This is a genomic window from Paenibacillus alkaliterrae (genome assembly GCF_021532375.1).
GTDB lineage: Bacteria > Bacillota > Bacilli > Paenibacillales > Paenibacillaceae > Pristimantibacillus > Pristimantibacillus alkaliterrae.
Window position 1 is genome coordinate 1 of sequence record NZ_JAKGAP010000057.1, and the last position, 46,488, is coordinate 46,488.

General features: G+C 51.2%; 43 protein-coding genes. All 43 read left to right on the forward strand.

All coding sequences use genetic code 11. The annotated features are described in order from the left end of the window. Window positions 1-164: 164 nt before the first annotated feature. Window positions 165-725 (forward strand): aminoacyl-tRNA hydrolase, encoded by a 561-nt coding sequence (gene pth, locus L1N85_RS20140; protein ID WP_235240842.1) that lies wholly within the window; start codon window positions 165-167, stop codon window positions 723-725. 63 nt (window positions 726-788) lie between these two features. Further along, complete coding sequence (locus L1N85_RS20145) at window positions 789-1,019, forward strand: anti-sigma-F factor Fin family protein (protein WP_235240843.1); 231 nt, start codon at window positions 789-791, stop codon at window positions 1,017-1,019. A 121-nt stretch (window positions 1,020-1,140) separates the two neighbouring features. After that, window positions 1,141-4,656, forward strand: coding sequence for a transcription-repair coupling factor (mfd, locus tag L1N85_RS20150; RefSeq protein ID WP_407946527.1), 3,516 nt, complete (start codon window positions 1,141-1,143; stop codon window positions 4,654-4,656). Between the two features lie 71 nt (window positions 4,657-4,727). Continuing rightward, a complete protein-coding gene (locus tag L1N85_RS20155) occupies window positions 4,728-5,774 on the forward strand; it encodes a peptidylprolyl isomerase (protein WP_235240845.1) in 1,047 nt (348 codons plus the stop codon). Between the two features lie 466 nt (window positions 5,775-6,240). Beyond that, window positions 6,241-7,512, forward strand: coding sequence for an urea ABC transporter substrate-binding protein (urtA, locus tag L1N85_RS20160; protein WP_235240846.1), 1,272 nt, complete (start codon window positions 6,241-6,243; stop codon window positions 7,510-7,512). 106 nt (window positions 7,513-7,618) lie between these two features. Next, entirely contained in the window at window positions 7,619-8,524 is a 906-nt protein-coding gene (gene urtB / locus L1N85_RS20165) for an urea ABC transporter permease subunit UrtB (RefSeq protein WP_235240847.1), read from the forward strand. Window positions 8,525-8,567: 43 nt separating this feature from the next. Further along, window positions 8,568-9,650: an urea ABC transporter permease subunit UrtC gene (urtC, locus tag L1N85_RS20170; RefSeq protein WP_235240848.1), complete on the forward strand. Its 1,083-nt coding sequence runs from the start codon at window positions 8,568-8,570 to the stop codon at window positions 9,648-9,650. Beyond that, window positions 9,622-10,398 carry an urea ABC transporter ATP-binding protein UrtD gene (gene urtD / locus L1N85_RS20175; protein ID WP_235240849.1) on the forward strand — a complete coding sequence of 259 codons (777 nt, stop codon included), beginning with the start codon at window positions 9,622-9,624 and terminating at the stop codon, window positions 10,396-10,398. The genes urtC and urtD overlap by 29 nt, the downstream gene beginning before the upstream one ends. Further along, complete coding sequence (gene urtE / locus L1N85_RS20180) at window positions 10,376-11,071, forward strand: urea ABC transporter ATP-binding subunit UrtE (protein ID WP_235240850.1); 696 nt, start codon at window positions 10,376-10,378, stop codon at window positions 11,069-11,071. The genes urtD and urtE overlap by 23 nt, the downstream gene beginning before the upstream one ends. Window positions 11,072-11,997: 926 nt before the next feature. After that, a complete protein-coding gene (locus tag L1N85_RS20185) occupies window positions 11,998-12,870 on the forward strand; it encodes an SPFH domain-containing protein (protein WP_235240851.1) in 873 nt (290 codons plus the stop codon). A gap of 12 nt (window positions 12,871-12,882) precedes the next feature. Continuing rightward, window positions 12,883-13,059, forward strand: coding sequence for a hypothetical protein (locus tag L1N85_RS20190; RefSeq protein WP_235240852.1), 177 nt, complete (start codon window positions 12,883-12,885; stop codon window positions 13,057-13,059). A gap of 474 nt (window positions 13,060-13,533) precedes the next feature. Then, on the forward strand, window positions 13,534-14,076 hold the full coding sequence (gene spoVT / locus L1N85_RS20195) for a stage V sporulation protein T (protein ID WP_235240853.1): 543 nt from the start codon (window positions 13,534-13,536) through the stop codon (window positions 14,074-14,076). Between the two features lie 182 nt (window positions 14,077-14,258). Then, on the forward strand, window positions 14,259-16,172 hold the full coding sequence (locus L1N85_RS20200) for a polysaccharide biosynthesis protein (protein WP_235240854.1): 1,914 nt from the start codon (window positions 14,259-14,261) through the stop codon (window positions 16,170-16,172). Window positions 16,173-16,391: 219 nt separating this feature from the next. Continuing rightward, window positions 16,392-17,885 carry a bifunctional methyltransferase/pyrophosphohydrolase YabN gene (yabN, locus tag L1N85_RS20205; protein ID WP_235240855.1) on the forward strand — a complete coding sequence of 498 codons (1,494 nt, stop codon included), beginning with the start codon at window positions 16,392-16,394 and terminating at the stop codon, window positions 17,883-17,885. Between the two features lie 181 nt (window positions 17,886-18,066). Further along, on the forward strand, window positions 18,067-18,339 hold the full coding sequence (locus L1N85_RS20210) for an HU family DNA-binding protein (RefSeq protein ID WP_053373361.1): 273 nt from the start codon (window positions 18,067-18,069) through the stop codon (window positions 18,337-18,339). 3 nt (window positions 18,340-18,342) lie between these two features. Continuing rightward, window positions 18,343-18,633 carry an RNA-binding S4 domain-containing protein gene (locus L1N85_RS20215; RefSeq protein ID WP_235240856.1) on the forward strand — a complete coding sequence of 97 codons (291 nt, stop codon included), beginning with the start codon at window positions 18,343-18,345 and terminating at the stop codon, window positions 18,631-18,633. A 150-nt stretch (window positions 18,634-18,783) separates the two neighbouring features. Beyond that, the gene (gene yabP / locus L1N85_RS20220) at window positions 18,784-19,071 is read left to right on the forward strand and encodes a sporulation protein YabP (protein ID WP_235240857.1); all 288 of its coding nucleotides are present in this window, start codon (window positions 18,784-18,786) and stop codon (window positions 19,069-19,071) included. Next, window positions 19,068-19,676, forward strand: a complete 609-nt coding sequence (gene yabQ, locus L1N85_RS20225; RefSeq protein ID WP_235240858.1) for a spore cortex biosynthesis protein YabQ — start codon at window positions 19,068-19,070, stop codon at window positions 19,674-19,676. The genes yabP and yabQ overlap by 4 nt, the downstream gene beginning before the upstream one ends. 8 nt (window positions 19,677-19,684) lie before the next feature. Then, window positions 19,685-19,993 (forward strand): FtsB family cell division protein, encoded by a 309-nt coding sequence (locus L1N85_RS20230; RefSeq protein WP_235240859.1) that lies wholly within the window; start codon window positions 19,685-19,687, stop codon window positions 19,991-19,993. 148 nt (window positions 19,994-20,141) lie between these two features. Then, window positions 20,142-20,654, forward strand: coding sequence for a S1 domain-containing RNA-binding protein (locus L1N85_RS20235; RefSeq protein WP_235240860.1), 513 nt, complete (start codon window positions 20,142-20,144; stop codon window positions 20,652-20,654). Window positions 20,655-21,145: 491 nt separating this feature from the next. Continuing rightward, entirely contained in the window at window positions 21,146-23,638 is a 2,493-nt protein-coding gene (gene spoIIE, locus L1N85_RS20240; RefSeq protein WP_407946525.1) for a stage II sporulation protein E, read from the forward strand. A gap of 489 nt (window positions 23,639-24,127) precedes the next feature. Beyond that, entirely contained in the window at window positions 24,128-24,853 is a 726-nt protein-coding gene (locus L1N85_RS20245; RefSeq protein ID WP_235240861.1) for a vWA domain-containing protein, read from the forward strand. After that, window positions 24,837-25,760, forward strand: coding sequence for a protein kinase domain-containing protein (locus L1N85_RS20250; protein ID WP_235240862.1), 924 nt, complete (start codon window positions 24,837-24,839; stop codon window positions 25,758-25,760). The genes L1N85_RS20245 and L1N85_RS20250 overlap by 17 nt, the downstream gene beginning before the upstream one ends. 38 nt (window positions 25,761-25,798) lie before the next feature. Then, window positions 25,799-27,211 carry a tRNA lysidine(34) synthetase TilS gene (tilS, locus tag L1N85_RS20255; protein WP_235240863.1) on the forward strand — a complete coding sequence of 471 codons (1,413 nt, stop codon included), beginning with the start codon at window positions 25,799-25,801 and terminating at the stop codon, window positions 27,209-27,211. Between the two features lie 51 nt (window positions 27,212-27,262). Further along, a complete protein-coding gene (gene hpt, locus L1N85_RS20260) occupies window positions 27,263-27,802 on the forward strand; it encodes a hypoxanthine phosphoribosyltransferase (RefSeq protein ID WP_235240864.1) in 540 nt (179 codons plus the stop codon). Window positions 27,803-27,899: 97 nt separating this feature from the next. Beyond that, a complete protein-coding gene (gene ftsH, locus L1N85_RS20265; RefSeq protein WP_235240865.1) occupies window positions 27,900-29,909 on the forward strand; it encodes an ATP-dependent zinc metalloprotease FtsH in 2,010 nt (669 codons plus the stop codon). A gap of 303 nt (window positions 29,910-30,212) precedes the next feature. Beyond that, a complete protein-coding gene (gene nadA, locus L1N85_RS20270; RefSeq protein WP_235240866.1) occupies window positions 30,213-31,151 on the forward strand; it encodes a quinolinate synthase NadA in 939 nt (312 codons plus the stop codon). Between the two features lie 80 nt (window positions 31,152-31,231). Next, window positions 31,232-32,845, forward strand: a complete 1,614-nt coding sequence (nadB, locus tag L1N85_RS20275) for an L-aspartate oxidase (RefSeq protein WP_235240867.1) — start codon at window positions 31,232-31,234, stop codon at window positions 32,843-32,845. Next, window positions 32,838-33,722, forward strand: a complete 885-nt coding sequence (gene nadC / locus L1N85_RS20280; RefSeq protein ID WP_235240868.1) for a carboxylating nicotinate-nucleotide diphosphorylase — start codon at window positions 32,838-32,840, stop codon at window positions 33,720-33,722. Before nadB ends, nadC begins: the two co-directional genes overlap by 8 nt. Further along, complete coding sequence (locus tag L1N85_RS20285) at window positions 33,719-34,492, forward strand: type III pantothenate kinase (RefSeq protein WP_235240869.1); 774 nt, start codon at window positions 33,719-33,721, stop codon at window positions 34,490-34,492. The genes nadC and L1N85_RS20285 overlap by 4 nt, the downstream gene beginning before the upstream one ends. Further along, window positions 34,492-35,397 (forward strand): Hsp33 family molecular chaperone HslO, encoded by a 906-nt coding sequence (gene hslO, locus L1N85_RS20290; protein ID WP_235240882.1) that lies wholly within the window; start codon window positions 34,492-34,494, stop codon window positions 35,395-35,397. Before L1N85_RS20285 ends, hslO begins: the two co-directional genes overlap by 1 nt. Before the next feature lie 17 nt (window positions 35,398-35,414). Beyond that, entirely contained in the window at window positions 35,415-36,341 is a 927-nt protein-coding gene (locus L1N85_RS20295; RefSeq protein ID WP_235240870.1) for a peptidylprolyl isomerase, read from the forward strand. Between the two features lie 127 nt (window positions 36,342-36,468). Further along, window positions 36,469-37,407 carry a cysteine synthase A gene (gene cysK / locus L1N85_RS20300; RefSeq protein WP_235240871.1) on the forward strand — a complete coding sequence of 313 codons (939 nt, stop codon included), beginning with the start codon at window positions 36,469-36,471 and terminating at the stop codon, window positions 37,405-37,407. 113 nt (window positions 37,408-37,520) lie between these two features. Next, window positions 37,521-39,125, forward strand: coding sequence for an anthranilate synthase component I family protein (locus L1N85_RS20305; RefSeq protein WP_235240883.1), 1,605 nt, complete (start codon window positions 37,521-37,523; stop codon window positions 39,123-39,125). Continuing rightward, a complete protein-coding gene (gene pabA, locus L1N85_RS20310; protein ID WP_235240872.1) occupies window positions 39,122-39,703 on the forward strand; it encodes an aminodeoxychorismate/anthranilate synthase component II in 582 nt (193 codons plus the stop codon). Before L1N85_RS20305 ends, pabA begins: the two co-directional genes overlap by 4 nt. Continuing rightward, entirely contained in the window at window positions 39,700-40,593 is an 894-nt protein-coding gene (pabC, locus tag L1N85_RS20315; protein WP_235240873.1) for an aminodeoxychorismate lyase, read from the forward strand. Before pabA ends, pabC begins: the two co-directional genes overlap by 4 nt. A gap of 38 nt (window positions 40,594-40,631) precedes the next feature. After that, window positions 40,632-41,483 (forward strand): dihydropteroate synthase, encoded by an 852-nt coding sequence (folP, locus tag L1N85_RS20320; RefSeq protein ID WP_235240874.1) that lies wholly within the window; start codon window positions 40,632-40,634, stop codon window positions 41,481-41,483. Between the two features lie 68 nt (window positions 41,484-41,551). After that, window positions 41,552-41,923, forward strand: coding sequence for a dihydroneopterin aldolase (folB, locus tag L1N85_RS20325; protein ID WP_235240875.1), 372 nt, complete (start codon window positions 41,552-41,554; stop codon window positions 41,921-41,923). Beyond that, window positions 41,916-42,470 (forward strand): 2-amino-4-hydroxy-6-hydroxymethyldihydropteridine diphosphokinase, encoded by a 555-nt coding sequence (gene folK / locus L1N85_RS20330; protein ID WP_235240876.1) that lies wholly within the window; start codon window positions 41,916-41,918, stop codon window positions 42,468-42,470. The genes folB and folK overlap by 8 nt, the downstream gene beginning before the upstream one ends. Then, on the forward strand, window positions 42,422-42,634 hold the full coding sequence (locus L1N85_RS20335) for a helix-turn-helix domain-containing protein (protein ID WP_235240877.1): 213 nt from the start codon (window positions 42,422-42,424) through the stop codon (window positions 42,632-42,634). The genes folK and L1N85_RS20335 overlap by 49 nt, the downstream gene beginning before the upstream one ends. Before the next feature lie 33 nt (window positions 42,635-42,667). Continuing rightward, the gene (dusB, locus tag L1N85_RS20340) at window positions 42,668-43,711 is read left to right on the forward strand and encodes a tRNA dihydrouridine synthase DusB (protein ID WP_235240878.1); all 1,044 of its coding nucleotides are present in this window, start codon (window positions 42,668-42,670) and stop codon (window positions 43,709-43,711) included. Between the two features lie 302 nt (window positions 43,712-44,013). Next, window positions 44,014-44,490, forward strand: a complete 477-nt coding sequence (gene greA, locus L1N85_RS20345; RefSeq protein WP_235240879.1) for a transcription elongation factor GreA — start codon at window positions 44,014-44,016, stop codon at window positions 44,488-44,490. 98 nt (window positions 44,491-44,588) lie between these two features. Next, complete coding sequence (gene lysS / locus L1N85_RS20350) at window positions 44,589-46,106, forward strand: lysine--tRNA ligase (RefSeq protein WP_235240880.1); 1,518 nt, start codon at window positions 44,589-44,591, stop codon at window positions 46,104-46,106. Window positions 46,107-46,488: the final 382 nt, after the last annotated feature.

Consider the following 46,488-nt stretch of genomic DNA (forward strand, 5'->3'; position numbering starts at 1 on the left):
GCGTAAACTAGGGAACCGCCGTATACCGAACGGTACGTACGGTGGTGTGGGAGGTCGGCTACTCAAATAATGAGTAGCCTCCTACCCGATTGCAAAGCGGCGCTAGCCGTTTACGCGCGGGGACAGATTATGATACATTTGTCCGTAAAGGAGTGAAGGGTGCGATGAGGTGGATTGCAGGTCTGGGAAACCCGGGGACCGCTTATCAAGGGACAAGGCATAACGTCGGCTTTATGGTTATCGACGAATTGGCCAAGCGCTGGGGCATTAGCGTAACGCAAAGCAAATGCAAGGCTCTAATCGGAGAGGGCAATGTACAAGGCGCGAAGGTTGTCCTCATTAAGCCGATGACATATATGAATCTGTCGGGAGAGTCGATACGCTCCTTTCTCGATTATTTTAAGGCGGGCATCGAGGATGGCGTTATCGTCTATGATGATCTGGATACGGAAATTGGAAAGCTTAGACTTCGTTATCAAGGCAGCGCAGGCGGGCATAACGGCATGAAGTCGCTTATTCAGCATCTGGGTACGCAAACATTCGATCGTGTGCGAATGGGCATTTCGCGCCCGCAGCCGGGCGTGAACATTGCCGATTATGTGCTCTCCGCGTTTCCAAAGAGTGAGCAGGAGTTATTGGCCTCCATGATTGCAGGAGCTTGCGATGCCATTGAATATAGGCTCAAGGCGCCTTTCGAGGAGACGATGGCAAAGTATAATCGCTGATCTGTTAGATTGAGGTTTTTCGGGCATACTGAAGGGTATAACGACTCTTCAGGAGGCATACATATGGCTGTAAACTATATTTGCAGACACTGCCGAACGTCAATGGGGTCGCTCAGCGGGTCGGATATAACGGAGCAGCAGCTCGGTTTCCATTTCTTGACCCCCGAAGAGCGCAGCGATATAATAGCGTATGACCCAAATGGCGACGTGACGGTGAAAGTGGTTTGCGATTATTGCCGCGAGGCGATTGATGCAAATCCAGAGCTTCACTTGGTAGCTAATCCGCTTCAATGACGGCAGTTTAATAATTTGAGCCTTAGCGGACGGCTGAGGCTTCTTTTCAATGTATGGGGAGCGATCGTATCCGTCTCCCATTGTGTATAGAAACGGGGTGTCGCAAACGTTGAAAGCGTTAATGAAAGTTTTTGCCGCGGATGCGGACGTTCAGTCCGTTATATCGGGTATTCGAAAAGGCATGCGCGAGCAGATGATATCAGGGCTTGCCGGTTCTTCCAGACAAGTGCTGATTGCAGCGCTGCAGGAGGATGTTGGCCAGCCGATGCTGGTCGTCACGCACAATATGTTCGCCGCCCAGAAGATAGCAGAGGATCTGCAGGAATGTCTTTCTCCGGAAGCCGTCTTATTATATCCCGCGAATGAGTTGGTTGCTGCCGAAGCCGCGATCTCGAGTCCCGAGACGCTCGCGCAGCGTATGGACGTGCTGATCAAGCTGTCCAAGGGCTATCGCGGGATTGTTGTCGTGCCATTCTCGGGAGTAAGGCGTTATTTGCCGATCAGCAGTGTCTTGGCGGATGCGCAAATAGCGATTAAAGTTGGCGATTTTTTGCCGATTGATACGTTTCTGCGTCAAATGACTTGGCTGGGCTATACAAGGGCGGATCGGGTAGAACTGCGCGGCGATATGAGCGTCCGCGGCGGCATTGTCGATTTTTATCCATTAACCGCAGCTCAAGCCTATCGGATCGAATGGTTCGGCGATGAAATTGACTCCATTCGCGCATTCGATCCGGCTGATCAGCGTTCGGTAGGCCGCTTTGAATCGATCGTTGTTCCGCCTTCCCAAGAAATGCTGGCCGATGGGCATCGCATGGAGGCTGCAGCAAACCATGCCAAGCAGCTTCTGGAGAAGCAGCTTGATAAGATGACCGACCGAACGGCGAAGGACCGCCTGCGTTCCGAGATGGGCGGGGAGCTTGAGAAGCTTCGCGAGCATGTCTATTTTCCGGAAATATATAAGTATATATCTTTATTATATCCTGAGCGGCAAACCATTCTCGACTATATGCCGAGCGACACGCTGCTTATACTAGATGAGCCTACGCGTTTAATAGAAACAGCTAAGCAGCTGGAGCGGGACGAAGCGGAATGGGCTATGCATTTGCTGCAAAACGGCAAGTCGCTGCCAGGACTCGCGCTGGCGCGGGATACAGAGGAGATTCTTCATCATCGCCCTTTTCCGACCTTGTTTTTATCGTTGTTCCTAAGGCAAATTCCGCATTCCCAGCCGCAAAATATTTTGAACATGACAAGCCGCTCTATGCAAAACTTCCACGGTCAGATGAATGTTCTGAAGGCAGAGATGGAGCGTTGGCGCAAGACGGGCGCTACGGTCATGATGCTGGCAGGCAATGCCGAACGTATCGAGAGAATGCGCCGCGTGCTGGATGATTACGGTATAGAGACGCCGACTCTGCTCGAAGGGAATTTGCAGTCAGGCTTCGAGCTCCCTTCCTCGCATTTGGTGGTCATTACGGAAGGCGAGATGTTCTCGCAGAAACAGCGCAAGGCGCGGAAGCTTGATAAAAAGGTGGATAATGCCGAGCGCATTAAGAGCTACACAGAGCTCAAGGTCGGGGATTACGTCGTTCATCATAACCACGGTATCGGGAAATACGTAGGCATAGGCACGCTTGAAATTGCCGGTATCCATAAGGATTATCTGCATATTCTGTATGCGGGCGGCGATAAGCTGTCCGTCCCGATCGAGCAGGTCGATATGATTCAGAAGTACGTGGGCTCCGAAGAGCGGGAGCCGAAGGTTAATAAGCTGGGCGGCAGCGAATGGACGAAAGCGAAGAGCAAGGTGAAGGCATCCGTACAGGATATTGCCGACGATTTGATCAAGCTGTATGCCGAGCGGCAAACGGCGGCTGGCTATGCTTTTGGACAAGATACGTCGTATCAGAACGAGTTTGAGGCCATGTTTCCATATGACGAGACGCGCGATCAACTGCGGGCGATCGAAGAAATTAAGAAGGACATGGAGAAGAGCCAGCCAATGGATCGTCTGCTTTGCGGTGACGTTGGCTACGGCAAAACCGAAGTAGCCGTCCGCGCTGCTTTCAAGTCGGCGATGGACAGCAAGCAGGTAGCTGTTCTTGTGCCGACTACGATACTTGCTCAGCAGCACTACGAGACCTTTCGCGAGCGATTCGCCGGTTACCCGATTAACGTACAGGTGCTAAGCCGTTTCCGCTCTCGCAAGGAGCAGAACGAAACGATGAAAGGGCTGAAGAACGGTACGGTTGATGTCGTTATTGGAACGCATCGTCTGTTGTCGCAGGATATCATCTTTAAATCGCTGGGACTGCTTATCGTGGATGAAGAGCAGCGGTTCGGCGTGTCGCATAAAGAGAAGCTGAAGAAGCTGAAGACGAATGTTGACGTGCTTACTCTGACCGCAACGCCTATACCGCGTACGCTCCATATGTCAATGCTTGGCGTGCGCGACCTATCCGTCATTGAAACGCCGCCGGAGAACCGATTCCCCGTTCAAACCTATGTGGTTGAATACAGTCCGTCTCTCGTGCGCGAGTCGATCGAACGGGAGCTTGCCCGGGGCGGTCAGGTTTATTATCTGTATAATCGCGTACAGGGAATCTATCAAATGGCTGAGCAGATTAATGCGCTGGTACCGGATGCTAGAGTTGCGGTAGGCCATGGACAAATGACGGAGCAGGAGCTGGAGAAAACCATTCTCGATTTTCTGGACGGTGAGTCCGATGTACTGGTCAGCACGAGCATTATCGAAACGGGTGTCGACATTCCGAATGTCAATACATTAATTGTGCATGATGCGGATAAAATGGGACTTTCACAGCTCTATCAGCTGCGTGGACGGGTTGGGCGTTCTAACCGGATAGCTTATGCCTACTTTACCTATCAGCGGGATAAGGTGCTGACGGAGGTAGCGGAGAAACGCCTGCAATCGATCAAAGAATTCACGGAGCTTGGCTCAGGTTTCAAAATAGCGATGCGCGATCTATCGATTCGCGGAGCGGGTAACTTGCTCGGTGCGGAACAGCACGGCTTTATTGCTTCGGTCGGCTTCGACATGTATTCGCAAATGCTGGCCGACGAGATCGCGAAGCGCAAGGCGGAGATGAGCGGAGAAGTAATCAAGGAAGATAAACCGGTCAGCACGGTTATCGATGTTAGTATTGATGCCTACTTACCGTCGGATTATATTTATGACAGCATTCAAAAAATTGAAATTTATAAAAAAGTGGCGGCTATACGCAGCTTTGATGAATCGGACGATGTCATTGATGAGCTCGTCGACCGTTTCGGCGATTTGCCGCAGGCGGTCAGCAATTTGCTGGCTGTAGCTAGACTGAAGGTATTCGGCACAATGTACGGTATCGAACAGATTAGCGGGAAGGGCGATGACCTGCTGCTTCGATTCGCGGCTTCCGAGAAGCTCCGAATCGACCGCAAGAAGGTGGATCAGCTTTGCTTAAAGCATGAGAACCGCTTTAAGCAGGCCGGCGACCAGGATCCGAATCCGGGCGTGCTGCTGCGAGGCAAGGGGCTTTCTATGGAGCAGAAGATTCATATGCTTGAGCAATTTTTGCAGGCCTACAAGAATGTGCTGTTGTATAAGGATGAGTTGCAAAATGCGACACCATAGCCAATATTCGCTTTATGCGTCCCTTTTCTGATACAATACAATCAAGTTTATAAATTGAAAGGGGATTCAACATGTTACACAGTTCACGCAAATCGGCATGGCGCAACGGCGCGCTGCTTATCGTTGCAGTGCTGCTTGTCATGACGATGGCGGCATGCGGAGCGAAAGAAACGGAAGTTGCAACTTATAAAGGCGGTAATGTGACGGATACGGAATTTGATAAATATTTGGCGGTATTCACGGTTATGCAGCCAGGCTATGAGCAAATTATTGAAATCCCGCAATTCAAAGAGCAACTTCTTCAACAGTATATTTCTTATAAAATTTTAGGCAGCCAAGCTTCAGAGGAATCGACGAAGAAGGCTGAAGAAGATGTTAAAGAACAAATGAAGCAATATAAAGACGCTTTGAGCAAAAATACAGAATTAAAAGCGGCTGTAGATGCGAAAAAATTGAAAGACAAAGATATGGAGCACTATATGATGCTGACCTCGACGGTTGTAGCTCATATGAACTCCAAAGTAACGGAAGAGGAAATGAAAACGGAATATGAGACGAACGGCGCAGATTATGCGACGGTTACGGTTCGTCACATATTGGTAGCAACAACGACTACAGATGAAACAACACAAGAGCAGAAGGAGCTTCGTACGGTTGAAGAGGCACTCGCTCGCGCGAAGGAAGTGAAAGAGAAGCTGGCAGCCGGCGGCGACTGGGCTGCGCTTGCGAAGGAGTATTCCGATGATCCAGGTTCCAAGGAAACGGGAGGTCTGTATGCGGATCAGAAGGCAGGCAGCTGGGTAGAAGCATTCAAGCAGGCTGCTTATACGCAAGAAGTTGGCGTTCTTGGCGAGCCGGTAGAAACGGAATATGGCTATCACGTCATTCTTGTCGAGAAGCGGGATATCCCGGCTTACGATAAATTAAGTGACGCGGATAAAGAAGCAGTGAAAAGTGCGGTTTCTTACACACATATGAACAAGTTCATGACGGACGAGCTGCCGAAGCAAGAAATCGAGATTAAGCTGCCCGAGCCGGAAACGACGGATGCCCCGGCCGGCGAAGAAACGCCTGCTACTGATACGCCTGCTGAAACAGAAGCGCCTGCAGCGGAATAAGCTGAAGGACATGAGGAAAGGGACTGTCACAAAAGCGGCTAAATGCTGATTTTGTGACAGTCCTTCCGTTTTATTTTCGGACAATCTATTAAATAGAGCGTTAAATTCAGTGTAGAAAGTCGGCACCGAGAGCCATTTCGATCACCTTCTCTTATGGTCGTTTCCATAGGAGGGGGTGTTTTGCGTTTTTACGAACGATGGTCAATTACTTAACATAAAAAAACGAAGGAAGCCATATAAGACAATGGAACGTAATATTTATGTTAAAAAAACTAACACAAACAATTTGTTTTCCCCTATAATGGACCGAATTCTAATAGATATTTTATGATCTATCTTTTTCATGTAAACTATATTGACATTAAGGTGACTCTCAATCTATAATAAAGGCGCGAACGATGGAAGGTTATTCCAAATAAACGTTCGGAAAATAGAGACAAAATCAGAGAGATCGGGGAGTGGAGAGATGGAAAGGAGATTATTTTATCAATATTGCTTGTTATTGATTGCAGTAAGCTTGGTACTGGCAGGGTGCGGCGGCAATAATAAGGCGGCATCGACGAACGAAGCGACAAACGCACCGACTGAAGCGGCAAATTCGGGGACATCTGCAGAGGGGGAAATTAAAGTAGGCATTCTTCACTCGCAAAGCGGTACGATGGCGATCAGCGAAGTATCGGTTATTGATGCGGAATTGATGGCGATTGAAGAAATTAATGCCGCAGGCGGCGTGCTGGGCAAAAAGATCGTGCCGGTGCTTGAGGACGGCGCATCCGATTGGCCGACCTTCGCGGAAAAAGCCCGGAAGCTCATTTCCGAGGATAAAGTCGCAACCGTATTTGGCGGATGGACGTCTGCGAGCCGCAAAGCGATGAAGCCGGTATTCGAAGAGCTGAACGGCTTGCTTTGGTACCCGGTTCAATACGAAGGTCTTGAGGCCTCGCCGAACATTTTCTATACAGGAGCGACGACAAACCAACAAATCGTTCCATCGGTTTCCTGGCTGCTTGAGAATCGCGGCAAAAAGTTCTACTTGCTCGGATCGGATTACGTATTCCCGCGTACGGCGAACCTGATTATTAAAGAGCAGCTGAAAGCGGAAGGCGGCGATCTTGTTGGCGAGGAGTACACCCCGCTCGGCCACACGGACTACAGCACTATCATTAGCAAAATCAAAGAAGCAAAGCCGGATGTCGTATACAACACGCTTAACGGCGACAGCAACGTAGCTTTCTTCAAACAGCTGAAAGATGCAGGCATTACTGCCCAAGATATGACCACACTTTCGGTATCTGTCGCTGAGGAAGAAATCCGCGGTATAGGTGTAGATGTGTTAGAAGGCCATTTGGCAGCTTGGAACTACTATCAAACGACGGATACACCTGCGAACAAAACGTTCGTTGAAAACTACAAAAAGAAATACGGCGATGACCGTGTAACGGCCGATCCGATCGAGGCTGGCTATACGGCAGTCTATCTGTGGGCGGCGGCTGTAGAAAAAGCTGGCTCCACTGACGTAGCGAAGGTGAAGGAAGCGGCAAAAGAACTAGAGTGGGATGCTCCGGGAGGCAAAGTGAAAATCGACGGCGAAACACAGCATATTTACAAAACAGTACGTATCGGCGAGGTGCAAGCGGACGGTCAATTCAAAGAGCTTTGGAATTCGGGAGAGGCGGTTATGCCGGATCCTTATCTGAAGGGCTATGATTGGGCCGCCAGCATTCAACCGACCGAATAATACGAGTGTGAGCTAAACACTAATTCGCAGCCATGCATGGAGGGAGTATTCGGCAGCGCCGAATGCTCCCTCCATGTTCATGATGGCTAGCGGAAGGAGCGGTAATATGGATGTCTATCTACTGCAGCTGTTTAATGGTCTCAGCATCAGTTCGATTCTGCTGCTTGTTGCTTTAGGGCTGGCCATTACGTTCGGCCTGATGAAGATCATTAACATGGCGCATGGCGAGTTAATTATGATAGGAGCATACTCCACGTATTTGACTCAAAATTTATTTAAGGATTATTTGCCGGAATCGCTGTTTAATTGGTACTTCGTATTAGCGATTCCTGTGAGCTTTGGAATTGCCTTTATTTTTGGCCTTATTCTAGAAATGTCACTTATTCGTTTTCTGTACGGAAGACCGCTCGACAGCTTGCTCGCAACCTGGGGCGTTGGCCTTGTCCTTCAGCAGCTCGCCAGGACCATCTTCGGTGCGCCGAATGTTGCGGTCAAGAGCCCAGCCTGGCTTGACGGCGGGTTGCGAATTATGAATGGTACGCTGCTGCCTTACAAACGGCTATTCATTATCGCGCTTGTTATCGCCTGTTTGGTTGCGATGTATTTCTATATTTATCGCAGCCATGAGGGAAGAAGAATGCGGGCGGTCATGCAAAATCGCGATATGGCGGCTTGCCTCGGCGTATCGACGCGCCGGGTGGATGCGATGACCTTCGCGATCGGGTCGGGCATTGCCGGAATCGCAGGCTGTGCGCTAACGTTAATGGGACCGATCGGTCCTTCTCTTGGTACCTATTATATTGTTGATGCCTTCATGGTCGTTGTATTAGGCGGCGTAGGTAAGCTTGTTGGAACGGTGCTTGGAGCAACGGGGATCGGTATGTTCAATACGTTATTCGAATATTGGACTAACGCATCGCTCGGAAAGGTGCTTGTGTTCGTTTGTATCGTTGCATTCCTGCAGTGGAAACCAATGGGGCTCGTTGCGATGCGTTCACGTTCGTTAGATTAAGAGGATGCTTTCTCTTCAAAACATAAAGGAAGGTGGAGTGCGCATGCAACTCAAACCGTTTACGACCCAGCGCATTTGGATACTGATCGGTTATGCGGCAGCAGCGGCGGCATTGTTCTCAGCGCCGTTGTTCGTGAGCGACTTTCGGCTTAACTTGTTAGCGAAATTTCTAGCCTTTGCGATCGTCGCATTGGGGCTTGATCTTATATGGGGTTATACCGGCATTTTGAGCTTGGGCCATGGTATTTTTTTCGGTCTAGGCGCTTATGCGATGGCAATGTACTTGAAGCTTGAGGCAAGCGGAGGGAGGCCGCCGGATTTCATGGGCTGGAGCGGGCTGAAGGAGCTTCCGCTCTTCTGGAAGCCGTTCGAATATTTCGGCTTCGCGGTGGCTATGGGTATTATCATACCAGCACTGCTGGCGCTTGTTCTAGGTTACTTTACGTTCCGCAATCGAATTCGCGGCGTTTATTTTACGATTTTGACGCAAGCGATCGTTATTATTACGACTACTCTATTGATCGGTCAGCAAGCTTATACGGGCGGTACGAATGGCGTAACGGGGTACTCGACGCTGCTTGGCTTCCCGCTGGCATCTCCGGATACGAAGCGCGTGCTGTACTGGGTAACGGTTGCCGCGCTCATCGGAATATTTGTTTTTTGCCGCTTTGTCATCGGAAGCCGATTCGGCAAGGTGCTGCGGGCGATTCGGGACGGTGAGAACCGCATAAGGTTTATTGGATATAATCCGGCTGTTTATCAAATGGTCATCTTTACGATATCGGCCGGTATTGCCGGTATTGCAGGCATGCTGTTCGTGCTTCATGTGGGTATTATTTCGCCGTCTATGCTTGGGATCGTGCCGTCTATTGAAATGGTCCTTTGGGTTGCTATTGGCGGACGCGGAACGCTTATAGGAGCGGCGCTTGGCGCCATTCTTATGAACTGGGCGAAAAGCGAGTTCAGCACCGCTTATCCGGAAGGCTGGCTATTCTTTATGGGGCTGCTGTTCGTTGTGGTCGTTGTCTTCATGCCAAAGGGCGTTGCCGGTTTAGTGAGTCAATTGAAAGTCCGCAAAAAGAGGAGGGAGCCAAAGAATGAAGGAGTCCGCAATCCTGCAGTGTGACGATGTGACGGTAGAGTTCGACGGGTTTAAGGCGGTTCAGGGAATGAGCTTGAAGCTGCTAAAGGGCGAGCTTCGTTTTCTGATCGGGCCTAATGGAGCGGGGAAAACAACGATGCTGGACGTCATTTGCGGCAAAGTAAGGCCGACTGCCGGACGTGTCACATTCGGCGGTAAGGTTGACATTACACGCAAGAAGGAGCATCAAATTGCCGAGCTTGGCATTGGACGTAAATTTCAAGCGCCATCAATTTTTCCGTCGATGTCGGTTATGGAGAACCTGGAAATTGCGATGCGCCAGAAGCGTACGGTGTTCGCTACACTATTCGCTAAGATGCTCGATGAGGACAGGGATCGGATCGGGCATCAACTGACGATGATAGGCTTGCAGGAAAAGTCCGGCTGGCGCGCGGGCGGGCTGTCCCATGGTGAGAAGCAGTGGCTGGAAATCGGGATGATGCTGCTTCAGGAGCCGGAGATTTTGTTGCTGGATGAGCCTGTGGCGGGGATGACGGACAAAGAGACCGATAAGACCGGCGAGCTTCTGCATGAGATTGCCCGTAAGCGTTCGGTTGTCGTTGTAGAGCATGACATGGAATTTGTTCGTAATTTTGCAAGCAAGGTGACCGTCATGCATGAAGGCAAGCTGCTGAAGGAAGGCTCAATGGATGAAGTGCAGAGCGATGACCGGGTAGCGGAAGTATATTTGGGGAAAAGGCGGGATGCCGATGTTAGCCGTTCAACAGCTTGAGGCGGGGTATGGGGAAAGCATTATTTTGCGGAATGTTTCTCTAAAGGTTAAACCGGGGCAAGTCGTGTGCTTGCTTGGCCGCAATGGCGTCGGCAAAACGACGTTGATGAAAAGCATTATGGGCTTGCTGAAGGCTCGGGGCGGTTCTGTATCGTATAATGGTACCGATCTATCGAAAAAGGCGCCGGGATTGAGGGCGAAGAGCGGTATCGGTTACGTGCCGCAGGGAAGAGAAATTTTCGCTCAGCTGTCTGTATACGAGAATTTGCTGCTTGGGCTGGAGGCGGCCAAAGTGAAGGTCAATGCGGTGCCGGAGGAGGCTATTGCGAAGTTTCCGGTGCTGCCGTCTATGTATAACCGCAGGGGCGGCGATTTGAGCGGGGGACAGCAGCAGCAGCTTGCGTTTGCTCGGGCGCTGGCCTCGAAGCCTGAGATGCTGCTGCTGGATGAGCCTTGCGAGGGGATTCAACCTTCCATTGTAGACGATATTCGCGATGCCATTCGTTCGATTAAGGCGGACGGCAAGACGGCGATTCTGCTGGTAGAGCAAAGCCTTGAATTTGTGAAGAGCGTTGGCGACTACTTTTACGTGCTGGAGAAGGGTGCGATAGCTTGGGAGGGCGGACTTGAAGCACTGGATGACGAGGTTATTCACAAGTATTTGACGGTTTAGGGTAGGAAGGGGCTGATTTTTGTGATCAGCCCCTTTCAGTTGTGGAGTTAGAAATGATAAGCATATGTATTTTTCTTGAGCGGCGCTGTTCAAGAAGGTGGGAACCTGGAAGGTTGACTCGCTCTCATGTAAGAATTCCGTTAACTTGTCCTCTAACGTTAAGTTTGCCACGTTTTTGATATGTTGATCGTAAATACGCACAACATACTTGTGATCGTTAATCGTGAGTATTTTGGTAAGATTCGTCAGACCGTAAGGCACGGAGTCTAATTCGTAACTCGGATCAGAAAAGTAATGTTTGATTAGTTCGTTGATTATTTCCCGGATAATATTCCCCTCCCTTAGATCGATATCCTATCATAATGATGATAACTCATGTTTATCGTGAGTATAAAGAATAAATCTGGTGGAGGAATTGAAAGCTTTTGTGAATCGATTGGTTGCAGAAGTGAATGCGAGGGGCATGAAGGGATTTTGATTTTTGTTTGTGTTCAGTGAAAATAAAGTTGTAGACAAGAAAAATAAAGATTTATACTGCCGGTAGTTATTGAGCTAACGAGGAAGAATAGCACAACAACAAGCAACAGGCTGCCGCGGCGGCCTGTTGCTTGTTGTTGTGGACAAGGTTCGTTGCATAAGTAAATGAGGCTGTGCGTGAAACGGATACTGTACAAATCCAGTATAGCGCGCTGAATGGCACATGATAGGTCAAAGTTAGTGTACAAATCCAGTATAGCGCGCTGAATGACGCATTATAGAGCAAAGTTGTAGTACAAATCCAGTTTAGAACACTATACGACTTACGAAATTAGGTCGATCATATGTAAAAGAAGAGTGGTTGCTTTTATATTGCTTATATTTGTAAAAAGTGATATCATTTTTATATCATATTAATATTATGAAACAAGATTAAGGGGTGGCGCTTGATGAACGAGAAGAAGGCCTGGTATGTAAGCGGATATGCGGCATTGTTAGTATCGCTTATTGCAGCTGCGAGCGGAGTGTTGTTGATCGTAAGCGAGGCGTCGAAGGATAGCTCTTCGGGGCTTATTATCGGAATCGGAATCTTTTTGGCCGTTGTGGCTGCCGTTTGTCTGTCCTCTCTAACGATCGTGCAGCCGAATGAAGCAAAGGTCATAACCTTCTTCGGAACCTATATGGGCACGATGCTGGAGAGCGGATTGTGGATGGTATTCCCCTTTACCGTAAAAGTGAATGTGTCGCTCAAGGTGCGCAACTTTAACAGCCAGACGCTTAAAGTAAATGATGCCGAGGGCAATCCTGTCGAAATTGGAGCTGTTGTCGTATTTAAGGTAATGGATACGGCGAAGGCTTCCTTTGATGTCGATCATTATGAGCGGTTCGTCGAAATTCAAAGCGAGACGGCGGTTCGGCATATTGCGGCGCAATATCCGTATGATACGTTCTCGTCGACTGACACGTTGTCGCTCAGGGGGAATGCGGATGAGGTTGCTTCCGAGCTGCTGCGAGAGCTGCAGAGCAGGCTCGGCGTTGCTGGCGTGCAGGTAATAGAAACGAGGCTTACCCATTTGGCTTATGCTCCGGAAATCGCGAGCGCGATGCTTCAGCGACAGCAAGCGATTGCGATCGTATCGGCACGGACGAAGATCGTTGAAGGCGCGGTAGGAATGGTCGATATGGCGCTGCGGCAGCTGGAGGCAAACGGGATTAGCCTGGACGATGAACGGCGCGCCGCGATGGTGAACAACTTAATGGTGGCGATCGTGTCCGATCGCGCCGCAACCCCGGTCATTAATGCGGGTTCGCTTTACAGCTAAAGGCTGAACATTATGGGAAAAGAAAAAAAAGCATTTCCGCTTCGTTTGGATCCCGATATCCATCGCGCGCTTGAGCAATGGGCCGCAGATGAATTCCGCAGCGTCAATGGGCACATTGAGTTTTTGCTTCGGGAAGCTCTTAGCAAAGCCGGCAGACTGAAGCAGCCTCATAAAGACGAGCAGCAATAAGAGGGCAAAAGCTTTCTTTAGGCGGGTGTCGAGTATCAATCTACGCCCGTCTTTTGCTTATATTAACGTAATAAAACCTTACATAATAATTGACATTCCTATTCCCTATCGCTAAAGCGCGAACTGGCGCAGCTTCTGAAGCATGAATAGCATGCGGCTGTGCCATTTTGATGCAAGCAAAAGGAGATTTCGGGGCATGCTGGAGAGGTAAATGCTTGATCCATGTATAACGGAGCAGCCGGGAAGAATTATAAAAAAAGGGATTGGCGGGCGATTGACGGGACGGCAGCCGTAACCTTTTCATAAGAAACGTGGGGTGGTTGGATGGATCTGTAGTCCGTGTATAAGATACTGGGAGTGGATGAATACTATGGTCAGATTCAAAATCTTTTGAAGGATCTTTCCTCTTCGCTATAAACAAGCTGCAAGAATCCAGTCGATTCAAAATCCTCTAGGAAAGCGGGGCAACAAGAAATGAAAGCAACTGGAATTGTACGTCGCATCGATGATCTCGGGCGTGTGGTGATTCCGAAGGAGATCCGCCGTACACTGCGTATTCGCGAGGGTGACCCTCTAGAAATATTTGTAGATCGCGATGGCGAAGTTATTTTGAAGAAATATTCTCCTATCGGTGAGCTTGGCGATTTTGCAAAGGAGTATGCGGAGTCGTTGTACGAGGGCACGAACCATATCACATTGATTACAGACAGAGACACGATTATTGCCGTTGCCGGAGCCTCTAAGAAGGAGATGCTCGACAAGTCGGTGGGCACTGTTCTGGAAGGCTGTATGGAAAACCGCAAAACGGTGTCTGAACTAAACGGCGGATCGTATGAGCTTATTAAGGATACGCAGGAAACGTACAGCTCGTTCGTAATCGCTCCCATCATTTCCGGCGGAGATCCAATCGGTACAGTCGTATTAGTGAGCAAAGACGAATCGGTGAAAATGGGAAATATGGAAACGAAAATGGCGGAGACGGCAGCGGGCTTTCTTGCCAAGCAAATGGAGCAATAGAAAGAAAATGGCGTGTCATGCATAGGCTAAGCTTGTGCCGAGTGGAGATGAAGAGGTGCTAGTGGACATAAGAGCTTCCTTGATCAAGATAACTTGATTGGGGAAGCTTTTTTTCAGGGCGGTCGATTGTGAGGTATAATAAATGCCAATAGGAATCGATGGATGGTCAGGGGCGAGGCGGGATGAGGCAAAAGCCGGAACGGGAGCGGCAAGCGGCCGCGCTGCTCGAGCAGGCAAACGGGGAACGAAAAGCCGAGGCTGTTCAGAGGGCGGGCAGCGTGCAATTTATGCGGGGAGATGCGGACGGAACAAAGGAAGGTGATTATAAGCGGGATGATTGGCAGCGGCCTGGGCGTCTGTGGTTAAATGGCGTTGTCATCATGGCGGGTGCGGCTCTGTTATCTAAGGTTATTGGGGTTTTTCAAAAAATCCCGCTGCAAAATTTGGCCGGTGACCGCGTATTTGGCATATATAACGCCGTCTACCCGTTTTATCAGCTGGCCGCCGTATTGGCGACTGCGGGACTGCCGACAGCGGTATCGCTGTTGATAGCCGAAAGGCTGCGGAAGGGCGATAACCCGGAAGGCGTACGGCGCACCCTGTATGCGGCATTGCTGCTGCTTGGCGTGACTGGCATACTGGCGTTTGGCTGGATGTGGGCCAGCGCGGAGCAGGTGTCGCGTTGGATCGGCGATTCGGAGACGGCGAGCGCCATTCGCACGGTGTCGGTTGCGCTGCTGCTGGTCCCTTTCGTAGCTGCGCTTCGCGGCTACGCACAGGGGCTGGGGCGAATGCCGTTATCCGCCGCTTCACAAATCACAGAGCAGATGATTCGTGTAGCGGTTATGTTATACGTACTGGCCATAAGCGGGGCTGCCGGCTGGGCGGACGCCTCCATAGCCGCAGGCGTGATGAGCGGCTCGGCTGTCGGGGCAATTGGCGCTTTGCTCATACTGGCGGCTTTCTCCTGGAGGGAAAGGCGCCGCGGACAGCTTGCGTGCATTCCGGGAGCGCTGCGAGCGGAAATGAAGAGGCTTGCGGCGATTGCGCTGCCTGTCGCGCTGGGTGCTGTCGTTGTCCCCGTGCTTGGCGTGGTGGATGCCTTTACGGTACCGCGGCTGTTGCGGGACGGAGGCTTATCCGAGTCTGCCGCCATGGCAATGTTCGGAATTTATAGCCGTGCGCAGCCGCTCGTGCAGCTGGTCGTTATGGTTGCCGGCGCTGCTGCGGCGGCGCTCGTGCCCGGGCTGGCGCTTGCTCGCATGCGCGGCGCCTACGGGCAACTGCGGCTCCAGCTAACGCTTGCCGAACGCGCCGCATGGGCAATCGGTGCGGCTGCCAGTATCGGGCTGGTACTGCTGGCAGAGCCGATCAATGTGATGCTGTATACCGATGCGAAAGGGACGACGGTGTTTGCTCTAGTTGGCTGCACCGCGCTGGCCGGCAGTGTGAATGCGGTTAATGCGCCCGTGCTGCAAGGTATAGGCTCGGTGCGTACGCCTGCAGTGCTGCTGCTTATCGCAGCGCTGATGAAGGGCGTTCTAAACGCGATGCTCGTGCCCTTGTATGGCGCGGAGGGCGCTGCGGTCGCCGGCATTGCCGCGCTGAGCGCGGTCGCCCTGCTGGGCACGGCCGCGCTTCGCCGTGCGGCGGCGGCATCGGGCGCCACCGCACGGCGCGGCGGAAGGCGTCCGGCGGAGCGGGAGAGCGGGCGTGGAGGTGAGCGGGGACAGGTGGAGCGAAGGAGCGAGAGTGTCGATGCGAAGCTGGGCGGGCGCCGGCCCGCCGAAAGGCGAAGGCCGGCGCTTAACCGCGCGGCCGCAGGCACGGGCTTCGCGCTCGCGTTCATGGCCGCGGCGCTCATTATCGCCGAGCGAGCGCTGAGCGCCGCGCTTGGCGGGCTGCTGCCGCCGCGGGCGGCGGCAGCTGCGCTTGCGCTGACGGGCGTTGCCGTCGGCGCTTGCGCCTTTGGCGCCGCAGCATTGCGCAGCGGCGCCGTTAGCGCGCGCGAATTGCGCGCGCTGCCGGGCGGCGGCGTACTGGCCGCCCGGCTTAGACGCTGGCGGCTTATTCCGCCGGCGGATGGGGAGGAATAAGCCGCCAGCGCGAGCAAACCGTCCTGCTGGAACAGTTTGCTCGCGTCGCATCCTGCGAGTTGAAATAGAGCTAATAATTAGCTCTAATTCCTCCAAACTAACCCAAATTGCAACAATAGAGCTAGAAACTGGCTCTATTGTGCATCGCGCGGCCCCAATTGGTCCTCGAACGAGCTGGAACGAGAAAATAAAACTAAACCTTAAGGAGGCTTACCTGACATGGCAATTCCCGCGATTATAGTGGTCGGGCTGGGATCGGGCGATCCCGATCAATTAACGTTAGGCGTATGGCGGAGCCTGCAAGCCGCGGAACGCGTATTCGTCCGCACCGAACAGCATCCCGCGATGTCCATGCTGAAGGAACATGGTATCGTGTACACCTCTTTCGACGCTCTTTACGAGCAGCATGAGTCGTTCCCTGACGTATACAAAGCGATTGCCGAGACATTAATAGCAGAGACAAAAAAAGCCAGTACTGCCGCTTCGACGCTGATTTACGCCGTTCCGGGCCACCCCATGGTGGCGGAGCGCACCGTACAGCTGCTGCGCGAGCAATGTCCGGAAGCCGGTATCGGTCTGCAAATCATCGGCGGCGAAAGCTTCCTTGATCAGGCGTTTGTCAGCCTGGGCATCGATCCGATCGAAGGTTTCGCGCTGCTTGATGCCGCCGATCTTCAGCCTGCGCAATTACAGCCGCAGCTCCATACGCTCATTGGCCAAGTGTATGATGCATTTACCGCTTCCGATGTGAAGCTTGCGCTCATGGAACGGTATCCCGATGACTTCGAGGTTGTCGTAGGCCATGCGTTAGGCGTAGCCGGGGAGCAGCAAATCCTTCGCGTGCCGCTGTATGAGCTGGACCGGACGCCGGGCTACGGCAATCTATCGCTTATCTGGGTGCCGCGCTCGGCCGACCCGGCACTGCGAAACCGTTCCTTCGAGCGGCTGCATGAGATCGTCTCGATTCTTCGCAGTCCGGAAGGCTGTCCGTGGGACCGCGAGCAGACGCATCAGTCGATTCGCAAAAATTTCATCGAAGAGCTCTATGAAACGCTGGAGGCGATCGACAACGATGATCCCGACGCGATGCAGGAGGAGTTCGGCGACGTCATTCTCCAGGTTATGCTGCACAGCCAGATGGAGGAGGAGACCGGAGCTTTCTCTGTATACGATGTCATTCAATCGCTGAATGAGAAGCTTATTTTCCGTCATCCGCATGTTTTCGGTGATCAAAGCGCCGGCGACGCAAGCGAGGCGCTCGGCAATTGGGAGCAAATGAAGGCGGAAGAGAAGCGAATGAAAGGGACGGACGCGGATCGCAAGTCCGTGCTCGACGGCATCCCGCCCGACCTTCCGGCGCTCATGAAAGCGTACAAGCTGCAGAAAAAAGCGGCTAAGGTCGGTTTTGACTGGGACGAGCTTGGGCCGGTGCTGGACAAAATCGAGGAGGAGCTTGGCGAGCTTCGCGAAGCGATCGCTTCCCACAGCAGCGAGGAGCAAGCCTCCGAGCTTGGAGACCTGCTGTTCGCCGTCGTCAACGTCTCGCGGTTCATCCACGCCGATCCGGAGGAGGCGCTTTCCCGCACGAACAAAAAATTCCGCAATAGATTTTTGTATATTGAGGAGCAGCTTCGTATAAGCGGCAAACATTTTGACCAGACTGATTTAACAGAAATGGATCGATGGTGGGAAGAGGCCAAGCGTCAATCCTAGCTTTCGTTTCGGCACAAATCGCCTTTATTCCGCACTATTCGCAAAAAAATTTCAATTAGCGGCAGGATTTTTTTACTCTTAGGCAGAATAAGTATTCTTCGTACGAGTAAAAATTCCCAACCAAGGCGGCGCTGCAAGCGTCGACCACAAATAATGGTATCTAAATTAGGAGGATTTTATAATGAACAAAACAGACCTGATCAACAACATTGCAGAAAAAAGCGGCTTGACTAAGCGCGACGTAGAAGCTGTACTTAACGGATTTTTGGGTGAAGTAACAGATGCGCTTGCCGGCGGCGACAAAGTTCAATTGATCGGCTTCGGTACTTTCGAAACCCGCAAACGCGCTGGACGCACGGGCCGCAACCCGCAAACAGGCGCGCCAATCGAAATTTCGGAAGCGAAGGTTCCTGCATTCAAAGCAGGCAACAAGCTTAAAGAAGCTATCCAATAATCAATGCGCTTAGATAAATTCCTTAAGGTTTCAAGGTTGATCAAGCGCCGGACCGTTGCGAAGGATGTATCCGAGCAGGGCCGGGTATGGATCAACGGCCGCGAAGCGAAAGCGAGCAGCACCGTCAAGGTAGGGGATGAGCTCCAAATCCAATACGGTCAGAAGATCGTAACCGTGCGCGTTGAGCGCATCGCGGAGACGACCCGTAAGGATGAAGCCGGAGAGCTGTATACTCTGGTGAGGGAAGAGCAGCGCCAGCGCGAAAGCGGCCTGGACTGGGAACCAAAGCAATAACCATCAAGCTGTCTGCAGGCATCGTCCTTGCGGGCAGTTTTTTAATATGGTTTCAAATCTCTCCATTCGGTTTAATGATTCGAAGCGTGGTTCTAAATCTCGCCCCCCACCCATAAGCTAGTCTCAAATGAGGAAGCGGGGGACGAGTCTATGGTTGACCAAAGCAATGGACAGAAGCGGCAGGAAGTCAAAATGTTAAATCGCAAGCTGCTGGAGCTTACCGGCGTTTTAAAGGTGGAAAGCTTCGACAGCGAAGAGTTTCTGCTCGAGACAGAGCTAGGCTTCATGACGGTTACGGGCCAAAATTTGCATATGAAGCATCTTAGCCTCGAACAGGGGCTGGTGGCTATTGAAGGACTGGTCCATTCGCTCGCCTATTTGGATGGCAGTCCGAACGCGTCAAAATCAAAAGGGCTTTTCGGGAAGCTGTTTAAGTGACGCTTAGCATGCAGTGGTTGACGATGGCAGCCATGCTGTTATCCGGCCTCGGCATGGGAACGGTGTTCGACGGCTATCGGGTCGTTTCGAATGAGCTGAAGTTTCCGCGCTGGTGGCTGCCTGTGCTGGATGTCGTCTATTGGATGGCAGCGGCGCTAGTCGTCTTTCGAGTGCTGTACGTCAGCAACAATGGCGAGGTGCGGGCGTACGTTTTTATCGGACTGGCTACCGGCGTTATCCTCTATTATTTGTTTCTAAGCAAGCTCGTTATTGTCATTATAAAATGGCTCATAAGAGCAGTTCGCAATGTAATCGCATTGGTGCTCAAATGCTTGGATATCCTTATCGTAAAGCCATTGTTGCTGCTCTATAAGCTAATCATAGTTATTTTAGGATTTGGGTCTGCGCTCACTATTTTCCTTTTTAAAATTGTGATACAATTGGTTCGTCCATTTTGGCGGTTGCTTGTTTGGATGGTTCGGCCGATCCTTCGTCCAATAGGACGGCGGCTGATGCCTTACCTGACCAAATGGCAGGTGAAAGAGAAGCTGGCCAAGCTTGGACTACTAATTGCTCGATTTTGGAGCAAATGGCTTAGGAGGTAACACCGCTCATGGCAGCAGCAAATGCAAACAAAACGCCAGGGAATGCTGGCACCAAGCGCCGGTTCAAACTATGGATGATGTTCATTGTGCTATTTATGGGCTGGGCGGCGTACACGATATTTGAACAGATGCAGCTGAAGGACGCGACAAACGCGAAGCTGGCAATCTTACAAGGACAGATTAGCGCTTCAACGAAGGAAAGCGACGCGCTAAAACGGCAAATAGAACGATTAAACGACCAAGAATATATCGAGCAGCTCGCCACCAAAGAGCAAGGCATGGTGAAAGAGGGCGAGCTGCAAATTTTCAGCGATTAAATAGGGCTTCAAAACGGGTGAACGTCTGTTGACCTTACTTGAGGGGTTCGGTTATAATCACGTTAATAGCGTTTTCGCAAAACTTTTAGCTTATGCTTACACTTTTAGTTTTGCTTCGCATAACTTTTAGGGAGGAACATTTTATTTTATGGCAATTGAAGTGGGCGCTAAGTTAGAAGGAAAAGTGACAGGCATTACGCATTTCGGGGCATTTGTCGACTTGTCTGGAGGTGTCACAGGTCTCGTTCACATTTCGGAAATCGCTGATAATTACGTCAAAGACGTGAAGGATCACCTGAAGATCGACGATGTCGTGAAAGTAAAAGTGATCAACGTGGACAAAGACGGAAAGATCGGGCTTTCCATTAAGCAAGCCATTGACCGGCCGGAAGGCCAACCAGCGCCACAACCACGCGAGCGTCACAGCGGAGGCGGCGGAAGTGCTGGAGGCAGTGGCGGCGGAGAACGTTTCAACCGCGGAGGCGGTGGCGGCGGTGGCGGACGTCCCTTCAACAAGCAATCGTCTGGCAGACCAGCATACGGTAAACCGTCATTCGAGGATAAAATGTCACGTTTCCTGAAAGACAGCGAAGAGCGTATCTCCTCTCTGAAGAAGAATACGGAGGGCAAACGCGGCGGACGCGGAGCCAAGCGGGTATAAGCTGAATCGTCATAAATTCATAAACCAGGCAGAACCGATGAGGTTCTGCTTTTTTTGCGTCCGTTTGCAGCGAATGCAGTCTTATCCCTTCCGCAGATTGTCGAAGCGGGACGCGAAGCCTAAGCATGGCCTGCAGGAGTAGAGTCGAATGCCTGAAATAGGCGTATCCATGTCGTTTCTCGCTTTATACCTGATGAGTAAAAATACTTTTCTCCGATCCTCCATCATTCCCGACAGGTTACTACGTCTATTCGCCACGGAATCAAGGAAGCGGAACACGCTTTTTGTTGTCGGCTATCGCCCCGGAGCCCATGCGTAAAGCGGGTGAACCCTATATGGGGCATAGGTTTTACAAAGCAATGACAATGACTGCGCGCTTAATTATTTTTGTCGGAAAAAACTTTTAGGTACGTTACGTTAACTGACAAACTTCATACGGACAACCTCCTATAATGAAAAACACATTACATTCGGAATGGTGGTGTCTGCCCGTGGAAAAGGAAAACGCTGTGACAGTTCCCGGTATGAAACGAACCAATGTGATTCAGTCGGTTATGCAGAAAGGACGGGAATGGGTTGCGGCTCGTCGTTTTATTCAAATCATTTTGGCTAAAAAGTGGACATTTCTATTAGTCGGCGTAGCTTTCTTACTCGGAAGAGCAGTCATACTGGAATCGTTAATGCCATTTGCCATCGCTTACTTTGCGGTTATTTATTTCATGAGAAGAGATATTTACCCGTGGGTGGCAATATCGTTAGTCGCCGGAAGTTGGCTGGCAGCCGATCCCGCACCGATGTGGATTGCGATGGAAATCGCGGTGTTGTTTCTTTTCTTGAAGGGGCTTGAGGCGTATGAGAAGGCGGAGCTTTCCTCGGCGCCGATTCTCGTATTCGCGTCGACGCTGCTCGTACAGCTATTTAATGTGTTTATTGGTGACGAGCTTAGCTGGTACAACTTTATGCTCGTAGTCGTAGAAGCGGCCCTCGGCTTTGTGCTTACGCTTGTATTCATACAAGCGATCCCGATACTGACCATGACGAAAAAGTCAGCCTCGCTCAAGCATGAAGAAATTATCTGTTTAATGATATTGCTCGCTTCGGTTATGACAGGAGCTGTGGGCTGGGTAATCTACGGCATGTCGGCCGAGCACATTATGTCTCGTTATATGCTTCTGTTGTTCGCATTAGCAGGCGGTGCACCTCTTGGCGCTTCCGTCGGCGTCGTTGCAGGACTTATTCTGAGCTTGGCGGACTTTGGGGCTGTCGTGCAAATGAGCTTGTTGGCTTTTGCGGGACTGCTTGCAGGACTGCTGCGTGAAGGCGGCAAAATGGCCGCCGCATTCGGAATGCTGCTTGGGACGTCGATTTTATCCATATATGTTGGCAGTCAGGCTGATGTGATGAGCTCGACCTGGGAGTCGGCAGCGGCCGCTGCCCTGCTCATGCTGACGCCGCGCAGTATGATCCGTACGATCTCGCGTTATGTGCCCGGCACGAATGAGCACGCGAAGTCGCAGCATGAATATGCGAAGCGGGTGCGCGAGGTAACCGCCGACCGTGTCTCGCAATACTCGGAGGTGTTCCAGCAGCTGTCGCGCAGCTTTAGTCAATTAAATGGTACGGTTACGGCCATGAAGAGAGAGGATGAGATCAACCACTTTATGAATACCGTGGCGGAGCGAAGCTGCGCGAGCTGCCATCGGCAACATGCATGCTGGGAGGATAAGTTTTTTCACACCTACAAAATGATGACCGATATGATGACAACGGTAGAGGAGGATCGTATTCCGACAGGCAAGGAAATACCGCGCGCATGGTCCGCTCATTGCGTGAAATCATCGCAGGTATTGTTGGACATGCGCCAGCAGTACGAGCTTTATCAAAATAATAGGCATTGGAAGAAGCAAATATACGACTCCCGCCAGCTTGTCGCCGATCAACTGCAAGGCGTCTCGCAGGTCATGGAGGATTTAGCGAAGGAAATTAAACGGGAGGGGCAGACGCTGCATTTGCAGGAGGAGCAAATTCGAGAGGCGGTGGAGGGGCTCGGTTTATCGATACAAGGCATTGATATCGTAAGCCTAGAGGAGGGAAATGTGGATATTGAAGTCTATCACTCGTTCGAGAAGGGATATGATGAATGCCGTAAAATTATCGCGCCGCTGCTCAGTGATATTCTGGGCGAGCATATAGCCGTGAAATCGGAGCATCCTGGGGAGAAAAATGGTGAGCCGACGCTTGTTGCATTCTGTTCGGCCAAGCAGTTTGAGGTGGAAACCGGCATAGCCGGTGCTGCCAAAGGGGGAGATTTGCTGTCCGGGGACAGCTTTAGCATGGTTGACATTGGTAATGGAAAATTTGCGGTAGCGATCAGCGACGGAATGGGTAACGGCGAGCGTGCGCGCCAAGAGAGCAGCGCGGCGTTATCTATTTTGCAGCAGCTGCTGCAGTCCGGCATGGATGAGAGACTGGCTGTGAAGTCGGTTAATTCCGTACTCTTATTACGCTCCTCCGACGAGGTGTTTGCCACGGTCGATTTGGCGATCGTCGATTTATATACAGCGCAAACGACTTTTATGAAGATAGGCTCGACACCGAGCTTCATTAAACGAGGAAACGAGGTTATTCCGGTATCGGCGAACAACCTGCCGATTGGCATTTTACAGGATATCGACGTCGATTTTGTATCGATGCAAATGCAATCCGGCGATACGCTCGTTATGATGAGCGACGGGATATATGATGCGCCTGGCCATGCGGTTAATAAGGAGCTGTGGATGAAACGAATCATCAGCGAGCTGGAAACGGACGACCCGCAGGAGATGGCCGATGCTTTGCTGGAGAAAGTAGTGCGGCACCATGATGGTGAAATCATTGATGATATGACCGTGCTCGTTGCGCGTATCGACAAGCATTTGCCGGAATGGGCTTCGTTCCGCTTCCAGGGCGTTACGCGTATGGAGCGTCCAAGGACGGTGAGCTGACGTATGACGAGAAAGTGATTTTTGGCTCGGTATTGTAGAAATGACTGATTAACGATGATCGGATGAAAAGATGTCATTGATATATCCATTTCAATTGCAGAAGCCTTTTTGCCTGTCGGCTACCTCGCGGCTGACGGCGAACGGCTTCTTTTTGTCGTTTTTCATTGGCTAGTGAACAGGACTTATGCACTCGCTCAAAATAAGAAGTAATTCTTAAGTGAAGAGTTACTGGATAAATCCATCATAGCGCGCCAAACGGGGCTTGAGAGCGAGAAGTTACTGGATATATCCATCATATGCTGTTCGCATGTTATTGAGGGGCCGGTGCTATCGTAAAAAAGGGTTGTTTGAATCTTTCAACCTGCATAGTTGTTTAACTCTCCCAAAAAAGGCAAAGCTAATAGAAAGGCTCTGGCAAAGCCTACGCTTACGAGACTACGCTTACGATGCTGAGTTTGTTACACAAACTCTTTAGGAGGGTAAACAATTATGAAACAAATATTATTGATTACGGATGGCTGTTCGAATGTGGGGCTTAGTCCGGTAGTGGCGGCAGCGCATGCGAGCTCGGAGGGAATTTCGGTCAATGTGGTGGGCGTGCTCGATCATGGAGACGTGGGCGAGCTGGGCGCGACGGAGATTGATGAGATCGCCCGTGCCGGCGGCGGACTAAGCAGACTGGTTAATATGCGGCAGCTTTCGCAGACGGTACAGATGATGACGCGCAAAACGGTCGTGCAAACGATTCAGCTGGCCGTGCAGAAAGAGCTGAAGCAGGTGCTTGGCAATGGAGCGATAGAAGCGCTGCCGCCGGATAAACGCGGAGAGGTCGTAAGGGTCATTGACGAGCTGGGCGAAACGTCGGGATTGCAAGTGGCGCTTCTCATCGACGCGAGCGCCAGCATGAAGCCGAAGCTTGCAGCAGTGGAAGAGGCCATTCGCGATTTGATGCTCAGTCTCCAGGCTAGACAAGGAAAGAGCGAAATTTCCGTCTTTCATTTCCCTGGCTCAAGAAATGGCGGCGACTGCGTCATGGATTTAAGCTGGACGAGCCATTTGAACGGCGTGCAAGCGATTTTCCCTAAACTTCAGATGGGTGGAACGACACCAACGGGGCCTGCGATCATGCATGTGATTGATTTTTACCGCCAGGGCGATTATGGTAGACAGAGTAGAGATGAAACGGATGGGATGATGAGTGGCTACGTCGTTTAAGGTTGAGCTTCGCCGTGGAATGGTGGTAACCGGCAAATGGAAGCATGGGCGGTACAAGGTCGAACGGTTGCTTGGCGAAGGCGCAAACGGTAAAGTATATCTCGTACAGCGCGATCGCAATTGGTATGCTCTGAAGGTCGGTTTTGATGCGATTGATCTGCAATCGGAGATCAACGTGCTGCAGTCGCTTGCTAAGCAGAAGAAGCAAGGGCAGGAGCCCTTTCTATTTGATGTTGACGATCTGTACGGACCCGACGGGCGCGAATACCCATTCTATATTATGCGCTACGTGCTTGGCTCGCGGCTTGTGGTCTATTTGAAGCAGCATGGCGAAGAGTGGTTTCCGTTAGTCGGTCTGAATCTTCTAAACAAGCTGTCGAAGCTGCATGAAGCGGGCTGGGTATTCGGCGATTTGAAGGTAGAAAACGTGCTGGTAGCGGATTACGGACATGTCGAGCTCGTGGATTACGGAGGGGTAACGGCAAGCGGGAAGAGCGTTCGCCAATTTACGGAAATGTACGACCGCGGCTATTGGAACTGCGGCTCAAGATCGGCTGATCCGGGTTACGACCTATTTTCCTTCGGGGTGCTTTGTTTGCAGCTTCATGAAGCGAAACGGCTGCATCAACTGACAGCGGAGCTCCTGCCGCAGAATCGGTCGGCTGCCGAGCTGATCGAGATCGCCGAAGCAAGCGCTGCTTTGAGGCCGATTGCCGGATGGCTGCGCAAAGCTTTTGCCGGCCAATTCCATGATGCAGGCGATGCCGCGGCGGCATGGCGGCATCTGATGCACAGGCGGGATACGCATAGGCCTTCTGCTACGCCCGTGTGGTTGAAGGGGCTGGCCGCAGGCTCTGCCATCCTGCTGGCAACGTCGGTTTATTGGCTGCTGCGCAATGTGCTGTAGGAGCCGGCGGCTGCAGAGAAATGAAGGTGAGGATACATATGAATCTGCGAAATGAACTAGAGAGAACCGGTACGGAGCGCGGACTTTGGACGGAGGGCGCCCGTATTGTAGCAGCTGTGTCGGGCGGACCGGATTCCATGGCGCTGCTGCATATGCTGGCGGCCCTCGCGCAGGAAGGGAAAATTTCGGTCATTGCGGCTCATGTGAATCACGGTTTTCGAATAGAGGAGTCGGCGCATGAGCTGGAGGCTGTTAAGACTTACGCGGAGAAGCTTGGCGTGCCGTGCGAGACCGCTGTTTTAGACCTGCCCTCTTATATAGAAGAAACAGGAATGAACAGTCAGGCAGCCGCTCGAGAGAAACGTTACGCCTATCTCCATGAAATCGCGGAGCGGTACGGCGCCTCGCGTATTGCGCTGGCGCATCATGCGGACGACCAAGCGGAAACCGTCCTTATGCGCGTCATTCGGGGTACGGGGTTAACGGGGTTAGCGGGCATTCTTAGCAAAAGACGTGAAAAAAACGTGGAACTTATTCGCCCGATGCTGCGTATGAACAAGTCAGACATCCTGCGTTACTGCGAGGAGCATCACATTCCTTATTGCACGGATAGCAGTAACAAGGAACGCCATTATTTCCGAAATATGATTCGGCTCGATATTTTACCTTATTTATCCCGGTACAATCCGCAGCTGTCCCAATCGCTGCATCGGCTCGCTGATGTCGCTGGGGCAGAGGACGAATGGATGGAGAAACAAACCGAGGCGCTATTCGCGCAGCTTGTTACGTTATCCCCTAATGAATGCGTAGTGAACGTCGACGATTTGTCCGGTCTCCATGTCGCTTTACAAAGGAGATTGATTAAACTAATATTAAGTTATCTTTCTAAGGAAACGGAAAAGATATCCTTCGAGCAGATTGAGACGATGCGGCTTGCCGCAGCCGCTCAAATGCCAAGCACCTGGCGAATCGATGCGGGAGCAGGAATTCGCTGTGCCCGGGAATATAATCTGATGCGATGGTTTCGGATACCGCAGCAATCTTTAAACGATGTCAGCGCCTATTCCTATGAGGTTGGAAGAGATGGAGTGAGCTTGAAGGCAGACCCCTGCGGCTGGATATTTGATTTTATCCGTCTAACTGCGGGACAGCACCCGAGGCCGGCTTCGCGTTACGAGGCTTGCTTCGATGCGTCGGAGTTGACTTACCCGCTCATCGTGCGAAATCGGCGGCCGGGAGACAGAATTCAAGTTTTAGGATTAAATGGTTCGAAAAAAGTGCAAGATATGTTCGTTGACGAGAAGATTGCTCCGCTGGAACGAGCGCTGTATCCGCTTCTATTCGATGCGGAGGGTCGCTTGCTCTGGATACCGGGCATCCGCAGATCGAGTCATGCGCTTACCGAATCGCACACGAAAGACGTGTTATTCATAAGGGCGCAGAACGAATAACAAGCACTGGTACACTCATAAACATAGTTAAGGCGTAGGGGGATTTATACTTTGCAAAACGATATTCAAGAAGTATTATACGATGCGCAGCAGATTGGCGAGAAAGTGAAAGAGCTTGGCGCAACGCTGAGCAAGGATTTTAGCGGTCGAAACCCGCTCGTTATTTGTGTACTTAAAGGCGCGTTTATATTTATGGCTGATTTGGTTAAAGAAATAACGGTGCCGCTCGAGATTGATTTTATGGCTGTGTCCAGCTACGGGCAGTCCACCAAGTCCTCCGGCGTGGTCAAAATTATCAAGGACCTCGATGTTTCGGTCGAAGGCCGCGATGTGCTTATCGTTGAGGACATTATCGACAGCGGGCTGACGCTCAGCTATTTGATCGACGTCCTGGAACGTCGCAATGCGAAGTCGGTCACGGTTGTGACCTTGTTCGATAAACCCGCTCGCCGCACGGTTGATCTCGAGGCGGACTACAAGGGATTTACGCTGCCGGACGAGTTTGTCGTCGGTTATGGCCTCGATTTTGCCGAAAAGTACCGCAATCTCCCATACATCGGCATTTTGAAGCCGCAGGTTTATGAGATATAATAGCGATTCACCCGTACATGCCCTCTCCGTACACCTCTATTGTTATGGAAAGTCATGCTATGGTAAAATATTTTAAGCGTCTGAGAGGAGGTTGGGGATGAATCGGATCATCCGTAATACTGGTTTTTATTTAATTATATTTTTGGTGACCGTTGGGATTTTTCAATTTATCAGCAGCCAAAATGACCCGAACGTTGAATTGCGTTACGATGAGCTTCGCACTGCGATTGAATCAGGCAACGTCAAGGAACTTAGTGTCAAGTATGAGAATCAAACGTATTTTGTTTCAGGTAAATATACTAACAAGCCTGCGGACGCGGAAAACGATCAGTTCGTATCGAGGGTTGGCGTCAGCGCTGAAGAGCAGTTACGCGAATGGTCGGAAGAATATGGGTTTGCCTTGAGCAACAAAGAAATGGATCAGCCGAGCCTTTGGCTGACGTTCCTTACTTCCATTATTCCATTTGTCATCATATTCGTCCTGTTCTTCTTCTTAATGAACCAAGCTCAGGGCGGCGGCGGCAAAGTGATGAACTTTGGCAAGAGCAAGGCGCGTCTGTATGACAATGAGAAGAAACGGATTACCTTTGAAGATGTGGCCGGTGCCGACGAGGAGAAGCAAGAGCTCGTTGAGGTCGTTGACTTTCTTAAGGATCCGCGTAAGTTTAACCTGGTAGGCGCTCGTATTCCTAAGGGCGTGTTGCTGGTGGGTCCTCCGGGAACAGGTAAAACCTTGCTTGCCCGTGCGGTAGCAGGTGAAGCGGGTGTGCCGTTCTTCAGTATTTCCGGTTCGGATTTCGTAGAGATGTTCGTCGGCGTCGGCGCGTCTCGCGTACGTGATTTGTTCGAGAATGCAAAGAAAAACGCCCCATGTATAATTTTTATCGATGAGATTGATGCTGTAGGCCGTCAGCGCGGCGCCGGTCTTGGCGGCGGTCATGACGAGCGCGAGCAAACGCTTAACCAATTGCTTGTTGAAATGGACGGTTTTGGCGCTAACGAGGGTATTATTATTATTGCCGCCACGAACCGTCCGGACATTTTGGATCCGGCACTCCTTCGCCCAGGCCGCTTCGACCGTCAAATCACGGTCGATCGACCAGACGTAAAGGGCCGCGAAGAGGTTCTGAAGGTGCATGCGCGCAATAAGCCGCTTGCGAAGGATGTTAAGCTTAACGTTATAGCCAAGCGTACAACGGGCTTTAGCGGCGCGGATCTTGAGAACTTGCTTAATGAAGCGGCGCTTCTTGCCGCTCGCCGCAATAAGAAGGATATCGCGATGGTAGAGGTTGATGATGCGATTGATCGGATCATTGTCGGTACGGAGAAGAAGAGCCGTGTCGTCAGCGAGCGCGAGAAACGAATTGTCGCATACCACGAAGCGGGACATACAATCGCAGGCTACTTCCTGGAGCATGCCGATATGGTACACAAGGTAACGATTATTCCTCGCGGCCGCGCCGGCGGATACGTCATCATGCTTCCGAAGGAAGACCGTATGCTTGTAACGAAGCAGGAGCTTCTGGATAAAGTAACAGGCTTGCTCGCGGGACGCGTAGCGGAAGAGCTGTTTATCGGTGAAATCGGAACCGGTGCATACAGCGACTTCAAACAGGCTACGGGCATCGTACGCAGCATGATTATGGAGTACGGAATGAGCGACAAGCTTGGACCGATGCAGTTCGGCAGCTCGCAGGGCCAAGTGTTCCTTGGCCGCGATATCGGGCATGAACAGAACTACTCGGATGCGATCGCTTACGAGATTGACCAGGAAATGCAAAGCATCATATCTTCGTGTTACGATCGCGCGAAGACGCTATTGACGGAGAAGAGCAAGGAAATGCACTTGATTGCTCAGACTTTGCTTAACGTAGAAACGCTCGAAATGGATCAAATTAAGAGCTTGATTGAGAGCGGCGTGTTGAAGCCGGTAGACGAGGCCGGTTCTTCTTCGAATGATTCCGCTGTCGAGCAGACGGCTGAACCTATCATCGAGACCGTTGGGGACGTGAAGGTACGTATCCAAAAACGTGACCAGGAAGAGACGAAAGGTCCTGATCTCGAGAAACGCGGGAATCCGGAAGATCCTGATTCCGTTAAGAGCTAAAAGCGGTAATGGCATCGTATTTTTTTGAAAAAAAGCTTCGTTTCCGTTGGGAACGAAGCTTTTTTTTGCGACGATCGGGCCTAACATGAATTTATTTGAAATTGCTGCCGGGAAAAGGCCTTTAATACATTGACAGTAGCATCTACCACGTGTAAATTAAATCTTAATCAAATGAATTTATCCTTTTTGGTTTAAACTATAGGCAAGCGACTTTCTAAGTTTGTGCATCAATTCACAAAGTTGTACTTGCCGTAATATGGAATGGGACTTATCCCCCATCCCTCATAAGAGGAGAGGATCTACGTGGAAGCACTGGCACTGGAACGCAAGGCGGAACAAAACCGTGAGCTGCGTGAACGGTTATTACAGTTGAAGAAAGAGCGGAATGCCATCATTTTAGCGCATTATTATCAACGGGACGAAATTCAAGAGGTAGCCGATTTCCGCGGCGACTCCTTCCTGCTGGCACAGAAGGCCGCGCAAACGGATGCCGACGTTATCGTTTTCTGCGGCGTTCATTTTATGGGCGAGAGTGCAAAGATTCTGGCACCGAATAAGACGGTTATCATTCCTGACGAACGTGCCGGCTGCCCGATGGCCGACATGGTTAGCGTTGACGGCTTGCGTAAGCTGAAGGCTCAGCATCCTAACGCGAAAGTCGTTACGTACATCAACTCGTCAGCGGAAATTAAGGCGGAGACGGACATTTGCTGTACATCGGCGAATGCGGTTAAGGTTGTCAATTCGGTTGAGGGTGACGAGGTTATCTGGGTGCCGGACAAAAACCTGGGTCATTATGTGCAGCAGAACACCGATAAGAAAATGATTATCTGGGAAGGTTATTGCAATACGCATGACATGCTGACCGTCAAAGACGTAGAGGAAATGAAAGCGAAATATCCGAATGCGCAATTTGTCGTTCACCCGGAATGCCGCCCAGAGGTTGTTGAACTTGGCGATTTTGTTGGCAGTACGACCGCAATCATTAAATATTGTAAGGAATCCGATTGTCAGGAGTTTATTGTTGGAACCGAGGACGGTACTGGATATCAGCTGCGGTTAGACAGCCCGGACAAGACGTTCCATTTTGCATCTAAATATTTGGTTTGTCCAAATATGAAGGTAAACAATTTGAAGAAGCTCGTGAAGTGTCTGGAAACGATGCAGCCGCAAATTTACGTACCGCCGCATGTCGCGGATCAAGCACGCTTGTCCTTGGAGCGCATGCTGCTCGTGAAGTAGCATGCACTGCTTCCTATGCTTGGAATATCAGCAATGCAGCCAAAGGGCGGCTCTAGCCGCCAATGCTTGGAGGAGCCACGATGATTCCCAGATATTTAGTTGATGTGCAGCTGAATGAGCTGCCGGTTATTGAAAAAGACGTTATCGTAATCGGGGCCGGCATTGCCGGTCTTTTTACCTCTATAAGGGCAAGTGAGAACAATTCCGTTCTTATGATTACGAAGAAGTCGCTGCTCGACAGTAATACCCGTTACGCACAAGGCGGTATCGCTGCCGTTATTTCGGACGAGGATTCCCCAGCCTACCATAGACAGGATACCCTTATTGCGGGTGCTGGATTATGCTCTAATGAAGCAGTAGAAGTGCTTGTACATGAAGGCCCGAAGGGCGTTCGCAGATTGATCCAGATGGGAACCCAGTTCGACTTGGAAAATGGCGAGTTTGCTCTAACGAAGGAAGGCGCTCACAGCCAACGCCGCATTTTGCATGCGAACGGGGATGCGACCGGTTATGAGATCGTTCGTGCTTTATCCGAAAACGCGGTCGCGAATCCGAAAATTGAAGTATGGGACGATCATTTCGTTATTGACTTGATCACGCAAGACGGCGAATGCTGCGGGGCAATCGTGCAGAAGCCGGGCGGGCAACGATTATTCGTAAAGGGCAAGGCTATCATTCTGAGCTCAGGCGGAGCGGGTCAATTGTACCGTTATACGACCAATCCTGAGATCGCGACGGGAGACGGCATTGCGATGGCGTATCGTGCGGGAGCTTACATCCAGGATGTTGAATTCATTCAATTCCATCCGACTTCATTATGTTATCCGGGAGCTCCGCGTTTTCTCATTTCGGAGGCTGTTCGAGGTGAAGGGGCCGTTCTGCGCAACATCAAGGGAGAGCGCTTCATGGAGCGTTATCATGAACAGCTGGAGCTGGCGCCCAGAGATGTCGTTGCACGCGCAATCGTAAGTGAAATGGAAGAAACTAAATCGACTTTCGTCTATATTGATATTACGCATGAATCGGCAGAGATGGTCAGGCATCGTTTTCCTACTATATATGAGTATTGCTTGAAATATGGCCTCGACCTGACGTCAGACTGGATCCCGGTTGCGCCTGCGATGCATTATATGATGGGCGGTGTGAAAACCGACCTAAATGGAGAAACAAACATTAAACGTTTGTTTGCCTGCGGCGAGGTATCTTCAACGGGTGTTCACGGCGCTAATCGCTTGGCAAGCAACTCGCTTTCCGAAGCGATCGTTTTCGGCAGGCGAATCGTAAAGCGGATTAACGAGCTGTCGGCAAGCGATCTGGTTCCGACTATCGAGAGGGAGATCGAACGGGAAACGACACCGATTCAGGCCGTCGTAGAAAGACGGTTAAAGCTGCAAAAAATTATGGTGCGGTATGCAGGACTTCGCCGCGATGCTAAGGGACTGGCTAAGGGTCTAGAGGAGCTGAAGCGTCAGCTGCCGATCTATCAATCGATTTTGACAGAGCGCGAGGAATATGAGTTTGCGAATTTATTGACCTGTGCGCTGCTTACGACAGAATCGGCGCTGCAACGGGAGGAAAGCCGCGGTGCGCATTATCGGGAGGATTTTCCGGTGCGTGACGATTTGGTGTGGAGAAAGCATACGGTATTGCACCGTCTATATGGACTGACGGAGGAGCGGATAAAAGATGTTTGAATGGACAGCAGGCGGATATGATACGGCCGTTCGCGAGCAAATTCGCGGCTGGCTCTCAGAGGATATAGGCAGCGGGGATATTACGACCGAGACGACGATTCCGAGGGACTCGAACTCCAAAGCGGTCATTCATGTGAAGGAAAGCGGCATCATTGCCGGTCTTCCTGTCGCGAGGATTGTTTTCGATGTCGTTGACCCTTCTCTTATATTCGAGGCGAAGGTCCAGGATGGCGATCACGTGGACAAGGGTACTGTTCTTGCCGTTGTAGAAGGCAGCACGCATAGTTTGTTAATCGGGGAGCGGCTTGCGCTAAATTTGATGCAGCGGCTGTCAGGCATCGCGACCAAGACCCGCGCTTTCGTTGATGCGCTTGAAGGGCTTCCGGTTCGTCTGGTGGATACGCGTAAAACAACGCCAGGACACCGGCTGCTCGAGAAGTATGCGGTACGCGTCGGCGGCGGAGCCAATCATCGGTTTGGCTTGTACGATGCGGTTATGATAAAGGATAACCATATTAAAGGCTCTGGCGGTATCCGGGCGGCGGTTGAAGCGGCTCGCAGCAAAATTCCGCACACGATGAAAATCGAAGTGGAGACGGAATCGCTAGAACAGGTTGATGAGGCTCTTGCTTGCGGAGCGGACATTATCATGCTGGACAATATGGCGGCTGCAATGATGAAGGAAGCGGTTGCTCGAATCAAGTCGGCGGCGCCTTATGTGATCGTTGAAGCATCAGGCGGCGTAACGCTGGAAACCGTTCGCGCCATTGCAGTCTGCGGCGTCGATGTGATCTCCGTCGGCGGTTTGACATATTCGTTCCATGCGCTTGATATCAGCCTGGATCTGAATGCGAAGAAGGGCGGCGAGTCGTTGTGATCCTCGTCATTGATGTAGGGAATACGAATATTGTGCTTGGCATATACAAGGGAAAAGAACTGCTGCATCATTGGCGGTTAAGCACGAATCGTTCAGCTACGGTGGATGAATACGGAATTAACATTCATAATCTCTTTCATTACGCAGGAGTTAAGCTTGAGCAAATGGACGGCGTCATTATTTCCTCCGTTGTTCCTCCGCTTATGCGTACATTAGAGCAGCTTTGTTTGAAATATTTGCGCAAGATTCCGCTCGTCGTTGGGCCGGGGGTGAAGACGGGCTTGAATATCCGCTACGAAAATCCGCGCGACGTGGGTGCGGACCGCATTGTCAATTCTGTAGCGGGTATCGTCAAATACGGGGCTCCGCTAATCGTTGTGGACTTTGGAACGGCAACGACATTCGATTACATAGATGAAGGCGGCAACTATTTGGGCGGCGCTATCGTACCGGGTATCGGGATTTCGACCGAGGCGCTGTACCAGCGGGCTGCGAAACTTCCGCGCATTGAGCTGGTGAAGCCGAAGAGTGTGGTTGGCCGGAATCCGGTCACTTCGATGCAGGCGGGTATTATTTTCGGCTATGCCGGACAGGTTGACGGTATTGTAAGACGCATACAGACGGAATTCGGCGTAACTCCTCGCGTGGTCGCGACCGGCGGCTTAGCGGAGTTAATTGCTTCGGAATCGGAAACGATAGAAGAGGTTGATCCGCTGCTGACGCTGGAAGGCTTGCGAATCATATATGAACGCAATCAGGAGGGATTATGATGGATAACCAGCTGAAGGACGTGCTTGTGCGAGGTACGGCATGGGACGGTAAAATTCGCGTGTTCGCGGCTCGCACGACTCAGCTAGTAGAGGAGCTTCGCCAGCGGCATGGCACTTATCCTACCGCAACGGCGGCGCTTGGCCGTACGTTGACAGCCGGCGCTATTATGGGCGCGATGCTGAAAGGGAAAGAGAAGCTGACCATTCAAGTGAAGGGCGATGGCCCAATCGGACAAATTGTCGTCGATGCGAATGCAGACGGAGAGGTTCGCGGCTACGTCGATCATCCGCAGGTGCATCTGGCCGGCAACGCGCACGGGAAGCTTGATGTTGCCGGTGCGGTTGGACGCAGCGGTCATCTTCATATCAGTAAGGACCTCGGAATGAAGGAGCCATATCGCGGCAGCATTCCGATTATATCGGGCGAGCTTGGCGAGGATTTCACGTATTATTTCGCAGTCTCGGAGCAAACGCCATCTGCTGTAGGGCTCGGCGTCTTGGTGGATACCGATAATTCCGTGCTGCATGCCGGCGGATTTATCGTACAGCTGATGCCGGGGCTGACAGATGCGGAAATAACGAGATTAGAACAGGCCGTAGGCTCGATGCCGCCAGTTACCGCTTTGCTTGATCAAGGCGAGACGCCCGAGGAGATCCTTCGCTGGATCGTAGGCGATAGCGATCTGCAAATTCACGGTACGATGGATTTAACCTTTCGGTGTTCCTGTTCAGCCGGGCGCGTGGAGCAAACGCTGCTTAGCCTGGGCGAGCATGAGCTGAAGCAAATAATTGAAGAAGACGGAAAAGCGGAAGTCGTTTGCCAATTTTGCAACGAAGCGTATACATTTGAACGGCCGCAGCTGGAGCTGCTGCTTGCTCAAGCGAAGCCGAAGCCGATCCAATAATCGGAGGCATTGGGGTAATGGGGAAATACGAGGTGCTGAAGGCCGTTGTCATCCTTCAAGCCGTATGCATGGTTGTTTTGACCGTAGTGGTTGTCATAAAGGTGTGGCCCGGGCAGACGCCGGCCGTTGATCCCGCGCAGCCTCCGGATCGCCGGCAAACGGTAGCCAAGGTAGGTGCCGACTCGATTACGGCCGCAGATTTGGAAGCGCAGCTTTACAAGCAGTATGGAGATGCTGTCCTTAGAATGCTCATGGTGCATAAAGCCATTGATTTAGAGGCGGCCGCTTCCGAGCTTAGCGTATCGGCGCAGGAGCTTGATCGTGAGCTTGAGAAGATGATTGAAGGCTACGATAGTGAGGCGAGGTTTTTTGTCGTGATGAAGGAGCAGCTTGGCATGACGCAGGAGCAGGTGCTCGAGGATTTGCGGTACAGGCTGCTGCTTGAGAAAATTGCGGTTAGAAGCATAGTGGTGTCGGATGAGGAAGTGTACCGATATATCGAAGAACATCCTGATGAATTCGATGCCCGGCAGCAGCTTCATTTACAATGGATTTTGACAGAAACGGAGCGTGAAGCAGATTCCGTCCTGCAGCTGCTGGCGGATGGCGAAGATTTTGCCGTGCTAGCACGCACCTACTCGATTGATTCCTTTACGGCCGATGCAGGAGGGGATCTCGGGTTAATCGACGATGATGATCCTTTCTATGATGAAGAGCTGCTGGATACAGCAAGTCGTTTGCAGATTGCGGAAATGGCCGGACCTATTCAGGTCGAAGGCGGCTATGCGGTTATTCGGCTAATCGAACGGCAAACGATCGCAGGTGTGACCGGCAGCAGGCTTCATGATACGGTTCGCAAGCAGCTGGCGCTTGAGCGCGCCGATTCTTTAACCGCTTTGGAGGATAAGCTTCTTACGAAGTATGAGGCTGTCAAAACGGAATGACCTCTATACCCAAATCCATTTCATTCCAGCAAAAAAGTCACTATTGACAACGGATGCAAGACATTGTTAAGATGGAATTAATCAAAAAACCTACTGAATTAGTCGGAATAAGGAGGCATTCATTTACATGGCCAAAATCGTAAATAGTGTTTTAGATCTTATTGGGGATACTCCGCTTGTTCGCTTAAATCGTCTGGTGCCTGAAGGCAGCGCGGAAATTTATGTTAAGCTTGAATATCAAAATCCGGGTGCAAGCGTTAAAGACCGTATCGCGATCAGCATGATTGAGGTAGCGGAGCAACAGGGCCTTATTAAGCCGGGCGACACCATTATCGAGCCTACAAGCGGTAACACGGGTATCGGTTTGGCGCTAGTAGCAGCAGCTAAAGGCTATAAGGCTATTCTGGTTATGCCGGAAACGATGAGCGTTGAGCGTCGCAACCTGCTTCGCGCATACGGCGCAGAGCTCGTGTTGACGCCAGGATCCGAAGGTATGAACGGTTCGGTTCGCAAAGCGGAAGAGCTGGCGCAAGAGAATCCTTCGTACTTCCTGCCACAGCAATTCAAGAATCAAGCTAACGTGAAAATTCACCGTGAAACGACTGGACCGGAAATCGTTGAAGCGATCAACTCGCTTGACGGCAAGCTCGATGCGTTTGTTGCCGGTATTGGAACAGGCGGTACGATTTCAGGCGCTGGCGAAGTGCTTAAGAAAAACTTCGACGGCATCAAGGTTTACGCAGTTGAGCCGGCAGCTTCTCCGATACTGTCAGGCGGTAAGCCGGGACCTCACAAAATTCAAGGGATCGGCGCAAACTTCGTGCCGGATATTTTGAACCGTGAAATTTATGACGGCGTTATTACGGTCGAGAACGAGGATGCGTTCGAATACGCTCGTCGCGCAGCGAAAGAAGAAGGCATTCTATGCGGTATTTCTTCAGGCGCAGCGATCTTTGCCGCTCTTAAAGTAGCGAAAGAGCTTGGAGCGGGCAAACGCGTTGTCGCAATCGTGCCAAGCAACGGCGAACGTTACCTCTCCACGCCGCTGTTTAACTTCGAAAATTAATTTTTGCAGCCAAGATCAGAAAGCCTTTCATTCCTCGGAGTGGGAGGCTTTCTTTTTGACTTGCTATTCTGTATACTGAGCAAAATAAGTCAAGCAATCGGGAGTTGAAGGTGATGGTCACCGCCTTGGAGCAATGGATTCGGTGGCATGCCGAACGTAAATATACGACGCTTCCTATTCTCAAGCAGCTGTCCTTCCAAATGGAGAGCCGAGCGGGCGTCGTCTCATGGGAAGAGGTCTGGCAGGATGCTTCGCCTTATGCCTTCGTGTTCGAAAGCGGCAAGGATGGGCGTTATACGTATCTGGGTCTTCACCCTGAGGGCATTATTCGCGGGAAAGGCATGGCGGCCGAATCGGTTCAATTCGAATCGCTGGAGGGACAGACCAAGCGAATATGGGAAGGGAAGCCTCTCGAGGTCGTACGACAATGGATGGGCGGACAGCAGGGTCCAAGGCTCGAGAACGGCCCCAAATGGATAGGCGGCTGCGCGGGCTTCTGGAGCTATGACGTGGCACGGTCTATTGAGCGTTTGCCTGAGCTTGCCAGTGACGATCTTCATTTGCCGGATTATCTTTTTTTGCGGATGAATGAGCTATGGATCATCGATCATGAGCAAGCGAAGGTGTATTGCGCGGTTCATGCGAGCGTCGATCCGGATGCGGATGAGACGGAGCTGGGCGCCGTCTACGAGCGTGCGCTGTCGAGAGCCGAGGGCATGAGTGACTACTGGCTGACCTGGTTTGCAGCAGAACAGGCACAGGAGAAGGCGGCTGCGCACCGGGCAGCGCGCATGCGTCTGACGGAAGGGGATCTTCTGAATATCGACGTGGAGTCTTTGCAAGGCGTTCATTCCCCTTTTTCGAAAGAAGCGTATATGGACGCCGTAAGGAACATTCAGCGCTATATCGAACAAGGAGATGTCTTCCAGGTCAATTTGTCAGTACGTCAAAGCCGAACAGTAGACACATCGCCGGAAGAGCTGTATGAGTGGCTTCGTTTAATCAATCCATCCCCTTATATGGGCTTTCTGCGTTGTCCCGATTTTCAGCTTGTATCGGCTTCGCCGGAGCTGCTTGTTGAGCTTTGCGATAGAAAACTCGCTGCAAGGCCGATTGCCGGTACGAGGAGACGGGGACGTACGGAGGAAGAGGATTTGCGGCTTGCCGAAGAGCTGCGGTCGAACGAGAAGGAGCGGGCCGAGCATATTATGCTTGTCGATTTGGAGCGGAACGATCTCGGCCGCATATCCGCCTATGGAACGGTCAAGGTTGAAGAGCTTATGGTCATTGAGCACTATTCGCATGTGATGCATCTCGTCTCCCAGGTAGAGGGTCGATTGGCGGATGGGAAGGATGCTTACGACGTCATTGCGGCTGCTTTTCCCGGAGGAACGATTACCGGCGCGCCGAAGATCCGTACGATGGAAATCATCGAGGAGCTTGAGCCGGTCAGAAGAGGCCCCTATACAGGCTCGCTCGGCTGGATTGACTACAATGGCGATATGGAATTTAATATTATTATTAGAACGATGGCGGTGCACAATGGCGTCGTTCATATCCAAGCGGGTGCAGGCATCGTGATCGACTCCGATCCGGAGCGGGAATATAAGGAATCATTGAATAAAGCGAAAGCGCTATGGAAAGCCATTCAATACAGCGAGCGGTTCGCTGCTGGCTATCGGATAGCGGAAGCGAACAGAGGAGGAGCCAAACGATGATACTCGTAATCGACAATTATGATTCTTTTACGTACAATTTGGTGCAGTATTTAGGAGAGCTGGGAGAAGAGATTACGGTGAAACGCAATGACGAAATCGATTTGGCAGGCATTGAAGCGTTAGCCCCGGATCATATTTTGATTTCGCCAGGTCCATGCTCGCCGAATGAAGCAGGCATCAGTTTATCGCTCATCGAGCATTTTAAAGGTAAAATCCCGATCTTTGGCGTATGTCTCGGCCATCAATCCATCGGACAAGCTTTCGGCGGCGAAGTGGTGCGCGCGGAGAAGCTGATGCACGGGAAGACGTCTGATATTCACCACGACGGAAAATCGATGTTTGCAGGAATGCCTTCGCCGTTTACCGCTACACGCTACCATTCCCTTATTGTGCGCCGCGAGACGCTGCCGGATTGCTTGGAGGTTACGGCGGAAACCGCAGAGGGCGAAATTATGGGCTTGCGCCATAAGGAATACGCGATTGAAGGGGTGCAATTTCACCCCGAGTCGATTATAACGGAGCATGGTCTGACGATGCTTCGTAATTTCTTGCAAAATCAGACCGGCGCAGCACGATGAAAATCGGGTTGAATGGTACCGTAATGGATGCAAGCGAAGCCGTGATCTCTGTATATGATCACGGTTTTTTGTACGGGATGGGATTGTTTGAGACGTTTCGCACCTATAGGGGCAAGCCTTATTTATTAGAGAGGCATATGAAACGTCTGCAAGCGGGCTGCGATCAGCTTGGCATTAAATATGCTCCGGATCCGGAGTCGGTTACAAGCTTAATGCAGGAGCTTCTCGCAGCGAACGGGCTTGAGGATGGCTATGTGCGATTGACCGTTAGTGCAGGTGTTGCCGAGCTTGGCTTGCCGACCGGTGATTATGAGCAGCCAAATGTGCTTCTGCTTGTCAAAGCGCTGCCGGCAGTTAATGATGCGGCTATTATGAAGGGTAGAGAACTGCGGTTATTACGGACGCGGCGGAATACGCCGGAAGGCGGCATTCGCTTCAAGTCTCTCCATTATATGAACAATATTATTGCGAAGAGGGAGCTGCTTGCCGGCGGCGCCTCGTTCGGGGCGGAAGGCTTGATGCTGAGCGGTGAAGGCTGGCTGGCTGAAGGGATCGTCAGCAATTTATTTTTTGTGAAGGACGATATCGTTTATACCCCTTCTATCCGCACGGGAATATTACCGGGTATTACTCGGCAGCGGGTGCTGGAGCTTGCCCGAGAAGCCGGCTATGCCGTGCAAGAAGGGCTGTATATATGGGAGCAGCTGCTCGGTGCAGACGAAATATGGCTGACCAACTCGATTCAAGAGCTGGTTCCAGTTACGGCCCTAACGAACGCAGATGGGCGGAAAGTCGCAGTCAACGGCGGCGAAGCGGGGAACATAACGAAACGATTGTTATCTATATACCGTGAAACTACGTTAATTGACTTGGATGGAACAGAACGATAGATGAAGATGGAATAGAAGAAGATGGGGGCGATCTGTTCGTGAATCAAAAGCCGGTTTATTGGAAAAGGGAGTATGACCTCGGGAACGGAGTTCAGCTTGAGCTCGGCGGACGTACGTTAATAATGGGCATCCTTAATGCGACTCCGGATTCCTTCTCCGACGGCGGGCGTTATACGCATGTCGACGCAGCGGTGGCCCATGCGCAGGAGATGGTGAAGGAGGGCGCAGATATTTTGGATATCGGCGGCGAATCCACTAGGCCGGGCTTCGTGCCCGTTGAGCACGAAGAGGAGCTCCGGCGCGTCTTGCCCGTTATTCAGGCGGTGCGGGAAGCACTGCCCCGCGTGCCGATATCAATCGACACGTATAAGGCGGGGACGGCTCGCCAGGCGCTGGAGGCCGGCGCGCACATCATCAATGACGTATGGGGTCTGAAGGGAGACCCCAATATGGCCGCCGTTGCGGCGGAGTATGGCTGCCCCGTCATCATCAGCCATAATCGCCACGCCCGGGACTATAACGACCTCGTCCCGGACGTGCTCGCCGACCTGCGGAGCAGCGTCGGCATCGCACGAGCGGCCGGCGTCGCCGACGACCGGGTATGGCTGGATCCCGGCATCGGCTTCGCCAAAACGTGCGGGGACAACCTCGAGCTGCTCGGCCGTCTATCGGAGCTTGCCGCGCTCGGCTACCCTGTACTGCTCGGCACCTCGCGAAAGCGGTTCATCCGGGACACGTTGAACCTCCCGGTTGAAGAACTGGCGGAGGGGACGGCTGCGACCGTCGTCCTCGGCATTGCGCACGGCTGTCAAATCGTGCGCGTACATGATGTGCGCGCGATGAAGCGTACCGCGCAAATGGCGGATGCTATTTTATATCGCGGCATGTAGAGAGAGCTGCTTTTCGAATCATTTTTTTTGACTAATATACAAGCTGTAATGTAAGGAGATTGAATGAAATGGATAAGATGATCATCAAAGGGATGCGCTTCTACGGCTACCATGGCGTTTTTCCTGAGGAGAACAAGCTTGGCCAGCAGTTTTACGTCGATATTGAGCTGCGAATGGATTTGGAGCAAGCAGCGCAAACCGATGATTTAAACGATACGATTAACTATGCGGATATCCATGCTTTTGCGAAATCGATCGTAGAAGGCCCGCCGTTTAAGTTGATTGAAGCTTTAACCGGCCACATTGCAACGCGGTTATTGGAAGCTTATACTATGGTAAATGAAGTGACGGTTCGAGTAACGAAGCCGCACCCGCCGTTCGACATCCATTTTGACGGTGTAACGGTGGAGCTGCGCAGAAAGCGGGATACTGATGGATGAACAATTCCCGCGTGAGCGCGTATGGGTAGAAGCATATATCGCATTAGGCTCTAATATAGGCGACCGTGAGCAATTGCTGAACGATGCGATTAAACGTATCCATTTGTCGCCAGGCATTGAAGTACGCCGCGTATCGGGCATTTACGAAACCGATCCGGTAGGTTATACGGAGCAGCCGCCTTTTCTCAATATGGTTTTGGCTGTGCGCACGGAGCTTCCTCCCTTGCCCTTGCTTCGCCGGCTCTTCGCGATTGAGCAGCGGCTGGGACGGGTTAGAGATATACGCTTCGGACCGAGAACCATTGACCTCGACCTTCTCTTATACGATAATGTCATAATGGATCAAGAGGAGCTGACGCTGCCGCATCCGCGCATGATGGAGCGGTCGTTCGTATTAGTGCCGCTGAGGGATGTAATTGAGCAATCGCACCAGCTGCTGGAACAAGTAAAGGCAGTGTCTGAAGCGTCGCTTCAGGATGGAAAGGAAGGCATCACGTTATGGAAAACAATCAATTGGCGCAGCGCGTCAGAGCCTTTCGAAAGCTGAAGGGCTATACTCAGCAAGAGCTGGCCAAGGAACTTGACGTATCGGTGGCCGTTCTCGGTTCACTGGAGCGCGGAACGAGAAAGACGGACCCTAAGCTGCTGGGTCATATCGCCAAAACATTAGGAATCAGCTACGAGGAACTCATTTCGGTTGATCGTGAGTAGTATCCTACATTTAGAAGAGGAGCAAGGAGCGACATGCTGAAAATCGGAGACATCGAGATGAAGAACAGAGTGGTGCTGGCGCCGATGGCAGGCGTGTGCAACCCGGCTTTTCGATTAATTGCCAAAGAGTTCGGAACAGGTCTTGTATGCGCGGAGATGGTGAGCGACAAGGCGATTTTACATGGAAATAAGAGAACGCTTGAAATGCTGTTCGTCGACGAGCGGGAGAAGCCGCTTAGCCTGCAAATTTTCGGCGGCGACCGTGAGTCGCTTGTCGAGGCTGCTAAGGTCGTCGATCAGCAAACAAATGCGGATATCATCGATATAAATATGGGCTGTCCCGTGCCGAAGGTTACAAAGTGCGACGCTGGTGCGCGGTGGCTGCTTGACCCGAACAAAATTTATGAAATGGTGTCGTCGGTCGTCGATGCCGTAAAGAAGCCGGTAACGGTGAAGATGCGTATCGGCTGGGACGATGAGCATATCTACGCAGTGGAAAATGCCCGCGCCGTGGAGCGGGCAGGCGGCAAGGCGGTTAGCGTGCATGGGCGCACGCGTGAGCAGCTGTATACAGGCAAGGCTAATTGGGACATCATAAAAGATGTCAAAGAAGCGGTATCCATTCCCGTAATTGGCAATGGTGACGTATTCTCACCTGAGGATGCGAAGAGGCTGCTCGAGCACACGGGCTGCGACGGCGTCATGATCGGCCGCGGAGCACTCGGAAATCCATGGATGCTGTACCGTACGATCCAATACTTGACGAACGGCGAACTGCTTAACGATCCGTCTCCGCGCGAAAAGATGGAGGTTGCCATTTTGCATCTGGATCGGCTAATCGCACTGAAGACTGAAGCGGTAGCTGTTCGGGAGATGAGGAAGCATTTGGCTTGGTACCTGAAGGGATTGCCCGGCGGCGCCCGCGTGAAGGATGTCATCATGGAAGAGACCGGACGCGATCGTATGGTATCTATTTTGGAGAACTATGTTATATCTCTAGAAGAGGACACCGTATTCCAATCGAGAATCGGTGAAGCGGACGGAGATTCGGCTGCTGCCGAAGAGGCAGCTTATTAATCTGGTGACTGCAAGCGGCAGGTATAGCCTGAACAAACAATTAAACCGACATCATTCGATAAAAGCCGCTTAATAGCGGCTTCTGTTACACCTAAGCCAAATGAAACGGTTTCAATGGTTCGTCTGGCTTTGATTGACATTCGGGGTAACTTTGCAATATAATCTTGCAATATAATCTAACCGCACATCTCGAGTGCGCTTTCAATAACGGCAGGTATGATGGTCATGAATCGTAATATATTAGGTATCAGTGAATTCATACACGGTATGAAAATTAGTCACATGACAGGAGAATCGGAAAGATGAACGATAAGCAAATCATTCTGACTCAAGAAGGGCTGCGAAAGCTCGAAGACGAATTAGAGAACTTGAAGTCGGTCAAGCGTCGTGAAGTGGCGGAGCGAATTAAAGTAGCAATCGGCTATGGTGATATTAGCGAAAACTCGGAGTACGAGGATGCGAAGAACGAGCAAGCCTTTATTGAAGGACGTATTATTACCCTTGAGAAAATGCTGCGCAACGCGCGCATTATAAATAACGATGATATCGACATCGACACCGTAAGCATTGGTTCTATCGTAACCGTTGAAGATCTGGAGTTCGGCGATACGATGGAATATTCGATTGTCGGCACGGCTGAATCCGACCCGTTGCAGAACAAAATTTCGAACGAAAGCCCGGTCGGCAAAGCGATTTTGGGCAAGAAAAAAGGAACGGTAGTTGAAGTTAGCGTACCTGTCGGCATCATCCAATATAAAATTCTCGACATCAAAAAATAAGGTTTGCTAAAATGCGGATCGGAAAGCTTCCTTGAGGGAAGCTTTTTGAACGTTAGCATGCGGCGACAGCCGTTTACGCTTGCCGAACGACCAAGGAGATGAAAGAAGTGGAACATGAGAACAACGAGCAGGAGCTGAGCGAGCTTCTGCAAATTCGCAGAGACAAGCTGGACGAGCTTCGGAGACTAGGTGTCGATCCATTCGGGCGGAAGTTCGAACGCACTCATAATGCCAAAGATATTTTAGCAGCCTATGAAGCGTCCGGCAAAGAAGATCTGGAAGCACAAGCGGTTAAGGTGAGCATCGCCGGCCGGATTATGCAGAAGCGGGGTATGGGTAAAGCGGGCTTTGCTCATATACAGGATTTAAGCGGAAAGATTCAAATTTACGTTCGAAAGGATACCGTTGAGGAGCATAAGTTCGCCGCATTCGATCTGCTCGATATCGGAGATATCATAGGTGTGCATGGCGTCGTGTTCAAAACGAATACGGGAGAGGTTTCGGTCAAAGCACATGATGTTGAGGTATTGACGAAATCCTTGCTTCCTTTGCCGGATAAATATCACGGCTTAAAGGATGTAGAGCTTCGCTACCGACAGCGTTATGTTGACCTCATTGTCAACCCTGACGTTCAACAAACGTTTATTACCCGTTCCAAAATTATTCAGTCTATGCGTCGTTATCTGGATTCACGCGGTTATTTGGAGGTTGAAACGCCAACTCTGCATTCCATTGCAGGCGGTGCTGCCGCTCGTCCGTTCGAGACACACCATAATGCGCTGGACATGCAGCTTTACATGCGTATCGCTATTGAGCTTCATTTGAAACGCCTCATTGTTGGCGGGCTCGAGAAAGTATACGAGATTGGACGGGTTTACCGGAATGAAGGTATTTCGACTCGTCATAATCCGGAGTTTACGATGATTGAGCTTTACGAGGCTTATGCTGACTATAAAGATATTATGGCCTTAACCGAAAATGTCATCGCCCATATCGCGCAAGAGGTGCTTGGCACAACCAAGATCATATATCAAGGACAAGAGGTCGATCTGACTCCTAAGTGGCGCCGGGTTACAATGGTCGAGCTGGTCAAAGAAACGACTGGCGTTGATTTCAGCGTCGAAATGAGTGATGATGAAGCGCATCGTCTGGCTAAGGAGCATAAGGTAGCCGTTGATCCGCATATGACATTCGGTCATATCGTGAACGCCTTCTTCGAGCAATTCGGTGAACATACGCTGATACAGCCGACATTCGTGACGGGTCATCCGGTAGCGATCTCACCGCTTGCGAAGAAGAGCGAAGCGGATCCGCGCTTTACCGACCGGTTCGAGCTGTTTATCGTGGCGCGTGAGCATGCGAATGCCTTCACCGAGCTGAACGATCCGATCGATCAACGTGAGCGATTTGAATCGCAGCTTGTTGAACGCGAGCATGGCAATGATGAAGCGCATGAGATGGATGATGATTTTATTCGCGCATTGGAATACGGCATGCCGCCGACTGGCGGACTTGGCATCGGTATTGACCGTTTGGTTATGCTGCTTACAGATGCGCCGTCGATCCGCGACGTGCTGCTGTTCCCTCATATGAGAGATCAACGCACAGGCGAATAGGGAATTAAAGAAAAGAACCGCTAGGCTACTGCTGCCCAGCGGTTCTTTGTCTGTTTTAATGATTTATTAGAATCCTTTGTCAAAATAGAACTAAACTAACATGCTTCACACGATAACGATCGATAAGCCTATTAGCGAAATCGTAGAGCTTATTTTTTTCTTCTTACTATAGAAGCAACGAGTAGATTATAGTCAAAAAAACTTATCTTCAATTTTTCAAAAAAAATGCTTGCAATCGTATAGGCAGACGTGATATATTATCTAGGTCGCCGCTGAGACATAAGGCTGACACGAAAGAAAAGATTGCTCTTTGAAAACTGAACAACGAGTGAAACTGCCCTTGCAATCCTAACGGATTGTGAGAAAAGCGATAAAAAAGTAA

Excerpts from the sequence above, each read along its gene's own strand:
- dusB (WP_235240878.1), top strand. The coding sequence starts at position 42,668 with ATGCTGAAAATCGGAGACATCGAGATGAAGAACAGAGTGGTGCTGGCG.
- L1N85_RS20305 (WP_235240883.1), top strand. The coding sequence starts at position 37,521 with ATGGTCACCGCCTTGGAGCAATGGATTCGGTGGCATGCCGAACGTAAA.
- pabC (WP_235240873.1), top strand. The coding sequence starts at position 39,700 with ATGAAAATCGGGTTGAATGGTACCGTAATGGATGCAAGCGAAGCCGTG.
- nadB (WP_235240867.1), top strand. The coding sequence starts at position 31,232 with ATGATTCCCAGATATTTAGTTGATGTGCAGCTGAATGAGCTGCCGGTT.
- L1N85_RS20295 (WP_235240870.1), top strand. The coding sequence starts at position 35,415 with ATGGGGAAATACGAGGTGCTGAAGGCCGTTGTCATCCTTCAAGCCGTA.
- L1N85_RS20190 (WP_235240852.1), top strand. The coding sequence starts at position 12,883 with ATGGGAAAAGAAAAAAAAGCATTTCCGCTTCGTTTGGATCCCGATATC.
- L1N85_RS20245 (WP_235240861.1), top strand. The coding sequence starts at position 24,128 with ATGAAACAAATATTATTGATTACGGATGGCTGTTCGAATGTGGGGCTT.
- folB (WP_235240875.1), top strand. The coding sequence starts at position 41,552 with ATGGATAAGATGATCATCAAAGGGATGCGCTTCTACGGCTACCATGGC.
- urtC (WP_235240848.1), top strand. The coding sequence starts at position 8,568 with ATGCAACTCAAACCGTTTACGACCCAGCGCATTTGGATACTGATCGGT.
- tilS (WP_235240863.1), top strand. The coding sequence starts at position 25,799 with ATGAATCTGCGAAATGAACTAGAGAGAACCGGTACGGAGCGCGGACTT.
- urtD (WP_235240849.1), top strand. The coding sequence starts at position 9,622 with ATGAAGGAGTCCGCAATCCTGCAGTGTGACGATGTGACGGTAGAGTTC.
- ftsH (WP_235240865.1), top strand. The coding sequence starts at position 27,900 with ATGAATCGGATCATCCGTAATACTGGTTTTTATTTAATTATATTTTTG.
- L1N85_RS20210 (WP_053373361.1), top strand. The coding sequence starts at position 18,067 with ATGAACAAAACAGACCTGATCAACAACATTGCAGAAAAAAGCGGCTTG.
- L1N85_RS20145 (WP_235240843.1), top strand. The coding sequence starts at position 789 with ATGGCTGTAAACTATATTTGCAGACACTGCCGAACGTCAATGGGGTCG.
- L1N85_RS20235 (WP_235240860.1), top strand. The coding sequence starts at position 20,142 with ATGGCAATTGAAGTGGGCGCTAAGTTAGAAGGAAAAGTGACAGGCATT.
- hslO (WP_235240882.1), top strand. The coding sequence starts at position 34,492 with ATGGATAACCAGCTGAAGGACGTGCTTGTGCGAGGTACGGCATGGGAC.
- nadC (WP_235240868.1), top strand. The coding sequence starts at position 32,838 with ATGTTTGAATGGACAGCAGGCGGATATGATACGGCCGTTCGCGAGCAA.
- yabN (WP_235240855.1), top strand. The coding sequence starts at position 16,392 with ATGGCAATTCCCGCGATTATAGTGGTCGGGCTGGGATCGGGCGATCCC.
- urtA (WP_235240846.1), top strand. The coding sequence starts at position 6,241 with ATGGAAAGGAGATTATTTTATCAATATTGCTTGTTATTGATTGCAGTA.
- L1N85_RS20200 (WP_235240854.1), top strand. The coding sequence starts at position 14,259 with ATGAGGCAAAAGCCGGAACGGGAGCGGCAAGCGGCCGCGCTGCTCGAG.
- urtE (WP_235240850.1), top strand. The coding sequence starts at position 10,376 with ATGTTAGCCGTTCAACAGCTTGAGGCGGGGTATGGGGAAAGCATTATT.
- L1N85_RS20155 (WP_235240845.1), top strand. The coding sequence starts at position 4,728 with ATGTTACACAGTTCACGCAAATCGGCATGGCGCAACGGCGCGCTGCTT.
- spoVT (WP_235240853.1), top strand. The coding sequence starts at position 13,534 with ATGAAAGCAACTGGAATTGTACGTCGCATCGATGATCTCGGGCGTGTG.
- urtB (WP_235240847.1), top strand. The coding sequence starts at position 7,619 with ATGGATGTCTATCTACTGCAGCTGTTTAATGGTCTCAGCATCAGTTCG.
- greA (WP_235240879.1), top strand. The coding sequence starts at position 44,014 with ATGAACGATAAGCAAATCATTCTGACTCAAGAAGGGCTGCGAAAGCTC.
- pth (WP_235240842.1), top strand. The coding sequence starts at position 165 with ATGAGGTGGATTGCAGGTCTGGGAAACCCGGGGACCGCTTATCAAGGG.
- cysK (WP_235240871.1), top strand. The coding sequence starts at position 36,469 with ATGGCCAAAATCGTAAATAGTGTTTTAGATCTTATTGGGGATACTCCG.
- L1N85_RS20215 (WP_235240856.1), top strand. The coding sequence starts at position 18,343 with ATGCGCTTAGATAAATTCCTTAAGGTTTCAAGGTTGATCAAGCGCCGG.
- yabP (WP_235240857.1), top strand. The coding sequence starts at position 18,784 with ATGGTTGACCAAAGCAATGGACAGAAGCGGCAGGAAGTCAAAATGTTA.
- L1N85_RS20335 (WP_235240877.1), top strand. The coding sequence starts at position 42,422 with ATGGAAAACAATCAATTGGCGCAGCGCGTCAGAGCCTTTCGAAAGCTG.
- folK (WP_235240876.1), top strand. The coding sequence starts at position 41,916 with ATGGATGAACAATTCCCGCGTGAGCGCGTATGGGTAGAAGCATATATC.
- pabA (WP_235240872.1), top strand. The coding sequence starts at position 39,122 with ATGATACTCGTAATCGACAATTATGATTCTTTTACGTACAATTTGGTG.
- L1N85_RS20230 (WP_235240859.1), top strand. The coding sequence starts at position 19,685 with ATGGCAGCAGCAAATGCAAACAAAACGCCAGGGAATGCTGGCACCAAG.
- mfd (WP_407946527.1), top strand. The coding sequence starts at position 1,141 with ATGAAAGTTTTTGCCGCGGATGCGGACGTTCAGTCCGTTATATCGGGT.
- lysS (WP_235240880.1), top strand. The coding sequence starts at position 44,589 with ATGAAAGAAGTGGAACATGAGAACAACGAGCAGGAGCTGAGCGAGCTT.
- L1N85_RS20185 (WP_235240851.1), top strand. The coding sequence starts at position 11,998 with ATGAACGAGAAGAAGGCCTGGTATGTAAGCGGATATGCGGCATTGTTA.